At 28.2% G+C, this 47,270-nt stretch carries 47 protein-coding genes; 32 read left to right on the plus strand and 15 right to left on the minus strand.

Translation table 11 applies throughout. The features are described from left to right. Together AVBRAN12647_RS06135 and AVBRAN12647_RS06140 are read right to left on the minus strand one after the other, a co-directional pair. On the minus strand, window positions 1–671 hold a 671-nt coding region (locus tag AVBRAN12647_RS06135; RefSeq protein ID WP_336614850.1), incomplete at its 3' end, for a cache domain-containing protein. Window positions 672–838: 167 nt separating this feature from the next. After that, entirely contained in the window at window positions 839–1,426 is a 588-nt protein-coding gene (locus tag AVBRAN12647_RS06140; protein ID WP_336614851.1) for an NAD(P)H-dependent oxidoreductase, read from the minus strand. Window positions 1,427–1,523: 97 nt separating this feature from the next. Here AVBRAN12647_RS06140 and AVBRAN12647_RS06145 point away from each other — a divergent pair, with 97 nt between their 5' ends. Beyond that, window positions 1,524–1,844, plus strand: coding sequence for a winged helix-turn-helix transcriptional regulator (locus AVBRAN12647_RS06145; protein WP_214119912.1), 321 nt, complete (start codon window positions 1,524–1,526; stop codon window positions 1,842–1,844). 1 nt (window position 1,845) lies between these two features. Here the strand turns inward: AVBRAN12647_RS06145 and AVBRAN12647_RS06150 are convergent, their stop codons facing one another. After that, window positions 1,846–2,442 (minus strand): shikimate kinase, encoded by a 597-nt coding sequence (locus tag AVBRAN12647_RS06150; RefSeq protein WP_214118152.1) that lies wholly within the window; start codon window positions 2,440–2,442, stop codon window positions 1,846–1,848. Continuing rightward, on the minus strand, window positions 2,439–3,773 hold the full coding sequence (locus AVBRAN12647_RS06155; RefSeq protein ID WP_214119911.1) for a class II 3-deoxy-7-phosphoheptulonate synthase: 1,335 nt from the start codon (window positions 3,771–3,773) through the stop codon (window positions 2,439–2,441). The genes AVBRAN12647_RS06150 and AVBRAN12647_RS06155 overlap by 4 nt, the downstream gene beginning before the upstream one ends. A gap of 72 nt (window positions 3,774–3,845) precedes the next feature. Here AVBRAN12647_RS06155 and rarD point away from each other — a divergent pair, with 72 nt between their 5' ends. Genes rarD through recG form a run of 7 tightly spaced genes read left to right on the plus strand, consistent with a single transcriptional unit; the run spans window position 3,846 to window position 10,527 of the window. Then, complete coding sequence (rarD, locus tag AVBRAN12647_RS06160) at window positions 3,846–4,709, plus strand: EamA family transporter RarD (RefSeq protein ID WP_336614852.1); 864 nt, start codon at window positions 3,846–3,848, stop codon at window positions 4,707–4,709. Further along, complete coding sequence (locus AVBRAN12647_RS06165; RefSeq protein WP_214118147.1) at window positions 4,706–5,149, plus strand: hypothetical protein; 444 nt, start codon at window positions 4,706–4,708, stop codon at window positions 5,147–5,149. The genes rarD and AVBRAN12647_RS06165 overlap by 4 nt, the downstream gene beginning before the upstream one ends. Window position 5,150: 1 nt before the next feature. Then, window positions 5,151–5,633 (plus strand): hypothetical protein, encoded by a 483-nt coding sequence (locus tag AVBRAN12647_RS06170; protein WP_214118144.1) that lies wholly within the window; start codon window positions 5,151–5,153, stop codon window positions 5,631–5,633. Between the two features lies 1 nt (window position 5,634). Continuing rightward, window positions 5,635–6,450: a fumarylacetoacetate hydrolase family protein gene (locus AVBRAN12647_RS06175; protein ID WP_336614853.1), complete on the plus strand. Its 816-nt coding sequence runs from the start codon at window positions 5,635–5,637 to the stop codon at window positions 6,448–6,450. 7 nt (window positions 6,451–6,457) lie between these two features. Next, window positions 6,458–7,612 (plus strand): dehypoxanthine futalosine cyclase, encoded by a 1,155-nt coding sequence (locus AVBRAN12647_RS06180; protein WP_336614854.1) that lies wholly within the window; start codon window positions 6,458–6,460, stop codon window positions 7,610–7,612. Next, window positions 7,605–8,735: a M16 family metallopeptidase gene (locus AVBRAN12647_RS06185; protein ID WP_336614855.1), complete on the plus strand. Its 1,131-nt coding sequence runs from the start codon at window positions 7,605–7,607 to the stop codon at window positions 8,733–8,735. The genes AVBRAN12647_RS06180 and AVBRAN12647_RS06185 overlap by 8 nt, the downstream gene beginning before the upstream one ends. After that, the gene (gene recG, locus AVBRAN12647_RS06190; protein ID WP_214119906.1) at window positions 8,728–10,527 is read left to right on the plus strand and encodes an ATP-dependent DNA helicase RecG; all 1,800 of its coding nucleotides are present in this window, start codon (window positions 8,728–8,730) and stop codon (window positions 10,525–10,527) included. Before AVBRAN12647_RS06185 ends, recG begins: the two co-directional genes overlap by 8 nt. Here recG and thrB read toward each other — a convergent pair. Genes thrB through AVBRAN12647_RS06225 form a run of 7 tightly spaced genes read right to left on the minus strand, consistent with a single transcriptional unit; the run spans window position 10,524 to window position 15,664 of the window. Beyond that, on the minus strand, window positions 10,524–11,414 hold the full coding sequence (gene thrB, locus AVBRAN12647_RS06195) for a homoserine kinase (protein ID WP_442862232.1): 891 nt from the start codon (window positions 11,412–11,414) through the stop codon (window positions 10,524–10,526). The two genes, recG and thrB, sit on opposite strands and share 4 nt — an antisense overlap. A gap of 8 nt (window positions 11,415–11,422) precedes the next feature. Further along, window positions 11,423–11,839 (minus strand): tRNA threonylcarbamoyladenosine biosynthesis protein TsaB, encoded by a 417-nt coding sequence (locus AVBRAN12647_RS06200; RefSeq protein ID WP_336614856.1) that lies wholly within the window; start codon window positions 11,837–11,839, stop codon window positions 11,423–11,425. Between the two features lie 8 nt (window positions 11,840–11,847). Beyond that, on the minus strand, window positions 11,848–12,741 hold the full coding sequence (lpxC, locus tag AVBRAN12647_RS06205; RefSeq protein WP_336614857.1) for a UDP-3-O-acyl-N-acetylglucosamine deacetylase: 894 nt from the start codon (window positions 12,739–12,741) through the stop codon (window positions 11,848–11,850). A gap of 9 nt (window positions 12,742–12,750) precedes the next feature. Then, window positions 12,751–14,127 carry a M23 family metallopeptidase gene (locus AVBRAN12647_RS06210; RefSeq protein WP_214118130.1) on the minus strand — a complete coding sequence of 459 codons (1,377 nt, stop codon included), beginning with the start codon at window positions 14,125–14,127 and terminating at the stop codon, window positions 12,751–12,753. Between the two features lie 9 nt (window positions 14,128–14,136). Continuing rightward, complete coding sequence (locus AVBRAN12647_RS06215) at window positions 14,137–14,934, minus strand: hypothetical protein (RefSeq protein WP_214118128.1); 798 nt, start codon at window positions 14,932–14,934, stop codon at window positions 14,137–14,139. Then, on the minus strand, window positions 14,934–15,236 hold the full coding sequence (gene fliN / locus AVBRAN12647_RS06220) for a flagellar motor switch protein FliN (RefSeq protein WP_214118125.1): 303 nt from the start codon (window positions 15,234–15,236) through the stop codon (window positions 14,934–14,936). The genes AVBRAN12647_RS06215 and fliN overlap by 1 nt, the downstream gene beginning before the upstream one ends. After that, a complete protein-coding gene (locus AVBRAN12647_RS06225; protein ID WP_214118123.1) occupies window positions 15,236–15,664 on the minus strand; it encodes a chemotaxis protein CheX in 429 nt (142 codons plus the stop codon). The genes fliN and AVBRAN12647_RS06225 overlap by 1 nt, the downstream gene beginning before the upstream one ends. Window positions 15,665–15,749: 85 nt before the next feature. On the opposite strand from AVBRAN12647_RS06225, the gene AVBRAN12647_RS06230 reads away from it, so the two are divergent. From AVBRAN12647_RS06230 to AVBRAN12647_RS06265, 8 genes are all read left to right on the plus strand, one after another. Beyond that, window positions 15,750–16,532 carry a sulfite exporter TauE/SafE family protein gene (locus AVBRAN12647_RS06230; RefSeq protein ID WP_214119902.1) on the plus strand — a complete coding sequence of 261 codons (783 nt, stop codon included), beginning with the start codon at window positions 15,750–15,752 and terminating at the stop codon, window positions 16,530–16,532. Then, window positions 16,525–19,323: an excinuclease ABC subunit UvrA gene (uvrA, locus tag AVBRAN12647_RS06235; protein ID WP_336614858.1), complete on the plus strand. Its 2,799-nt coding sequence runs from the start codon at window positions 16,525–16,527 to the stop codon at window positions 19,321–19,323. Before AVBRAN12647_RS06230 ends, uvrA begins: the two co-directional genes overlap by 8 nt. Then, window positions 19,320–20,471, plus strand: coding sequence for a M20 metallopeptidase family protein (locus AVBRAN12647_RS06240; protein ID WP_214150031.1), 1,152 nt, complete (start codon window positions 19,320–19,322; stop codon window positions 20,469–20,471). The genes uvrA and AVBRAN12647_RS06240 overlap by 4 nt, the downstream gene beginning before the upstream one ends. Window positions 20,472–20,587: 116 nt before the next feature. Continuing rightward, on the plus strand, window positions 20,588–22,348 hold the full coding sequence (locus AVBRAN12647_RS06245) for a BspA family leucine-rich repeat surface protein (protein WP_336609622.1): 1,761 nt from the start codon (window positions 20,588–20,590) through the stop codon (window positions 22,346–22,348). A 49-nt stretch (window positions 22,349–22,397) separates the two neighbouring features. Then, the gene (locus AVBRAN12647_RS06250) at window positions 22,398–22,802 is read left to right on the plus strand and encodes a hypothetical protein (protein WP_336609621.1); all 405 of its coding nucleotides are present in this window, start codon (window positions 22,398–22,400) and stop codon (window positions 22,800–22,802) included. A 2-nt stretch (window positions 22,803–22,804) separates the two neighbouring features. Beyond that, a complete protein-coding gene (locus AVBRAN12647_RS06255) occupies window positions 22,805–24,124 on the plus strand; it encodes a DUF262 domain-containing protein (RefSeq protein ID WP_336609620.1) in 1,320 nt (439 codons plus the stop codon). Continuing rightward, window positions 24,111–26,141, plus strand: coding sequence for a DUF262 domain-containing protein (locus AVBRAN12647_RS06260; RefSeq protein WP_336609619.1), 2,031 nt, complete (start codon window positions 24,111–24,113; stop codon window positions 26,139–26,141). Before AVBRAN12647_RS06255 ends, AVBRAN12647_RS06260 begins: the two co-directional genes overlap by 14 nt. Window positions 26,142–26,347: 206 nt before the next feature. Beyond that, the gene (locus AVBRAN12647_RS06265) at window positions 26,348–27,502 is read left to right on the plus strand and encodes a BspA family leucine-rich repeat surface protein (protein ID WP_336614859.1); all 1,155 of its coding nucleotides are present in this window, start codon (window positions 26,348–26,350) and stop codon (window positions 27,500–27,502) included. Window positions 27,503–27,757: 255 nt separating this feature from the next. Here the strand turns inward: AVBRAN12647_RS06265 and tilS are convergent, their stop codons facing one another. Together tilS and rimO are read right to left on the minus strand one after the other, a co-directional pair. Then, window positions 27,758–28,756: a tRNA lysidine(34) synthetase TilS gene (gene tilS / locus AVBRAN12647_RS06270; RefSeq protein WP_336614860.1), complete on the minus strand. Its 999-nt coding sequence runs from the start codon at window positions 28,754–28,756 to the stop codon at window positions 27,758–27,760. Then, a complete protein-coding gene (rimO, locus tag AVBRAN12647_RS06275; RefSeq protein ID WP_214118089.1) occupies window positions 28,746–30,059 on the minus strand; it encodes a 30S ribosomal protein S12 methylthiotransferase RimO in 1,314 nt (437 codons plus the stop codon). Before rimO ends, tilS begins: the two co-directional genes overlap by 11 nt. An 80-nt stretch (window positions 30,060–30,139) precedes the next feature. On the opposite strand from rimO, the gene prfB reads away from it, so the two are divergent. The 10 genes from prfB (at window position 30,140) to gltS (ending at window position 39,409) form a co-directional block, all read left to right on the plus strand. Beyond that, window positions 30,140–31,246 (plus strand): peptide chain release factor 2, encoded by a 1,107-nt coding sequence (gene prfB, locus AVBRAN12647_RS06280; protein ID WP_239802950.1) that lies wholly within the window; start codon window positions 30,140–30,142, stop codon window positions 31,244–31,246. Between the two features lie 27 nt (window positions 31,247–31,273). Beyond that, complete coding sequence (locus AVBRAN12647_RS06285; RefSeq protein WP_239802949.1) at window positions 31,274–31,741, plus strand: TM2 domain-containing protein; 468 nt, start codon at window positions 31,274–31,276, stop codon at window positions 31,739–31,741. Further along, window positions 31,738–32,538, plus strand: a complete 801-nt coding sequence (locus AVBRAN12647_RS06290) for a DnaJ domain-containing protein (RefSeq protein ID WP_275591982.1) — start codon at window positions 31,738–31,740, stop codon at window positions 32,536–32,538. The genes AVBRAN12647_RS06285 and AVBRAN12647_RS06290 overlap by 4 nt, the downstream gene beginning before the upstream one ends. Before the next feature lie 9 nt (window positions 32,539–32,547). After that, entirely contained in the window at window positions 32,548–33,459 is a 912-nt protein-coding gene (locus AVBRAN12647_RS06295; RefSeq protein ID WP_214119891.1) for an SDR family NAD(P)-dependent oxidoreductase, read from the plus strand. Beyond that, window positions 33,459–34,457, plus strand: a complete 999-nt coding sequence (citC, locus tag AVBRAN12647_RS06300; protein WP_336612737.1) for a [citrate (pro-3S)-lyase] ligase — start codon at window positions 33,459–33,461, stop codon at window positions 34,455–34,457. Before AVBRAN12647_RS06295 ends, citC begins: the two co-directional genes overlap by 1 nt. Before the next feature lie 56 nt (window positions 34,458–34,513). Continuing rightward, window positions 34,514–34,804, plus strand: a complete 291-nt coding sequence (citD, locus tag AVBRAN12647_RS06305; protein ID WP_239802947.1) for a citrate lyase acyl carrier protein — start codon at window positions 34,514–34,516, stop codon at window positions 34,802–34,804. Next, on the plus strand, window positions 34,798–35,688 hold the full coding sequence (locus AVBRAN12647_RS06310) for an aldolase/citrate lyase family protein (RefSeq protein WP_214118078.1): 891 nt from the start codon (window positions 34,798–34,800) through the stop codon (window positions 35,686–35,688). The genes citD and AVBRAN12647_RS06310 overlap by 7 nt, the downstream gene beginning before the upstream one ends. Before the next feature lie 2 nt (window positions 35,689–35,690). Further along, window positions 35,691–37,235 carry a citrate lyase subunit alpha gene (gene citF, locus AVBRAN12647_RS06315; RefSeq protein WP_214118076.1) on the plus strand — a complete coding sequence of 515 codons (1,545 nt, stop codon included), beginning with the start codon at window positions 35,691–35,693 and terminating at the stop codon, window positions 37,233–37,235. A gap of 114 nt (window positions 37,236–37,349) precedes the next feature. Further along, window positions 37,350–38,222 (plus strand): formimidoylglutamase, encoded by an 873-nt coding sequence (locus AVBRAN12647_RS06320; RefSeq protein WP_336614861.1) that lies wholly within the window; start codon window positions 37,350–37,352, stop codon window positions 38,220–38,222. Next, window positions 38,219–39,409: a sodium/glutamate symporter gene (gene gltS / locus AVBRAN12647_RS06325; protein ID WP_336614862.1), complete on the plus strand. Its 1,191-nt coding sequence runs from the start codon at window positions 38,219–38,221 to the stop codon at window positions 39,407–39,409. The genes AVBRAN12647_RS06320 and gltS overlap by 4 nt, the downstream gene beginning before the upstream one ends. Window positions 39,410–39,432: 23 nt before the next feature. Here the strand turns inward: gltS and AVBRAN12647_RS06330 are convergent, their stop codons facing one another. Together AVBRAN12647_RS06330 and AVBRAN12647_RS06335 are read right to left on the minus strand one after the other, a co-directional pair. After that, on the minus strand, window positions 39,433–39,792 hold the full coding sequence (locus AVBRAN12647_RS06330; RefSeq protein WP_336614863.1) for a cupin domain-containing protein: 360 nt from the start codon (window positions 39,790–39,792) through the stop codon (window positions 39,433–39,435). Between the two features lie 57 nt (window positions 39,793–39,849). Continuing rightward, window positions 39,850–40,272, minus strand: coding sequence for a MarR family transcriptional regulator (locus AVBRAN12647_RS06335; RefSeq protein WP_214118064.1), 423 nt, complete (start codon window positions 40,270–40,272; stop codon window positions 39,850–39,852). Window positions 40,273–40,378: 106 nt separating this feature from the next. Here AVBRAN12647_RS06335 and AVBRAN12647_RS06340 point away from each other — a divergent pair, with 106 nt between their 5' ends. The 6 genes from AVBRAN12647_RS06340 to AVBRAN12647_RS06365 form a co-directional block, all read left to right on the plus strand. Next, a complete protein-coding gene (locus AVBRAN12647_RS06340; protein ID WP_336614864.1) occupies window positions 40,379–41,302 on the plus strand; it encodes a hypothetical protein in 924 nt (307 codons plus the stop codon). 68 nt (window positions 41,303–41,370) lie between these two features. After that, entirely contained in the window at window positions 41,371–42,228 is an 858-nt protein-coding gene (gene bla, locus AVBRAN12647_RS06345) for a metallo-beta-lactamase (protein ID WP_336614865.1), read from the plus strand. Between the two features lie 30 nt (window positions 42,229–42,258). Continuing rightward, window positions 42,259–42,681, plus strand: coding sequence for a MarR family winged helix-turn-helix transcriptional regulator (locus AVBRAN12647_RS06350; protein WP_336614866.1), 423 nt, complete (start codon window positions 42,259–42,261; stop codon window positions 42,679–42,681). 655 nt (window positions 42,682–43,336) lie between these two features. Further along, on the plus strand, window positions 43,337–45,286 hold the full coding sequence (locus AVBRAN12647_RS06355; RefSeq protein WP_336614867.1) for a BCCT family transporter: 1,950 nt from the start codon (window positions 43,337–43,339) through the stop codon (window positions 45,284–45,286). 164 nt (window positions 45,287–45,450) lie between these two features. After that, on the plus strand, window positions 45,451–46,893 hold the full coding sequence (gene aldA / locus AVBRAN12647_RS06360) for an aldehyde dehydrogenase (RefSeq protein WP_336614868.1): 1,443 nt from the start codon (window positions 45,451–45,453) through the stop codon (window positions 46,891–46,893). 138 nt (window positions 46,894–47,031) lie between these two features. After that, window positions 47,032–47,270 (plus strand): hypothetical protein (locus AVBRAN12647_RS06365; protein WP_336614869.1); only part of this gene is annotated, 239 nt, incomplete at its 3' end.

Below are 47,270 nucleotides of genomic sequence, written 5' to 3' on the forward strand. Positions count from 1 at the left end.
GATAAGCTTACAATCGCAATTATTATAAGTGCAGTAGTAATTATAAAAGTAATCATATTATTATAGCTTTGTTCTTCTGTATCTTTTGATACTTTTTCTATTGAAGTTTTGCTAATTGTCTCCCAAGATAACCAAGTCATAAAATAAAGACCGCTTGCTTTATCTTTGCTAGTGTATGATAATTTTTCCATTACTTTATTTGTATTTGCGTCTTCATAAAAATATCTAACATAACCATCGTTATTATCAGCACTCTTAATCATTTCTTGGACGAATTTCATACCTTTAGCGTCGTTTTCGTTATATTTATTAGTATTAATCCAAGATGATGATGGATGATAATATATATTTCCATCTTTATCAAATACGGTGTAATAACTATTTGCTCTACCAAATCTTACTTTTGATAAATATTCTTGTAATTCAGCCTTAAAATTATTTAAAGTGCCATCGTTTTTATGCTTTTCATAAATAGCACCAGAATACCTTAAAACGCTTTCCACTAGGGCTTTAACCTGTTGTTTTTTAGCGGTTAAGATTTCATCTTCTACCGTATGTTTTGTGTAATTTACAGAGTAGTTATCATAGTATTTATGAAGTGATACTAAAACTATAGAATTAATTAAAATTCCAATGAATGAAAACAATGCAATTTTGGTTGATAGTTTCATAGTTTTTCCTTGTTTGTTGATTTAGATTAAGATTTTGATTATAGGTAATATGAACTTAAAAATATATAAATTATTTGTTTATAATTTAAATTATAAAATTATTAAAAATATTTAAAATAAATTTAAATTTTTTTAATTTTGGATTTAGAAAACCTAAATCCAAAATATTATTTTTTTACTATTTCATTTAAGATATGTTCTTTATAATCTTTAAAATATTTTTCTACTTGAGGGTCTTTTACTACATCATAACAAGCAAAAGTTTTAAGTGCACTCATACCTAAAAACTCGTGAGTTTTATGAAGATTTAAGCTAACTCCATCAATACCGACACCACCAAAAAATTGCTCTTTATCGGTAAATGCTTCTTCAGGTGCATTCCAAGTCCAAGATAGCATATATTTTTTATTTTGACTAAGCCCACCAGAGCCGTATTTTTTACTAGCATCACTTCTACTTCTTCCATCACTAGCACATAATTTACCAAAAGCAGCTCCAAAAACTTTTGAAAAATATTCCCATACTATCCAAGGTGCGTTCATCCAAAATCCTGGAATTTGATAAATTATAATATCAGCTCTTACATATTTTTCTACTTCAACTAATACATCATATCCATCATCAATTATGGTTTGTTCTACATTAAAACCATTTTCTATTAAAGTATCATACGCAACTTGTTGCAAACTTGCATTTAGTCTTGCACCTGCATTAGCAAAAGCCTTAGCACCATTAACTAATAAAACATTTTTCATAATTTCTCCTTGTTTAAAAATAAAATTGTATTATAATTTTTACTTTATTTTAAGTCAATACGAACAAAATTGTTAGATACTAACCAAAAGGAGAGTAATGAAAAGAAAAAATGATTATAACAAATGTGGAATTTATTATACGCTAAACCTAATTTCAGGAAAATATAAAATGAGTATTTTGTATCTTTTATCAATCAATGAGATTATAAGATACAATGAGCTTAAAAGAATGCTTGTTGGAATTTCTTTTAAGAGTTTAACAAAGGCATTAAAAGAATTAGAGCAAGATGATTTAATAATACGCACCGAATATCCGCAAATCCCACCTAAGGTTGAATATAGTCTAAGCAATAAAGGAAAATCATTAATACCAATTCTTAATATGATGTGTAAATGGGGAAGCAATAATAAGAGCTAAGTTAATTAGCTCTTATTGGGTTTAATTTAAACTTATCAGTTTTTATAGGTTTAATTTTACGATTTATTTTTCTATTTAGGCTAGGTTTTATAAAGGCTTTTCTAACATCATTTGTGATATTAGTGCCTAAGAAAAATTCTAAAATCTTAGCAAGTTCTCTTGCTTTTAGATTTAAAATATTTACTTTTATATCACAAGCGTTATTATAAAGTGGCATTCTTTTATCATAAAGCAATTTCGCCTTTTCATCAAATAATGGGCGTTTAGTATCGTTTTTAAGCCTTGTTGCGATTTTGTAAAAACTAAGGTCTAAAAACACTACAAAACCTAATTTTCTTAAATCTTGTAAATTAGCAAAACCACCGCCGCAAGAGATGATTAAATCACTTTTTGTGGCTAATTCATCTCTTAATTCTTTTTCTAAATTCCTAAAATATTCTTCTCCATAACGCTCAAAAATCTCTTTAATCTCAAGCCCAGTTCTTTGTTTTATTATGCTATCAGTATCTACTACTTCTTTTTTAATAATCTTACTAAGCCTTCTTGCAGTTGTGCTTTTACCACAGCCCATAAAACCGATTAAAACAATGTTTTTCATTTTTGCTTCATTAATTCAGCTATTAAAAATGCAAGTTCTAATGCTTGGTCTGCATTTAATCTAGGATCGCATTGGGTCTCATAGCGTCTTGCTAAATCGCTTTCGCTAACTCCTACGCTTCCGCCTAAACATTCGGTTACATTTTGTCCTGTCATTTCAAAATGAACCCCACCAGGAATTATATTATTAGCTCTTGCAATATGCCAGAAATTTTTAACTTCATCTAAAATATCATCAAATTTTCTAGTCTTATAGCCATTTACGCTTTGAGTATTGCCGTGCATTGGGTCTATGCTATAGATTATATTTCTTTGTTCTTTGCTTAATTCTTTAAAGATATTTTCAAGATTTTTAATCTTACTAGCACCCATTCTAATGATTATATTTAATCTTCCTGCTTCATCTTGTGGATTTAGCTTATCAGCTAAGGCTAATATATCACTAGCACTAGCACTAGGTCCTATTTTAACACCTATTGGATTTTTAACTCCGCTTAAAAAATGCACATGAGCATCATCAAGCCCACGAGTTCTCTCGCCAATCCATAGCATATGAGCTGAACAATCATAATAAGCTCCACTTAAGCTATCTATTCTAGTAAGTGCTTCTTCGTAAGGTAAAAGCAAGGCTTCGTGGCTTGTGTAGATTTTTGTTTCGTGCAATCTAGCATCATTTAAGCTAGTTATTCCACAAGCCTTAAAAAAATCAAGTGCTTCTGTTAATCTTTGAGTTAAAAGTGCGTATTTATCATCAATATCAGCGCGTCTTACGAAACCTAAATTCCATTTATGCACTTGGGCTAAATCAGCTAATCCACCTACGCTAAATGCACGAAGTAAATTAAGCGTAGCAGAGCTTTGCATATAAGCTTTTAGCATTTTTTTAGCTTTTGGAACTCTTGCACTTTCGCAAAACTCACAATCATTTATAATATCTCCACGATAACTTGGTAAGCTTATACCATCTTTATTCTCAAAATCAGAGCTTCTAGGCTTTGCAAATTGTCCTGCCATACGAGCAATTTTTACTACTTTTTTTGACCCACCAAATTGCAAAACTAATGCCATTTGCAAAAATAATTTAAACATATCACGGATATTATTTGCACTAAAATCATTAAAACTTTCAGCGCAATCACCACCTTGCAATAAAAACGCATCTCCTTTACAAACTGCTGCTAATTCGTTTTTTAATTCATTTGCTTCCATAGCAAATATTAAAGGTGGATACGATTTTAATTCATTTACTACATTTTCTAATTCTTCCTTGTTTTCATAGTTTGGTTGCTGAAGAGCTTTATAATTTTTATATGAATCTAGCGACCAATTCATCGTTTCTCCTTTTTTTAATTTAGTAAATTATGATTATATGAGATAAGTTTTACATTTTAAGGAAAAATTTTTATGAATTATGGATTTTTTGTAGCTTTTGTTGTTTTTGTATTTTGGGGTTTAGTGCCTATTTTTTATAAACAACTTGATACATTAGATGCCTTTGTAGTAATGTCGCATAGGATAGTTTGGTCGGTTATATTTTTAGCAATATTTTTAATAATTATAGGGCAATTTAAAAAAGCCTTACAAGAATTAAAATCTTTAAAAATGGCTTTTAATCTTTTTATTTGCGGTGCTTTAATTAGCGGAGATTGGGGGCTTTATATTTATATGATTCAAAAGAATTTGATTTTAGAAACTTCTTTAGGATATTTTTTAAGCCCATTATTTGGGATAATTTTTGCAAAAGTATTTTTAAAAGAAAATATGAGTAAATTAGGAATTATTAGTGTTAGTTTAGTGATTTTTGCGTGTTTATTTGAAGTAATTACTTTAGGAGCTTTACCTATATTATCAATTACTTTAGCGCTCTTAGTTAATTTTTATACGATTATTCGTAAAAAAGTTTATATAAGCAGCGTTTATGGGTTTTTCTTAGAAACATTATTAATCACTCCTTTTGCTTTAATATTTTTATTTTCTATCCCAACGAATTTAGCTCATTTTGATATTGATTATTTAGGAGTATTACTTGCACTTAGTGGGCTTGTAACCTTGCTACCTATGTTAGGATACAGTTATGCTACGCAAAAATTAAGCTTAACATTACTTTCATATATGCAATATATTTGCCCGATAATTTCTTTTTTAGTTGCTATTTTTTTATACAATGAGCCAATAAATCAACATAAATTAATATCATTTATTATAATTTTTATAGCAGTAGCTTTAAGTGTTTATGATAATGTGTTTAAAAAAGGAAATAAACTATGAATGAAGTTGGAATTTATGTAATAGGTATAATTTTTATAGTATTGTTTTTCGTAACTATTTTAAAAAAGGTTTTTAAAGAGCTTGATAAACACGGAGATTTTGTAAGAAAAGAAGAAAAAAATACAGCTAATTTTACTCAAGAAGAAGTTTTAAGTCTAATTCATAATGAAAACGAAAAATGTGCATTATTGTGCGATAATTTAGAAGAAATATTTAATAAATACGCAAGTTTAATGCCTGAAAATGATAAAGAAAAAGCCTTAGCTTTAGTATCTGTTTTAAATACCATAAAGACTTTACCTAGCGATGAATTAAAAGATAAATTATTAAAACTTTTACCAGAATTTGAAGAGTGCGTTCAAAAATCTTTAGGAGATGAAAAAGCTAAAGAATTTTTTGATTTAGCAGCGTTAAAATATAATGAAATTTTTAAGGATTGAAATGAAAGAATTACTAATTAATAAGCTTTTTAAATTCTCAAACGAGCCTGTAAAATTTTTAGATTTAATAGAAGCAAATAGCCTTTATAATGAAGGAATGTTAATTGACCCAGCGAAATTACATTTTAAGTTTAATTATTTTAATACTTATTTTATATATTTTATATTGTGTTTAATCGTGCTTACACCATTAACTATTGCTACTCATTTTTTATTTGAAAAAATTGACTTTCATTTTAGTTTAATTAGTGCTGTATTTGTAACTTCTGCTATTTTTATATGTTTTGATATTTTTAAGATTTATACAAGAAAAATAGCAAGCCTTAGACAAATAAAAGCAGCGTGGCAAATACATTTATCGCATTTTGAATATGAAAAATACAACGCAATTGTTGTTGAAATTTATAATAAAGCAAATGAACTTAGCATACCTAAGACAAAATTAGAGCAATATATTTTAGAAAATCTAGTAAAAAGGGGTTAGTATGAAATTGATTAGATTTATGAAAGATAATGTAGTTTATCATGGGAATTTAGGCGATAATAATAAGGTGGGTTATTTTAAAAATTATTCTTCTTATTTTGATAGATTAGAATTGATTGAAGATGCTTTTATGCTTAGCGAAGTTAAGTTATTATCTCCAATCAAATCTCCTTATCAAGATATTATATGCTTAGGAATAAATTATTTAGAACACGCAAAAGAAAGCTATAAATTTAAAGGAATTGAGTTTGATGGCAAAAGAGAAGAAGCGGTTTATTTTGCAAAAAGAGTAAATGAGTTTTCTAATCCATTTGATATTTTAGATATTAGTGGCGAAAAATTAGATTATGAATGTGAACTTGCATTTGTACTTAGAAAAGATGCTTATAAATTAGATGATACAAGTGATTTTGATGATTATATTTTAGGATATACTATTTTAAATGATGTTAGCGATAGGGCAATTCAAAACAAACATAAGCAATGGTATATGGGAAAAAGTTTAGCTAATTCTTGTCCATTTGGTAGTTTTATTAATACAGGTCTTAGTATAAAAGACGCAAGTAATTTAAAAGTAGAATGCTTTGTAAATGATGAAGTAAGACAAAGTTCTAATACAAATATGCTTATTTTTGATATTCCTTATATCTTAAAAGAATTATCAAATTACACCTGTTTAAAAGCTGGAACTATCATTAGCACAGGCACTCCAAGTGGTGTTGGAATGGGCTTTAATCCGCCTAAATTTTTAAAAAGTGGTGATAAGATTGAATGTAGAATAGAGCGTCTTGGCTCATTAATAAATTATATAAAGTAAGGACAATATGAACGCAGCATTATTAAGTAAAAAAATAAATACAAATTATAAAACTTCAGCATTTAATATCCATAAAGATTGGGAAAATCCTTATGCACCAAAAGGAATAGTCCCAAGAATTACTAAAGAACAAGCGCTTAATTTATTAAGAAATTCTGATTTAGCAACTTTAGGTCAGATTGCTTATGCAGTAAAAAACAAGCTTCATCCAAGCAAACTTACTACTTTTGTAGTAGATAGAAATATTAATTACACAAATATTTGTTTAGTTGATTGTAAATTCTGTGCTTTTTATCGTCACGCAAAGGATAGTGATAGTTATATTTTAACATACGAACAAATCGGACAAAAGATTGAAGAATTATTAGCAATTGGTGGCACTCAAATATTATTTCAAGGCGGAGTGCATCCAAAGCTTGATATTACTTGGTATGAAGATTTATTAAGATATATAAGCACAAATTATCCTAGCATTACAATTCACGGCTTTAGTGCAGTTGAGATTGAATATATTGCAAAAATTAGCAAAATTAGCACTAAAGAAGTTTTAAAAAGAATGAGTGATTGTGGGCTATTTTCTATACCTGGAGCAGGTGCGGAGATTTTAAGCGATAGAGTAAGAGATATGGTAGCACCTAGTAAATGCGATACTGCTAGTTGGTTAAGAATTCATAAAGAAGCTCATGAATTAGGCTTACTTAGTAGCGCAACTATGATGTTTGGTCATGTTGAAAGCGATGAAGAAATAATTGAACATTTAGACTATTTAAGAAATCTTCAAGATATAACAGGTGGCTTTAGAGCTTTTATTTTATGGAGTTTTCAAGGTAAAAACACTAGATTAAAGGCTGAAAATCCAAATTTAATGAATGCAAGTTCTAATAGATATTTAAGATTATTAGCAATTTCTAGAATATATTTAGATAATTTTGCAAACATTCAAAGCTCTTGGGTTACTCAAGGAAGTGCAGTAGGGCAACTTGCATTAAAATTTGGCGCAAATGACTTAGGCTCGACTATGATGGAAGAAAATGTTGTTGCAGCTGCAGGTGCAAAATATAGAATGAATGAACAGCAAATGATAGAATTAATCCGTGATTTAGGCGAAAATCCAGCTAAAAGAGATACAGCATATAATATTTTGGAATACTATAATGAATAATTTTGTGCATTTAAAAACCAATGATGATTTAGTATATATTAGTATTAGCTATCCTAATTATGGAAGGATTTTTCATAATGCTAATGCTATGGCAGCTGAGTTTTTTTACAATGAGAGTTTAGATGATGAGTTTTATATAAAACTAGAGCAAAGTGCAATCAATATTAGTGCTAGTGCTAATTATTTTGATTTTACATTTGATATAGTTTGTCTTAAAAAAGAGCTTGATAATTGCTTAAATGCTTTTAATAATATGCTTTTAAATACTGAAATTACTAATTTTGAATTAATCAAAAACAAAATCAAAAATTATTTTTTAATCCATATTCAAGATTACGATAATTTAGCAAAGATGAAATTATATGAGAATTATTTTAAAAATGATTTTAAAAATGATAAATTTGGCGATTTTGAAGCTTTAAATGAAAAAGAATTTAAAAACTATATTTTAAACCTTAAAAATCAAGCAAATAAGATAGTAATTAGTGCAAATTTAGATGATATTAGTAAGGTTAAAAAACTTTTAAACAATAAGCAAAGTTCTTATGAAAAATTAAAAACAAATGAGAGTTTTTATAAAGAAGAGAGCAAAGAAATATCACAAGCTTTTGTTAGGTTTATAAGCAGCGTAGAGATTAAAAGCATTTATGAAAGAGCTATTATAAGTCTTGCTATTTATGTTTTAGGTGGTGGATTTGGCTCAAGAATTACCGAAGAAATCAGAGTAAAAAGGGGCTTAGCTTATTCGGCTTTTGCGTTTTTAGTAGCGTTTAAGAAAAATTATCTTATTTCAGGCTATTTACAAACAAAAAATGAAAGCAAAAAAGAAGCTATAAAAATAGTTCAAGAAGAGTTCAAAAGATTAGTAGAATTTGGAATAAGTGAAGATGAGTTTAAAAAGGCTAAAGATTTTTTAGTAGGTAGTGAGATTTTAAAATACTCAACCACTCAAAATCGTCATAGCATTGCAAGTAGCGAGTGTTTTAGTGATTTAAAACAAGGCGAATTAAGAGAAATTACAAAGATAATTAAAGATTTAGAGCTTAAAACTTGTAATGATTTTTTAAAAAATCAAAAAAGTATTACCGAGCTTAGTTTTTATGTAATAGGTAATAATGAATAAGGATTTAGAAAAATTATCTTGTAAAGATATAGTTGAATTAGCTCTTTTAATGCCTAAAAAATTTGATGATTTAAGATTAAATAATGAGCCTATATTAAATGAGCTAAATTGCACAAAAGTTATAATAAAATCTAAAAAACAACTACCGGGCAAAAGGCTTAGTATAATTGCGTATTCATATAATTGGGAGTGTGAATGCACTATTACTATATTTAATCTAAGACCTTTTCATAATGCACTTTTTGCTATAAATAAAGAGCTAATTATTTATGGGAAATTAGGCGATTTTGCAGGGCTTTTGCAATTTATTAATCCAAAAATCATTAAAGATAGTGGAGAAATCACTGCTAATTATTTGATAAAAGGTGTAAGTGATAAAGAGATTTGTAAGATAAAAAATAAATATTTAACTTATGAAGCTTTAAAAGAATTTAATTTATTAGATGAGCATATAAAATTGCTATTAATTATGAAAGAAAATAGCCAAGAAGCAATGAAATTGCTTAATTCAAAAGAATTAAACGAATGCTTAAAATTTGTTGAGATTTACCATCACATAAAAAGACTTAACGAAACTTATAAAAACGATACTTTATACAAAAAAATTAAAACTTTTGATATAAACAAATGGCTAAAATCTCTACCTTTTAAGCCGACAAGCGACCAGATAAATGCGATAAATGATATTAAAAATGACCTTGAAAGTATTCATCATAAAATTAGAATAGTAATGGGAGATGTTGGTTGTGGAAAAAGCTTAGTGATTTTTGCAGCAGCGCTTATGTGCTATCCTAAAAAAGTGGTTTTAATGGCACCAACAAGCGTTTTAGCCCAACAACTTTATAATGAAGCTAAAAGACTTTTGCCAGGGTTTTTAAAGATATTGCATTTTGTATCTAGCAAGACTAAATTAATGCAAGATGAATTAAAAGAAGCAAATTTTGTAATAGGCACTCACGCACTTTTGTGGGCTAGTTTAGATGATGCTACTTTAGTTATGGTTGATGAGCAACAACGATTTGGGGCTAAGCAAAGAATGAAGCTTAAAGATTTAGCTACAAATGATAAAGAAAATCCGCATTATATAGAGTTTTCAGCTACGCCAATACCAAGGACAACTGCATTAATTCATAGTGATATTTACAGCTATTCTTTCATAAAAGAACTACCATTTAAAAAAGAAATAGAAACAAAACTAATCACAATAGCAAATAGCAATGAATTATTTAATCACATAAAAAGTGAAAATAAACAAAATCATCAAGCAATAATAGTCTATCCTTTAATAGAAGAAAGTAAAAGCTCATCTTATAAACCACTTGAGAGTGTTATTAGCTTTTATGAGAAGAATTTTGATAAAGTTTATTACACTCACGGCAAGGATAAAGAAAAGGATAATATATTATTGCAATTTGCTGAAAATGGAAATGTATTACTAAGCACTACTATCGTAGAAGTTGGAATTTCACTGCCAAGATTAAGTATAATTGTAATCGTTGCACCCGAGCGATACGGCTTATCTACACTTCATCAACTTCGTGGAAGAGTAGGAAGAAATGGGGTTAAGAGCTATTGTTATTTGCTTAGCAAGTTTGAATTTAGTGATAGATTGATTAAATTTGCTAATACCTTAGATGGATTTAAAATAGCCGAAATTGACTTAGAAAACCGAAAAAGCGGGGATTTAATAGATGGAGATGTTCAGCACGGAATTAGCTTTAAGTATTTTGATGAGGTTTTAGATAAGGATATTTTATATAAAGCTAAGGAATATTTAAATAAGCAAAATTAGCTTATTATTATTCCTTGATTATTGAAATTAAGCTCTAATACTTTCATATTAGGAAAATTATTTTCTAGTATGGTTTTTAGTTTGTTTGCATCATCTTTATAACATAGATTAAAAAAAGTTGAACCAGAACCACTTAAATTACTCATTAATGCACCATTTTTACGAGCTAATTCACGCACTTTAAATAATTCAGGAACAGCTTTCATTCTACGATTTTCGTGAAGCTTGTCAAAACTTGCAATCTTTAACATTTCATAATTTTTACTCATAAAAGCTGCAGTTGTAAGCGAGCTTCTGCTTATATTAAAGCTAGTATCAGCAAGACTTAAATGCTTAGGTAAAGCCGAACGACTAACATTTGTTGAGATTTGTTTATTTGGGATACAAACTACTGCTTTAACATCACTAGAAATATCAGTTTTTATATATTTTACATTATCCTTATCAACTACCGAACAAACAAATCCACCAAGTGCTGCAGGGCTAATATTATCAGGATGATTTTCGTATATTAAGGCGTTGTTTAATATGGTATCTTTATTAACTTCAAGTCCTGCTAGATAATAAGCACTAGCAATTGCTCCTACAATTATAGAGCTAGAACTACCTAACCCGCGACTTAAAGGAATATTGTTTATGAAATTAAAGCTAAATAAGTCTTTTTTACCAGTTAGCTTTATGTAAGTTTCATTAAAAATGGTAATAAATAAATTATGTTTTTTAAGATAAGGATTATCTTCACCTTCACCCTTAATAGATATTTTAAAAAAATTATTTCTTTTAATTATTGTTTCATTATAAAAGTCTAAAGCAAGTCCTAGACAATCAAATCCAGCACCTAAATTCGCACTAGTAGCGGGTGATTTTAAACATATTTCGTTTCTCATTTATATTCCTAAATAGCAGGTAAAAAATAATTTGGCAAATTACTTTCTAAGAATTTGAAATTATACTCATTTGGTATAAAAAACTCATCTTTAAAATTATCATTTTTAATTAATTTGATTTTATCATCAGCAAGGGTAAAATATAAGTTGTTATTAGCTTTTATTAAGTTATTCTTTGTAAATGTAAAACCACTAATTGCTTTTAATGGTATGTTTTTAACAAGGGCAATTGTGCTTAAAAATACATAAACAATTTTTAAAGACATATATGAGCCTGGTCCATTAGCGTAGGCTAATTCGCTAAAATTATATTTATTTAATAGTTCTTGCATAATTTTTGGCAAATCTTCACTGGTTTTATTTATGATTTTGATTTCTTCTTTTAACAAATGATTATCATCATATATTCCAATGAGATTTGCCATAGGCACTACTAAAAGTTTAATGTGAATGCCTTTAATAAATCTTTGTTTGTATCATCACTAAGAGTTACTAATTCATAAGAATTTGGATTGTTTAGCAATTCAATAGTTAGTTTATGATTTAAATCATGGCTACTTGCGTAAGCTTTATAGTTAGCAAAAGTTGCTTTACCTAACATATATAAATCACCAATCGCATCAAGGATTTTATGTCTTACAAATTCATTGCTAAATCTTAATCCTTCAGGATTTAATATGCCATTATCATCTAAAACAACAGCGTTTTCTAAACTACCACCTAATGCTAATCCTTTTGATTTTAAATACTCAACATCTTTTAAAAACCCAAAAGTCCTAGCACTTGCAATTTCATTTATGAAATTTTGTTTATTAGCCTTGTAAATATAGTTTTGAGTATTAATTGATGGGTGCTTAAAGTTTATAGTAAAATCATAAGTAGGAGTATTTGTAGGACTAAGACTTGCAAATTTATCTCCTTCTTGAACTTTTATTTCTTTTTTAACAACAAATATTTGTTTTTTAGCGTCAAGTTGTTTAATACCTGCTTCATCAAGCATAGCACAAAAACCAGCTGCTGAACCATCTAAAACAGGTGCTTCATTTGCATCGATACTTATTAATAAATTATCAATTCCATAAGAGCTAACAGCACTCATTAAATGCTCAATTGTAGATATATAACCATCTTTATCTCCAATTACCGTAGCCATTTGAGTGTTGATTACGCTTTTATAATTTGCTTCGTAAAATTTATTAATATCTGTTCTATGAAATACCACTCCACTATTAGCGCCTAGTGGGCTAAATTTTATCTTAATAGCACTACCTTTATGTAGTCCAATTCCAACATTTGTTACTTCTTTAGCTATTGTAGTTTGTAACATTTTTTTCCCTTATTTTTTGTTTATAACTTCTTTTGCTTTTTTGATAATTCCAAATATATTATCATTAAGCCACTTAGTATCCATCCACTCTTCTGGTCTTACCTCAACACCTTGAACCAAAACACCAAAATGTAAATGATCCCCTAATGCTAAACCACTTGTTCCTGTATTAGCTATAGTGCTTTTAGCATTAACTATATCGCCAATTTCTACATTTTTTTTAGTGCAGTGTCCATATAAAGTATAAAGACCTAAACCATGATCAATTATTAAATTTAATCCATAAATTCCATTATCTTGTGCGAAAACTATTTTACCATCATTTCCTAACACAATAGGTGCCATTTTTGTACTTGCTAAATCAAGTCCCATATGATAGCTCTCACTAATTTGATTTCCATTATATTTGTAATATCTATGGTCACCAAAATCTGCAACTTTCATACCATTTTTTAGTGGTAAAAACGCATTTAGCTTAAAATCAGTTACTAATTCATTGCTTACTACTTGTGTAACTTTATGAATTAATTTTTCATTTTCTTGTCTTAATTTCGCATTCACAAAGTCAAATATTAAAGCTCTATCGCTTAAAGAATTATCAGAATTTGCTTCATACAAATCTCTAATTTTACCATCAATGAAAGCGTCTCCTACTTCAATATGTGAAACTCTATATTTTTTATTTGAGTAATAGTATGGAATTCTTTCTTTAATTATATTATTTGCTTTATCTTTTGCAACAATTCTAGCTTCAAATTCATCTCCATCTCTTAAGTCCCAAGCAATTAAAGCTATGTAATAATCATCTTTCATAAAAGGAGCAACTTTGAAAATTCTATTATTAACTTCTATATATAAATCAGTTAGATTATCATCTTGTGCGTAAAATACAACGCTAGCAGCACCACCTTGAGTTATATTATATGAATTAGCTATTACGCTTACTTGAGGTTTTTTATTATCTACTATAACATTAATTATTTTTTCGCTTACATTTCCACCAAACCAATTCCACAAACTTTTATCATTAGCTTTAATATATATTGTGTATTTATCTAATTTTTCATTAAATTTTGGTTTTGGAAGGTCTAATTCAACATTAAATTCTTTACCATTTAAAGTTTTATTTATTAATATATTTTTTGTTTCTTCGTTATCTTTACTAAATTCAACTTTTAAATTTTTTAGTCCTAAATTATCTTCAACTTTTAAATTTATTTTATCTCTAGCATTCCAATAAATTGTATCTTCTTGGTTGTTGTCTAAAGAAATATTAGGAGCAATTCTTTCAAAAGTATTTGAAAAAGCAATAAAACTTGCCAATACAACAACTATAATTATTGAAAAAAATATTGTTATTTTTGTTTTTTTATTTCTATTTCTCATTTTAACTCCTTATATTTTACTTATTTTTTCTTTATATGAATTAAGAGCATTTTGCTTTATCATATTTTGTAATTTCTGTTTGTTTTCTTCAAAATAACTTTCAAAATTCTCTTCAGTTTGATTAGGTGCATCAAGCCAAATATTTGTATTTCCTATTATTAATTTGTATCTTGAATTTTCATAATCAATAACTATGAATTTGTTATCTTTATCAAGTTGTTTTTCGCAAATTACTACGGCTTGATTTTCATTAATATTTAAAAAACTAGCAACTTTTTGCTTAGAATTTAAATTAGATATTTTTCCTTTTTTTGCAAGTTGTCTTTTTACAAATATTAATACTAAAACCAATATTGCTAAAACACCTATCATTGAATACAATTTACTATCTATATTATTATCTTCTGCATATTTTATTTCATTATTTTGCACTTGGTTTGTGGTTTTTGGCATAACTCTAATTCTAAGTCCAAAACCATCATCTTTTGTAAGTGCAGGAATGACATTTATTTTTTCTTTTGTTTTAAATTCTAAAACCGTGCTTTCGCCTAATGGATACATTAATAATTGTTCTGCGTAAGGCATATTTAATATTTGAGAATTTCTTTCAGAAATTTTAACATTATTTAATACTACGCCTACATAATCGCTTCCACTTAATATTCTAATATCTCCATCTTTTGCGTTATATGGAGAATCAAAGCTTAGCATAACATCAATCCTATCATCTCTTTTATAAATATTATAATTTATGATATTGTTCGCAAAAAGATTTAAACTAATTAGTAGTAAGATTATTTTTTTCATCACAACTCTTTTTTAAAATATTGAATAACGGTTTTTGAGCTTAGTATTTCATTAATACGAATTGCTAAATTTCTTTCATAAACCATTACTTCGCCTTTACCAAAAATTCTATTATTTACATAAAGTTCTACACTCTCACCTGCTGGTTTTTCTAAATCAATAACAGAGCCAATTCCAAGTTCTAAAAATTCTCTAACGCTAAGTTGTGTAGTTCCTAACTCACTTATAAAATCTACGCTAACATCTAGCAATTCTTCATAAGTTGCATTTAGAATTCTAGTAGGTTGCTCTTGTGTTTGCATTATTTTTTCTTCTCTACTATACCAACGCAAAAGGTATTATTTTCTAATTTATAAAAAAACTCGTGAGTAAAGCCTAATTTAAAATCACTTACCCTTCCTAAATATTCAGGCACACTAATTGAATAATCATCATAAGCATCAGCTAATAATCTTTTTGCATAGCCTATGATTTGATTTGCTACTTCTTTGCATAAATCACAATAATCATCTTCACTCATCTTATCATCATCGCCTAATAATCTTGAAGCAAGAGCTTGTAAGCTTTCTTTTTTAAATATTAAATAACAAAATAATTCTTTTACATTATCTCCTAAACAAATACTAGCACCATAATATTCAGCTTCATCTAAAGAATTTGTGGTTTCTAATTTACTTCTTAAAATATGTTTAAAAAAATGTTTAACTGAATAATCAATTGTATCAAGCATTAATCTTTCCTTAAATAAGTTTTAATTATTATAAGAAAGAAAAGTGTAAGCTAAGTTAATTAAGATTACGCCTTAGGAGTTTTTTATGATAGAAGAATATACATTACTTACTTATATTATTTTTATTTTAGATGGGCTTTTAGTTGGTTTTACTGCAGGACTTTTTGCAATAGGTGGCGGAACTGCTGTTGTGCCTATTATGACAACTTTTGTTGGGTATTCGCCTAAGATTGCTGTTGGAATTAGCGTTATGCAAATGGTTTTTTCATCTTTTTATAATTCGTATTTAAATTATAAAAAAGGCACATTGCAAGTAAAAAATGCTTTATATCCTGCTTTAGGTGGTTTAGTTGGTGGTTTTAGCGTTGGTTTTATTATGAAATTTGCAAGCAATTTAATGATTGCTTATATTATTTGTTTTTTAATTATTTGGGCTATTGTTAAACTTTATTTTACTCCTGCAAATCCAGTTGAACCTGAAAAGAATTCAAAATTATTACAATTTTTCGTAGGTTTAATAATAGGTGCAATTGCTACAAGTGGTGGGATAGGTGGCGGAGCATTACTCACGCCTGCTTTAGTTGCAATTTGTAATTTTAATATCAAAAAAGCTGCTTCATTTAGTGGTCTTTTTGTAGCTTTTGCTGGAAGTGCTGCTTTTATTTCTATGGCAATTACAAATCATGTTGATTATACTGCTGGTGCAATAATTGCTATTTCAAGTTTGCCTGGAGTTTGGGTTGGTAATTGGCTGTTTCATAAAATTAGCAATAATACGCAAAAAAAACTTTTCATAGGATTTTTATTGTTTGTATTGACCTTATCAATAATAGAAGTTCTAAAACAACACGGAGTATTTAATGAATAATGAAATTCAAGTTATAAACGCAAGTGAAAATAACTTAAAAAATATAAGCCTAACACTACCTAAAAATAAATTAATAGTTTTTACAGGGCTTAGTGGTAGTGGAAAATCTACTTTAGCTTTTGATACGCTTTATGCAGAAGGACAACGCCGTTATATAGAAAGCCTTAGTGCTTATGCTAGGCAATTTTTAGATAAATTTAGAAAACCAAATGTAGAAAAAATAGAAGGCTTAACCCCTGCTATTGCAATTGATCAAAAATCAACTAGCAAAAACCCACGCTCAACCGTTGGAACAATTACTGAAATATATGATTATTTAAGACTTTTGTATTCAAAAATTGGAGTTCAGCATTGTCATAAATGTGGAGAAAAAATCAATAAAATGGATACAGAAGATATAATAAACGAAATGGCAAAATTTAGCGAAAAGGCAATGATTTTAGCTCCTTTAGTTAAAGAAAAAAAAGGCACATTCGCACCACTTCTTGAAAGCCTAAAAGCTCAAGGTTTTATAAATATTTTAATAAACGGCACACTAACACGACTAGATGAGCCAATAGAATTAGCTAAAACTAAAAAGCATACTATTAAATTAGTAGTTGATAGGCTAAGAATTAGTGATGATAATAAAAGTCGTTTAGCTCAAGCTGTTGAAAAAGCTTTAAGTTTAAGTTATGGTGAGTGTGAGTTAGAATTATTAGAAAGTAATAAAAATATTCATTATTCGCTTCATAATGCTTGTTTTAAATGTAAAATTTCATTTAATAAACTTGAGCCTTTAAGCTTTTCATTTAATAGTCCTAAAGGAGCTTGTTCTTTATGTGATGGTTTAGGCATTAGAATGAGTATTGACCAAGAAAAAATCATAAATTATGAAAGAAGCATAGAAGATGGTGCAGTTCGCACTATGATGGGCTTTAATAAAAGTTATTATTCAAAGTTACTTTTAGCATTTTGCGAAGCAGAAAAAATCCCTACAAATAAGCCTTATGAAGAATTAAGTGAATATCAAAAAAAGCTTATTTTATACGGAAGTGCTACGGAATTTAGCTTTTTATGGAATAAACATAATATCAAAAAAACTTTTGATGGAGCTATTAAAATAAGTTATGAAATCTTAAAAGATGATAAAGATTTTAACGAATACATAACAGAAAAAACCTGCCCATCTTGTAAAGGCTTTAGATTAAACGAGCAAAGCTTGGCTGTGTTGGTAAATGGCAAAAGCATAGCAGAAGTTATTAGCACACCTATTGAAGAGATTTGCGAATTTTTTAAAATAGAGAATTTTAATAATTTAAATAAGCAAGATTATGAAATATCTTATCCTATTATTAAAGAAATTAATGAGAGATTATTTTTCTTAAATGATGTTGGCTTGGGGTATTTAACACTAGGTAGAGATGCAAGGACAATTAGTGGTGGAGAAGCTCAAAGAATTAGGATTGCTTCTCAAATTGGAAGTGGATTAAGCGGGGTTTTATATGTATTAGATGAGCCTAGCATAGGTCTTCACGAAAGAGATACGCAAAAACTAATAAATACTCTAAAAAGCTTGCAGGCTAAAGGAAATACACTAATAGTAGTAGAACACGATAGAAAGACAATTGAGAGTGCTGATGTAATCGTTGAGATTGGACCTAGGGCTGGAACTAGTGGTGGGGAGATTATCTTTAATGGCACTTATAAAGAATTGCTTAAAAGCAAATGCGAAACTGCATTGTATATAAATCGCAAAAAAGACATAGACCTTTATAAGGCTAGAAAGAGTGATGAATATTTAGAATTAAGTGGAATTAATCAAAACAATATAAAGGATTTAAGTGTGAAATTCCCACTTAGGAATTTAGTTTGTGTAACAGGAGTAAGCGGTAGTGGTAAAAGCTCATTAATGCTGCATTCACTTCTACCAATTGCAAGAGCAAATCTAAATAGAGCAAAAGCAGTAATTAATGATATTACATACAAAGGTCTTGATAAATTAGACAAAGTAATTTTTCTAGATCAAAGTCCAATAGGAAAAACTCCAAGAAGCAATCCAGCAACATATACAGGGCTTATGGATGAGATTAGGAATTTATTTGCTAATGTTCCTGAAGCACAGATTAGAGGATATAAAATCGGTCGCTTTAGCTTCAATGTTGCAGGTGGAAGGTGTGAAAAATGTAGCGGAGAAGGTGAGCTTAAAATCTCTATGCACTTTTTACCTGATGTAAATATTACTTGTGATGCTTGTGGGGGTAAAAGATATAACCATCAAACACTAGAGATTAAATATAAAGACAAAAATATAGCTGATGTTTTAGAAATGAGTGTAGCAAAAGCTTATGAGTTTTTTGCAAAACACCCTAAGATTAAGCAAAAATTAAAGACCTTAATGGATGTAGGGCTTGATTATATAACCTTAGGTCAAAACGCTACAACCTTAAGTGGTGGGGAAGCTCAAAGGATAAAAATCTCTAAAGAATTAAGTAGAAGTGATACAGGAAATACACTTTATTTACTTGATGAACCAACTACTGGGCTTCATTTTGCAGATACGCAAAAATTAGTAAAAGTGTTGCAGCATTTAGTAGATGCTGGAAATAGTGTTTTTGTAATTGAGCATAATTTGGATTTAATCAAAAACGCTGATTATATTATAGATATGGGTCCTGAAGGTGGTTTTAGGGGTGGTAAGATAATTGCGACAGGTAATCCATTAGAACTTGCTAAAAAATACGCTGATAAAAGCTATACAGCAAAGTTTTTGGCACAAGAATTTAAAGAAATGAAAAAGGAGTTAAAATGATAGAAGAGATTAAAAAACTCTCAAGCGAGTTTATAGAGATTAGAAAATGTATTCACGAAAATCCTGAACTAGGATTAAAAGAATTTAAAACAGCAAAGTTAGTTGCTAACAAATTAAGAGAATTTGGCATAGAAGTTTATGAAAATATAGGCGTAACAGGAGTTGTTGGGGTTTTAAAGAAAGGTAATTCAAATAAAAGCATAGCTTTAAGAGCTGATATGGATGCACTTGTAATAAACGAAGCTAGTGGAGTAAGCTATGCTTCTAAGAACGAAGGTTTAATGCACGCTTGTGGGCATGATGGACATACGGCGAGTTTATTATTAGCGGCTAAATATTTAAGTAAGAGTGAATTTGATGGCACTATTAATTTTGTCTTTCAACCTGCTGAAGAAGGTAGAGGCGGTGCTAAAGCTATGATTGATGATAATTTATTTACTAGATTTAAAAGTGATTTTATATTTGGTTATCACAATATCCCAAGTAAAACTAATAAATTATTTTGTCTTAAGCGTGGAGCTATGATGGCAGGAGCTGACGCACTTAGGGTAAATATTAGTGGAGTTGGTGGGCATGGTAGTGCTCCTGAAAAAGCTAGTGATGTAATGGGTGCGATGGCTCATTTTATAACCCAAGCGGGATTTATAACTGCTAGAAATATAGCGGCTAAAAATCAAGCTGTTATAACATTTGGAGCAGCTCTAAGTGGAAATGAAACTAGCTTTAATATCTTACAAGATAAGGCATTATTACTTGCTAATATTAGAACTTTTAATAATGATGATAGAAATACGATAATAGAGCAATTAAACAATATTGCTAAATCTTGCGAGTTGCTTTTTAAGGTAAAAGTTGAGCTTGAATTTATTCAAATAGGAGCAGCTACAATTAATGATGATGAAGCGCAAAAATTAGCTTTTGGTGTAGCGTGTGAATTATTTGGAGAGCAAAATTGTGATGAATTTCACGAGCCATTAATGGGTAGTGAAGATTTTTCTTTTATGTTAGAGCATTGCAAAGGTGCTTATGCCTTTATTTTAAATAAGAATGATTATTATCTACACGACCCTAGATATATTTATGATGATGATACTTTAGTTAATGCCGCTGCATTTTATTCAGGAGTATGTTTAAAATATTTAAAATAATTTCATTTAGGAATTTTAATTTATAAAATTCCTAAATTTTTTTTAAAAAAATCACATATGGACATAATCAGGACTACTTTTATGGTATAACTTCATAAAATATTTAAGGAGTTTGTATGAAAAAGTATTTTCCTAAGGACAAAGCTGAATTATCAAGACTAGTTAAAAATCCAAAAATAGATTTAAAACTAATTGATACAAGTGCCATCACTGATATGAACTATCTTTTTAAGAATAGTTTAAGAGCTGATTTAGCTGATATAAATCACTGGGATTTTAGCAATGTTTTAAGTGTTAAAGGTATATTTGAAAACGCTACGCTAACAAACGAAATTTGCCTAAATACTAGCAAATGCAAGGATTTTTCTTATATTTTCAATCAAACAAATCTAGCTTTAGATGGCATGGGTAAAATCACTACTAAAATCAGCCTTGATATGAAAAGTTGTGAGGAGTTTAGGTTTTTTATGGTTGGGGTTGATATGGATTATGATAACTTAGAGCTTAAAAACCTAAATCTCAAAGAGCTTAGCGAAAGCCCATTTTTTGATATCTATCGCCATAGCCATAAATCATACAAAGATTTTTTACTTCGCCACGCAAACATTAGAAAAAACGGCGAAAAATATCAGCCTAAAAACAGATTTGAGTTAAAGCTTTTGGTGTTTTGCATAGATGATTTAAGCCTTATTGATACTTCTAGGATAATTAATTTGAGTTTTGTTTTTGATGGTAGCACTAGGAGTGATTTTAGTGGCTTAAAATCTTGGGAGCTTGGACAAGTTAGAGATACCTCATATATGTTTAATAACGCCATAAATCTAAAAAGCCTTCCTAAGCTAGTATTTAATAAACTTAAAAGTGCTGAAGGTATGTTTCACGGGTGCAAAAACCTTATAAGCCTTGATATGAATATCACAAAAAAGCCACATTGTTTTTCAAATTATCTAAGAAACACTAAAAGAATGTTTAAAAACTGCACTAATTTAAGGTATATAAATAAGCTTGATTTAAAAGGCGTTGAGAATGCTGATGAAATGTTTATGGGTTGTCTTAGTCTAAAACATCCTAGAGTTATATTTTCTAGCGATTTATATTCTTTAAGAGATATTCATACAAACTCAAGCGTGGTTTTTACTAAGCCTTTAATAAGGCTTAATGCAGAATGCAAGGTCACAAAAACTAGCTCTCGTAAGCTTATAGATGTGGTTTATGATAGGGGGATTTTTGATGTTTATGTGAAGTTATGCGATACAAAGGATAGGATTTATAGAGCTTGGGTAGTAAATAGGCGGTTTGCTAGAAGTTTTATAAGATTTGCTAAGGATTTGCTACCTAAAGATGAGCTTTATGACAAGGCAAAGAAGCTTTTACATAAAGGTGGCTTGATAGACGCAAGGTATCTAAGTCTTAAGCTTGACATTGACATGGCTAGAGCAAATACCATTCTTCATCATTTAGAGTATAAAAACTTTTTAGATATAAAGGCTAGAAAAATACTAAAAAAGGTAAAAAATCTTAGCCCAAGGGGTGATGGGATTTTGCATATCATAAGTGCTAATAAATATGATTTTGTTTGTAAGGGTGATAGTAGGGTGCTTGAAGAGATTTTTTATAATGATGAGTATTGCGATGAGTTTTATGAGCAAATTTGTAAATATAAGACTTTAAAGATTAGTGAGTATAAAAAGTTTTATAAGTTTGTCCCAAGAGATGTTAGGATAGTAAGGTTTTGTGGGAATTTTAGGGGTAGTGAATATAGGGAATTTTTGGGCTATTACGGGGGAGATAGCATCCCATCAAAATTAACTTTTGAGATTTATACAGATTCAAGAGCAAAAGGGTTTAAAATGATAGTTTTTAAGGAGATAAAATGATAGTTAATAAATTGTATTATAAAAACAAATTTAATAAAAAGGAGATAAGATGATAGATAAAGTAAAAGAACTTTATGCAAAAAACCCAAGCATAGCGTATGTGCAAAGAGAATTAGACATAGGTTATGAAACAGCACGAGAGCTAGTAGAAAGCATAAAAGATGAAATGGCTACTGAAGAAGAATGCCAACCAACAAACGAAATTATAAACCTTTTAGATGAGATTTGTATGGTATGTAAAGATGGTGGCAAGGTTAGGATATATAAGAGTTTTGATGAAATACAAGGCTTTTGCACCCCAACGATACTACATATCATACATAACGATGATTTAGGAATGTTTGAACTCTTAGAATTTCAAGAAAGATTGCAAGATGATAATAATGAAATATATGTTAATACTCATTGTGATCCTAAAAGTGATTTAAAGATAATAGCGATTAGCAAGGAGTAAAAATGAGTGAGATTAAAAGTGGGATTAAATTTAATCTAAGCGATGAAAATCCAGTAGGTTCTAATGTCTCAAGTTTTAGTGCTTTGGCAAGTGAATTAGAACTTAGCATACCTGATTATCAACGCCCTTATGTATGGGAGATAAAGCAAACAAGAATGCTTTTAAAAGATATTGAAAATACTAAAGATGGAGCTTTGCTAGGCTCTATTATTTTACATGAAATCAAACGAGATAATAAAACAATTTATGAAGTAATAGACGGACAGCAAAGGCTAACTACGATTAAGCTTATTTTGATGGCGTTGGGGAAATATGAAATTTTTAATGAAAATCAAAATAGATACAGTAACTACTTAAGTAATGTAAGTTTTTTTCATAAAATTTCTCAAGATAATATCAAGACTAATTACGAGTATATTAAAAACTATTTGAGTAACGAAGATAAGGCTAAAGATTTTTTAAAAAAGCTAGAAAAAACTCAATTTATAATAGTAGCTACAACAAATGCCGATGATGCTTTTATCTTTTTTGACAATACCAACTCAAAAGGCAAAAAGCTAGAAAGCTATGATTTAATAAAAGCCTTTCATTTACAGAGTTTAAGCCAAAAAAGCACATTTTTAGAAAAAAATGAAGCTAGGTATTTTGAAAAGCTAATAAAACAGCAAGATTATCCTAATTCTCTTGATATTTCTTATTTTATAAATAGTATTTTAACTCCGATTAGATTATGGACTAGAGGTAAAAAAATATATAAAGGCTTTAATAAACTAAGTTTTGCTGAGTTTTGTAAAGAAGATTTAGACAATATATCAAAATATGACAATGGCATTATGAGAGATTTTGCCATAGGTAGTGAGTTTTTTGAATATTTTAGAAAATACGCAAAAATACTTGAGTATGTAAAAAGCTTAGATTTTTTAAAAGATTTAAATAATCCAGATATTAAAAGTAAAGTAAATATTTTAACAGGCGTTAGAATGTGCTTGGTGGCTTATATAGATAAGTTTAATTGCGCTAATTTTGATTATGTAGCCTTGCTAATTACTAGAGCTGTTTATTCGCAAAGGATAGTTGAAGGTAGTATTAGTTGCTCAAAAAATGCTTTAGATGTTTTAAAAATCATTCATTTTAGCACCTATGAAAGTGATTTGGCTAATCAGTTAGAGCTTTTTATAGAAAAGTGCTATCAAGAAGAAAAAAATAAGCATGAAGGTGCAAAAAGAAAAGAAAGTAAAAAATATTTAAAAGAAATAAGAGAAAAATACGAAAAATATGGGATTTTAGGTCATTACTTAGGAGAGCAAAATGGAACAAAATAAAAAAGCAACATCAATAATTTGCACTATCAATAAACTAAATGAAAAAAATAATAACATAGAATTTAAGAAAAATTTTACAATCCCAACTTATCAAAGGCTTTATGCTTGGAAAGATGAGCAAATAAAAGCTCTTTTAGATGATTTTAGAAACTGTATTGAGCAACAAAAAACTCATTTTATAGGTAATATTGTAGTATCAAAAGATAATGGCAAATATATCCTTATAGATGGACAGCAAAGGCTAACTACTATTTGGCTAGTTTTAAGGTATTTGCTAAAAAAAGAATTTTCTATCAATAAAGTAGATTATTTTGATATAGAAATGCCTATTAGAAAAGAAGATATTCAGGCGATAGAAGATTATTGTGATAATGAAAAATCTTTAGATGAATGTTTTAACGAAAAAAACAATACTAATGTAGGTTTTAAGAATGCTTTTAAATGTTTTGAAGTGTATTTCGGTAAAGATGGTGAAGATTTTATTGATTTTATAAAAGAAAAAGTTAAGTTCAATCTAGTAATTTTAGGCGATCAAGTAGAGCTAAATAAATACTTCGTAAGGATGAATAATACAGGCGTTCAGCTTGACGGCACAGATATTTTAAAGGCAAGATTGTTAAAGCTGATAAGCGATAATGAAAAAGAACAAGAAAATCAAAAAGAAAAAAGCGAAGTTACAACATACGCTAGGATATTTGATGAATGTTCGCAGATGAATTATTTTTCAGATTTTGGTTTTGTAAATAATAGTAAAGACCCTAATACAACTCCGCCAACTATTGAAAATATAATTAATAATGAAAATAAGTTACAAAATTATTCAAATAACGATAAAGATAGAGCTGAGTTTGAGAGTATTATTGATTTTCCTACCTTTGTTTTGCATGTTTTTAAGATTTTATCAAGACAAGAATCAACTAGAAATTATTTTAAATCTGAAATATCAATAAAAAAAGATAAATTCCTTGAAAATACTTGGGAATGTATTGATTTTGATAGATTTACTTGTAAAGCTTGTAAATCTTTAATAGCAAAAACAATCATAGATGCTTTAAAAGATTACAGAACCATTTTTGATACCTTTGTGATAAAAAGAAAATCTGATGATGATGAAAATGTGTATAAGTTATGGAATAGATTTAAAAAGAATGATAATAAAAATGATGATTGGCATGAAGTTGATAATACTATTGATTTAAAACTAATCCAAAACTATCTAAGAGTAGCAAGGCGTGGAGATAATGCCAACTACCACCACTTTTTAACGCATTACTTAGAATTTTGTAAAAATAAAATCTTTGAAGAACAAAAAGTAATAGCTAATAAAAATTATTTGGAAATATTAAAAAGCAATGCTGGCAAGCTTAAAAACTACCTAAAGAATATTGATGACCTTTTGGCATTAAAGCAATTGGTAAAAGAAAACAACCCACAAGAAAATACTCAAAATTTAATTGATATTATTAGTGATATTTCTTTTAATGAAATTAGTAGTGAAGAACAAACAGATATTACAAGTTTAAATTTTAATTTTTTAAATAAAGGTACAAATACCCCGCATTATTGGTTTTATCGCTTGGAATATTACTTATTAACTGATGAAAATTTTAAGGAAAAACATAAAGATGATACTGAAAAATATCGTTTTAGGTATGTTAATTCAGTTGAACATGTTTTAGCACAAAATGATGTAAGTGGTTTGGCTAAGCAAGAAGAAAATCAAGAAGTGTTGGATAATTTTGGAAATCTAGCTTTGATAACTGATGGAGAAAATTCAGAATTTAGCAATAAGCCGTTTAATGAGAAACAATCACAATTTGATAGTTACTTAAAAAAAGGCTTAGTGATTAGCTTAAAACTTTTAGATATATATAAAAATGAAGAATATCAAAAAGATGAGAATGGTAATAAGTTGATTAGTCAGGTTTGGCAAAAAACCCAAATTAATGACCACCAAAAGGCAATGCTAAAAGTTTTACAAAATTCTTTTTTTAATTCAGAAGAGAAATTAAAATAGTAATTAGAAAATACACGAGATGAATTTATTTCGTGTATTTTTAATCTAAATTAAATAATTTTGCGAGAGTGAAGTTCTTAAACCAAATATAAAATTAAAATGAAATTCCTAATTCAAATTCTAAAAAAAATTTTTAAAAAATCACATATGGACATAATCAGGCACATGCTTATGATATAACTACAAAAAACTCACAAGGATAAAAGATGAAAAAATACAAACCAACCATAAAAGCCGAGCTAAAAGAGCTAGCAAATGATGAGAGCATTTATCTAGGTGATATTGATACAAGCCTTATCACTGATATGAGTGGGCTTTTTTATGAAAGTAGCAGAAAAGACTTTAGTGGGATAAACGAATGGGATACTAGCAATGTAGTGAATATGAGCGAAATGTTTGCAGGGTGTATGCATTTTAACGAAAAGCTTGAGTTTGATACCAAAAATGTAACAAATATGGAAGGAATGTTTTACGGATGTAAAAAACTAAATCAAGCGATTTGCCTTAATACTGGCAATGTAAAAGATATGCATGGAATGTTTGCTAATTGTGTTAGCTTTAATCAAGAGCTTAGTTTTGATACTTCTAGTGTAGAAGATATGAGAGCGATGTTTTTAGGATGTAAAAAACTAAATCAAGCGATTTATTTTAATACTAGCAATGTAAAAGATATGAGTGGGATGTTTTATGAGTGCAAAGAATTTAATCAAGAGCTTAGTTTTGATACAAGCAGTGTAAAAGATATGACAAGAATGTTTGCTAATTGCGTTAGCTTTAATCAAGGACTTAGTTTTGATACTTCTAATGTGGTTTATATGTGTGAAATGTTTGCATGGTGTAGTAATTTTAACCAAGAACTAGAGTTTGATACTAGTAAAGTAAAAAATATGAATGGTATGTTTTATAAATGTACAAATTTTAATCAACTGCTTAGTTTTGATACCAAAAATGTAGAAGATATGAATTGTATGTTTTATGATTGTAAAGTTTTTAATCAAAAGCTTGATTTTAATACAAGCAATGTAAAAGATATGAGTGCTATGTTTGCGGGTTGTTCTAAATTTAATCAAGAGCTTGATTTTGACACAAAAAATGTAGTAAATATGAATGCGATGTTTGCTAAATGTTCTAGTTTTAATCAATATGTAGATTTTGATACAAAAAATGTAGTGGATATGAGCGAGATGTTTAAAGATTGCACGAGTTTTGATAAATTTATTAATTTATACACAAATAGTGTTGAGAATATGTATGAGATGTTTGATGGGTGTGAAAGTTTAAAAACCTTGCCTGATTTTTATTTAGAATACTATAAAAACTACGATGAAGATACTGATATTATATATTTTGATGAATATTAAGGGAATTTAAAACAGGAATTTCAATTTATTAAAAAAGATTTTATGAAAAAATATAATTTAAAAATAAAGAAGAGTTACTATAAAACAACAAATTTGCTTGAAGTAAATTAAATATTTTTTATTTATATTTTAAAAATGATTAAAATTGTAGTTATTGGTTTTAGTAAAAATTACTATAAAATAAGCAAATTAAGTATTAAATCATTATCTTAAATATTTAATCTTTACATAAAAAGAAATTCCTAAAATCAAATATCAATAATTATTATGAGTTGATTTTAGGTTTTTTGTAAGATTTATTAATTCATTTAGTTTTATATTATTTAACGCTAGGAAAAATCTAAGATTTTTTGGCACTTTTGCTAGTCTATAAGCGTCTTTTTGCTCCTTACTAAGCTTTGTAGTAGCCTTTAAAAAAACCATAAAAAATCCTTTATAAAAGCAAACACAAACACAATCAGTCCTAAAATAAAGCTCGGCTTCGTTGTTTTTATTTAGCTGGTTTTTTAGCTCTAATTTTTGCTTTGATGAGCTTACAAAACCTAGTTTTTTAATAGCTTTATCTAAAGAATTTTCATCTTTACAAAAATAAATTCCTTTATAAACCAAGCTATCTTTACATATTTTACTCTTATCAAATTCTAAATATTTTAAAGTATTTCTTATGCCATTTGCGTAGTGTTTTACAAAATCATTTGCATAATTTAATCTAATTTCGTTTCTTTTATATTTGGTATTAAAATTACTTTCATCTTGAAAATATTCATAACTATTCTCATTTAAATACAGCATAATTTCATCTTTGCTAGTATTAATTAATGGGCGAATTATTTTATAATTTTTCCTTGTATCAATCCCGTTAAAACCCAATAGATTGCATAATCCTGCACCTTTTGTAATTTGCATTAAAAACCACTCAAACCTGTCATTTAAATTATGAGCTACTATCAAATTATCATAATCTTGCATTAATTCATCAAAAAAGTCATATCTATATTTTCTAGCATTGCTTTCAAAATTATTATTATCAAGATTTACTTTTTTAGTAAAGATTTTTTTATTATGAGCTTTTGCTAATTTTATAGCGCTTTGCTCTTCGTTATTTGAATTAATTCTAGTCTGATAATTCACAAGGCATAAATCAAACTCACAAAGTTCTAAAAGTGCATAAAAAAGTGCCGTGCTATCAGTCCCGTGTGAAAATGCTAAAAGGTTTTTTTTACCTTTTAGCTCTTCTAAATATTCAATTCTCATAGCGTCTAATTGCAGTTGCTATTAGTGTTTTTTCATGCACTTGAGTGATTTTACAAACTATTAAATCACCCACTTTTAGCTCTCCTATCTCACTTTCATTTATTAAGATTTCTCCATCTATATCTCTATCAAATAAAAGTGGTTTAGCACCTATAAAAAACTCGCCTTCGCTAGATTCTCCTAAACAACTTGCTATTATTTCTTGATTTAGCATTTTTTCAAAACTTGCATTGATTTTAGCATCTACGATTTTTTCAATCTTTTTTAGCCTACTTTTAATAGTATTTGCATTGATTTGTTGCATTGAGTAAGCGGCGGTATCTTCTTCTTTTGAATAAGCAAATACGCTAATTCTATCAAAATCAAATTCTTTAATAAACTCGCATAAATCTTCAAAATCTTCTTCACTTTCTCCTGGGTGTCCTACGATAAAACCAGTTCTTAAAAAGCTATTAGGAGCTGCTCTCATTTGCTCTAAAAAGCTAATAGCCTTAGCCTTATCATAGCCACGCTTCATAATTTTTAATAATTTATCGCTTGAGTGTTGAAGTGGCATATCAAAATAATTCACAAATACTTTTGAATTAATTATTTTAGTAATTAAACTAGGCTTAATTGAGCTTGGATATAGGTATAAAATTCTAGCAGCCTTTATGCCTTCAATTTTTTCAATTTCTGAAATTAAATTCTCTAAGCCATCGCTAATTTTTAAGTCTTTTAAATAAGAGCTTGTATCTTGAGCAATGAATGAAAAATCATAAAATCCCCTAGCAACTAAGCCTTTAACTTCAGCTACTACATCATCTATTGGGCGAGATTTTAACTTGCCTTTAAATGTAGGAATAGCACAAAAGCTACAGGTTTGATTGCAGCCTTCAGCGATTTTTATATAAGCGTGAGTATTTGAGCCTGTTATTACTCTTTGAGTATTTGCGTCTTGTAAATATACAAAATCTCTAAATCTACTTTCACGACTTGCTATTAATTCATCAATTTTTGCATATTCGCTAACTCCTGCAAATAAATCAACTTCGGGTAATTCTTTAACCAATTCATCTTTGTATCTTTGCATTAAGCAGCCAGTTACTACTAAAATTGAGCCTTTTTTTCTAATTTCGTGTAGTTCTAAAATAGCATTAATACTTTCAATTTTTGCACTTTTTATAAAGCCACAAGTATTTACTATCAATACATCAGCTTCACTTGCTTCATTAGTAATTTCATATTCTTTTAAGCGACCTAGCATAATTTCACTATCAACTAAGTTTTTATTACAGCCTAAACTTTGTAAAAATAATTTCATTTAAATTCCTTTTAAAAAAGCTATTATCTTAATAAATTTTAGCTAAGATTTGCCTTTAAAATACAACTACGGAGCAAAATTTGGATAATTATGAATTTAGTGAATTATTAAAAGAATTACAAATAAAACTTGACAATATAGAAAAAATAATCAAACCAAACGAGGCAAAAGAAAGAATAAAAGAAATAGAAAAAGAGCAAGAAGACCCAGCATTATGGGCTGATGCAAAAAGAGCGGCCGAGCTTGGTAAAGAAAAAACTAAATTAAATCAATTAGTATCAAAATATGAAATTGCAAATAGTGAATTAGTAGGCACTAGTGAGTTGTTTGAACTTGCGGTAAAAGAAAATGATTATGAGACTTTAGAAGCTTTATTTATAGATAGTCCTAATTTAGAAGAAACTATTAAAAGTCTTGAAATATCAATGCTTTTAAGTGGGGAAAATGATACTAAAAACGCAATTATTAATATTCACCCAGGAGCAGGTGGAACGGAGAGTAATGATTGGGCGAGTATTGTTTATAGAATGTATTTGAGATTTTGTGAAAGAGAAGGCTTTAAAGTTGAAACACTAGATTATCAAGAAGGCGATGAAGCAGGGATAAAAGATGTTAGCTTTGTTGCTCGTGGGCTTAATGCTTATGGGTATTTTAAGGCTGAACACGGGGTTCATAGACTTGTAAGAATTAGCCCATTTGATAGCAATGCAAGACGCCATACGAGTTTTTGTAGCGTAATCGTTGCACCTGAAATTGATGATGATATAGAAATTGAAATTGAAGAAAAAGATATAAGAATTGATTATTATAGAGCAAGTGGTGCAGGTGGTCAGCATGTAAATAAGACAGAAAGTGCGGTAAGAATTACTCATATTCCAACAGGAATTGTAGTGCAATGCCAAAACGATAGAAGTCAGCATAAAAACAAAGCCACAGCTTATAAAATGCTTCGTTCAAGATTATATGAACTTGAAATGGAGAAATTAAACGATGGAAAAGATACGGGAGGAGTTGGCGAAAATAGTTTCGGGCATCAAATTCGCTCATATGTTTTAGCTCCTTATCAGCAAGTAAAAGACGCTAGAAGCAATGAGGCATTTAGCCAAGTTGATGCGATACTTGATGGCGATATTAAAAAAATGATAGAAGGTGTATTAATTGCTCAAAAGGATAGTAGCGAAGATTGATTATTGTGATAAACATAAAGGATTATCGTGGATACAGCCCAAAAACTATTTTTAAATAACAAAATTAAAGATATCAATTTGCTTAGCTTAGAAGATAAGCAAATTGATATAAATAAGCTTAGTGAAATAAAACTAAAAGAACCAAAAATAGGACTAATATTAGGGATATTTTTTGGTATTTTAGGAGCTGATAGATTTTATAAAGGAGATGGATTTTTAGGATTTATTAAGTTTATTTTGTTTTTTATTTCTCATTTTTGTTTATTATTTGTTTTACATATTCCACTTGCAATGCTTTTTTATTCTGGACCTGATGCACCGCCACCTCCATTTATTTTGCAATCAAAAATATATTTAAATATAGTTGCTTTTTCTTTTATTTTAATATGGTTTATATTTATTATTTGGGTTATATTAGATTGGTTTTTAGTCTATCGTGGGATAAAAAAGGATAATTTTCAAAAGATTTTAAGTGTTATAAAGGAAGAAAATTGAATATATTTTTATTATTAATAATAATTTTAGCAATTATAGGATTTATTACAGGTAAGGGTATTATTAGAACCATAATATCATTTTTTGCGATAATATTAGGGACTATTTTAACGGCGATTTTAGGGCTTATTGGAGCAATTTTATTACCTTTATTTTTTAAAGGAAATATTTTAAATAATCAATTTACTAAAATGAAAGGCGGATATGCTGAATACCTAGTCGCACTTATTGCAAAAATAGCTAAACTTGATGGAGTAATTTCGCCTAAAGAAGCTGAATTTATAAAATTAATACTAGATAATAATTCTTATAATTTAGTTGAGCGTGAGAGATTAAAAAAGGTTTTTAAAGAAGCTAAAGAAAATCCAGAAAATTATAGAATAGTTGCACAAGAGCTTAAAAATAATTTTATTTTAAGCAAAAATGAAAAGCTTAATATTATGCAAAGTTTGCTTTATTGTGCGAGTATTGATGGCTTTAGTGAAAAAAAGATTTTTGCGTTAAAAGAAATTGCAGAGATTTTTGGCGTTACACAAGAATTTGCACAATTTATAAATTTTGGTAACAATAACAAACAAAATAATAATAAAATTAAAAAAGACCCTTATGAGGTTTTAGAATTAAGTCCTAATGCTAGTTTAGTTGAAGTAAAAGCAGCATATAGAAGACTTGCTAAAAAATATCATCCTGATGTGTTAAACACAAAAAATCTTAGCGAAAGCGAGCTAAGAGCAGGGATAGAGAAATTTCATGAGATTAATGAAGCTTATGAGATTTTAAAACAAAAATTAAGTTAAGGAAGTAAAGTGGTAGTTTTAATAACAGGTGTTGCAGGATATATTGGCTCAGCCACTGCATCTGGATTTTTAGAAGCTGGGCATAAGGTAATTGGAATTGATAATTTAAGTGGTAAAAATAAAAAAGCTATAAAAAATATAAAAAAATATTATGAAGTTGATTTTTATGAAGTTGATATTTCAAATAGCGAAGCTTTAGAAGATGTAATGTCAAGATTTAAAATTGATATGGTATTTCATTTTGCAGCAACTAGCAATGAGAATTTTAGTAAAAAAGATAATCTAACTTTTTATGAAAACAATATCATAAATCTTTTTAAATTATTAAAAGCTATGAAAAAATTTAAAGTTAAGACTTTAATATATCCATCAAGTATATTTGCTAATGTAGGATTGGAAAATACCTGTGATGCTTATGTTAAGACAAAAATCTTAGCTGAAAATATGATACAAGATTATGCTAGAAGCAATCCTGATTTTTCTTATGCAATTTTAAGATATTGCAATATTGCAGGATATTATTCTAAGATATTTTTAGGAGAATTTGAACATTATTCAATTATTAAAAATATCACAAGAATTGCTTGCGGTAAGTCTGAATTAGGTCGTGATTTTAACTATGATGAGAATTATCATTTCGCACATATTGATGATATTGTTAATATTAATTTAAAAGTAGCTAGCGAGCTTTATACAACCAAAGAAAATATATGCACTACAATAGCTAGCAAAGAAAGTATAAGTGTAGAAAATCTAATTAAATTAGTAGAAAAGTTAAGCAAAAAAGAAATAGATATAACAATAGCTTTAAAAAATGACCATTGCGATAAAATTAAGTCTTGTAATTTATTAAAATATGAATTAGAGTATTCAATAGAAGATATTTGCAAAAATCAATTAGAACACGAAGCTAGGTTTTAATGTTTAGATACTTATTATTAGCTTATGAAAGAGAAAAATTAGAATTATTTTTAAAAAGATTTGATTTAAGATGCGATGAAGATATAGAATATGCTTTAGTTTATGAAGAAAATGAAGAGATTAAAGCAAGTGCTTGTATAAGCGGTAATATTGTAAAGTGTATAGCAATTGATAAATCTTTACAAGGTAATAATTTTAGTGCTACTTTACTAACTCAAATTGCAGATAAATTAAGAGAATTAAATATAAATGAATATTTTATATTTACAAAGCCTTGTAATGTAAAAGTATTTGAGAGTTTAGGGCTTTATTTATTATGTCTTACAAAAGATGTTGCGTTATTTGAAAACACAAAATTAAATTATGAAAATTATAAATTTGAACTAGCTAAACATTATAAAAAAGCAAAAAAAATTGGCTCAATTGTAATGAATTTAAATCCTATGAGTAAAGGGCATTTATATTTAATTCAAAAAGCCTTAAAACACTGCGAAATCTTGCATATATTTATTTTAAGCGAAGATTTAAGTATGTTTAATACAAAAGCAAGGCTTGAGATTGTAAGAAATGAATTAAAAGATTATAAAAATATAATAATTCACGAAAGTAAAAATTATATTATTTCAAAAGCTACTTTTCCTACATATTTTTTAAAGGATAATGCCAATGTTAATGAGATTTATTCAAGGCTTGATATTACATTATTTGCTACAAAAATAGCACCTATTTTAGGGATAAATATGAGATTTTTTGGGACAGAACCAAAAGATAAAATAACAAAAGATTACAACCAAAAAGCAAAAGAAATTTTAAAAGAATTTAAAATCAAATTCTATGAAATCAGTAGAGCTAGAATGAATAAAAAAGTAATAAGTGCAAGTAGGATTAGAAAAATTATTTTAAATGATAAGGATTATTTAAATAATAAGGAGTTAAAATCCCTTTGTGCTAATTCAACTTATGAGTATTTAAAAAACAATTTAATAACTAAAAATTAAGTTATCTTTGTAATAATAAAAGAAAACTTAAAAAATTTAATTAATTAGGAGATTTGATGATTACAACTATTGCAAGTGCTGGTTCATTAGAATCAGGCGATGTTTTAATTAGTGTAAGTCCTGCTAATGTGGGAAGGAAAATTGAATTAAATTCTAGTGTTTATAAACAATTTGGAGAACAAATATTAGCTAGCGTTAATGAAGTATTAGATGAATATGATATTAAAAATGTAACAATAAAAATAGAAGATAAAGGAGCGCTTGATTTAGTAATTCGTGCAAGACTTAAAACTGCTATTTTTAGAGCTAGTTTAAAAGATTATGATTGGGAGAGTGAATTATGCTAAATAAAGATAGACTTAGAAGAAGTATGATGTTCTTGCCCGGAAATGCACCTGCAAAATTAATAGACGCACATATTTATGGAAGTGATTCTATTATGATTGACTTAGAAGATGCAGTAAGTATTTCAGCAAAAGATGCGGCTAGAATGCTAACTTATGAAACTCTTAAAAAGATTAATTATGGTTCAACTGAAGTTGTTGTAAGAATAAATGCTTTAAATTCTCCTTACGGAAGAGATGATGTAATAGCTATGGTTAGTGCTGGAGTTGATGTTATAAGACTTCCAAAGACTGATAATGCAAACGAAGTTAAAGAAGTAGATGAATTAATAAGCGAAGTTGAGCATAAATTAAATCGTCCTAAAAAAACTTTAATTCTAGCAGCAATTGAGAGTGCTACTGGGGTTATTAATGCTTGTGAGATTGCAAAGGCAAGTGATAGATTAATGGGGATTGCTCTTGGAGCTGAAGATTATGTAACGAATTTAAAAACAACTAGAAGCAAACACGCAATGGAGCTTTATTATGCAAGAGAGCAGATAATTCACGCAGCAAGAAGCAATAATTTATATTGTTTTGACACCGTTTTTTCAAATATAAAAGATAAAGTTGCATTTGCTGAAGAAGTGCAATTTATAAAAGATTTAGGTTTTGATGGCAAATCAGTAGTTCATCCAAGTCAAATCAAAATAGTTCATGATATTTATACTCCAAAAGAAAAAGAAATAATAGACGCTTTAAAAGTAGTAAATGCAGCTAAAGAAGCGGAAAAAAATAGCATAGGTGTAATTGCAGTTGATGGCAAAATGGTAGATGGTCCAATTATTATTAGAGCTTTAAGAGTGCTTGAATTAGCTAAAGCTAGTGGTCTTTATAAAGGAGAATGATTATGTATAAAGTAAATGCAGTTAATAGAAAAATACCTAATAAAATTGCTAATTATAAAGATGTAGTTGTATATAGTGGAGAATTAAAACAACCAAAAGAGCGTAAAATCGGTGCAGCTATTAGAGTTGGCAAAAAAGAAGATAAATTAGTCTCAAGTATAAAAGACGCTATTATAAAATCAGGCTTAAAAGATGGTATGACAATAAGTTTTCATCACCATTTTAGAAGTGGAGATTATATTTTAAATCTAGTTTTAGAAGAAATAAGCAAGCTAGGTATTAAAAATCTTTGCGTAGCAGCAAGTTCTCTTTCAACTTGCCATAAACCTTTAATTGAGCATATTAAAAATGGTGTTGTAACAAGTCTTCAAACAAGTGGTCTAAGAGAGCCATTGGGTTCTTTTATTAGTAATGGCGGATTAAAAACTCCTGTAATTATTAGAAGTCATGGTGGTCGTGCTAGAGCTATTGAAGATGGCTCACTTAAAATTGATGTAGCATTTATTGGTGCTCCAAGTTGTGATAAATTTGGTAATCTTAATGGTTATACAGGCAAATCTGCTTGTGGTAGTTTAGGTTATGCTAAGGTTGATGCTATGTATGCTAATAAAGTTATTGCAATTACTGATAATTTAGTAGATGGAATAAATCTTCCTGCTAGTATTGACCAAACTATGGTGGATTTTGTTTGTGAGATTGAGAGTATTGGCGATCCAAAAGGTATAGTATCAGGTGCAATTCGTTTTAATGATAATCCAAGAGATATTTTAATAGCTGAAAATGCTTTAAAATGTATCTTAGCATCAGGTTTATTTAAAAATGGCTTTAGTTTCCAAACAGGAGCTGCAGGAGCTTCTTTGGCAGTAACTAAGCTTTTAAAAGAAGAGATGATTAAGCATAATATCACTGCTAGTTTAGGTGTTGGTGGTATCACTGCTGCTTTAGTTGATTTACATGAAAATGGTTTAATGGATGCGCTTTTTGATACTCAAAGTTTTGATTTAGATGCTGTTAGCTCACTTGCAAAAAACCCAAAACATTATGAAATATCAGCATCTTTTTATGCAAATCCAAATCTAGTTACTCCAGCAGTAAATCAATTAGATTTTGTAATGTTAGGAGCACTTGAGATTGATACGAATTTCAATGTAAATGTAATTACTACTTCAACAGGTGTTATTAATCAAGCAATAGGCGGACACCAAGATACTGCTGAAGGTGCAAAAATTGCAATGATTTTAGCACCATTAATTCGTGCTAGAATTCCAATCGTAGTTGATAATGTAAGCACGATTTGCACCCCAGGAGCAAATGTTGATGTGGTTTGCACTGATTACGGAATTGCAGTAAATCCTAAAAGAACTGATTTAATAGAGAATTTCACAAAAGCAGGTATTAAATTATATACGATTGAAGAACTAAAAGAAATGGCAGAGAAAATCACAGGCAAACCAGCTAGTATTAAATTTGGCGATGAGGTAGTAGGCGTTGTAGAATATCGTGATGGCAGCGTTTTAGATGTGATTTATAAATCTTTACAAAATTAGGAATTTATTTCCTAATTTTATTACCAAATTACACATATTAAACTCAATTTTTAAGTATTTCTTGTTTATTTAATTAAAACAATTTAAAGTATAAGATATTTAAAGGAGAGTTTTATGTGGATTGGAAGAAATGATGGCGAAGAAAGTATTCATAACAGAGTTTTTAAATGTTTAAATACTTCATCTTCAAATAAATTAATAGGATTTTGTTCTAGTTTAGGTGTAGATAGAAATCACGGAAGAGATGGTAGCGAATTAGCACCGAATATCATTAGAAAAAATATGGCAAATTTTGCTGTATTTGATGATTTTAGCTTTGATGATTTAGGCAATATTGATAATTTTAAAAGCCTAGAAGAAGCTGATGATTTATTATACGATAAGCTTAATTTAGTATTAAAAAATCAAGATTATTGCGTTATTTTAGGTGGTGGTCACGAAACTTCTTTGGCTGGAATTAAGGCTTTATTAGATAATAAACAAAATGTAGGTGTTATTAATTTTGACGCACATTTTGATGTGAGAATTCAACCCCAACATACTTCAGGTAATTCGTTTTATGAAGCTTATAAATACGCAAAATCAAATAATTATTCTTATAAATATTTATGTATTGGGGCAAATGCTTTATCAAATACCCAAGCTTTATTTAATACTATGCAAGATATAAATGCTAAATATGTTTTAGATAAAGACTTTGATAATTCAGCAAAAATTGTAAAAGAATTTATATTAGATTGCGATGTTTTATATCTTAGTATTGATATTGATGTGTTTTCTTTAAGCTATGCACCAGGTGTTAGTGCTCCTGCTGTTTATGGTATTAGTTTGCAACAAATTTTACCGATACTAAAAATTATTTTAGATAGTAAAAAAGTTGCTTTAGCTGATATTTGCGAGTTTAATCCAAAATATGATATAGATAATCATACTGCTAAATTAAGCGCTTATTTAGCTTATATTTTATTAAGAAAGGCTGTTATATGAGTTTTGATAGTTTAAGCGTATTGGCAATTAGCATTGGTGTTTTATTATTTGGAATGTTTTTAAAAACCAAAATCAATTTTTTAGAAAAATTTTGTATCCCAGCTCCTGTTGTTGGTGGATTTTTGGTAAGTATTTTAGTATGGTTTTTAACCTTTATAGATATTAATATTGAATTTGATAAGTCATTGCAAACTCCTTTTATGGTTGTATTTTTTAGTGTTGTAGGACTTAGCGGAAGTGCTAGATTATTAAAAGTTGGTGGTAAATTGCTTTTAATATATTTAGCGTGTTGCTGGGCAATGGCTATTATGCAAAATGCCATTGGAATTACTATGATGAATGCTTTTGGGCTAAATAGTTTATATGGAATTTTAAGTGGGGCTGTTGCTTTAGAAGGAGGACATGGAAATGCTATTGCTTTTGGTGGTATGGTGGAAGATTTAAGTGGTCTTAGCAATGCTAAAGTAGTAGCAATTGCAGCGGCTACTTTTGGTTTAATAAGCGGCTCTTTACTCGGTGGGCCTTTATGTAGATATTTAATACTTAAATATAAATTAGAGATAAAAACAAACGAAGATATACAAGATATTGACCCGCTAAAACACAATATTCATCACGCAAGTTATCAAGAATTTTTAAAATCTTTATTTTTAATACTTTGTATTATGTGCATTGGATTTTATATAAGTTCATTATTTACAAAACTTAGCGGTTATTCTTTACCAAGCTATGTGGGTGCTATGTTAATAGCAATGCTAATTAGAAATATAAATGATATTTTTAATATATTTAAATTAAATCAATACACAATAGATACTATTAGTGAGCTTAGCTTAGGAATATTTTTAACTATGGCTATGATGAGTTTAAAAATCAATGAATTAAGCGTGGTTGCTATGCCTTTATTGATTACGCTTTTTGTTCAAGTTGTTGTTTTAGTATTGTTTGCAATATTTGTCGTGTTTAGATTGTGCGGGAAAAACTATGATAGTGCTATTATGTGTGCTGGGTTAATGGGACATGGCTTGGGTGCTACTCCTAATGCGGTTGCAAATATGAATGCTGCTTGCAATAGATATTCTTTATTCTCAAAACCTGCATTTTTGATAGTTCCTTTGTGTGGTTCTGTTTTGATAGATATTGTGGCTATTCCTTTGAATACTTATTTGATTAATATATTTGCTTAACTTAGGATTGCTCCTAAGTTAAATTACTCTACTACGCCATCACTAAAAGTGAATTGGGTTAGAGAATTTTCTTTTGCCTGAATACAGATATAATTTAGTTGAGTTTTTGCAAAAATCTGTCTTTTTACACTAGGTGCAACTCTAATTATATCTCCTGTTTTAATTAAAATTAGTTCATTATCTAACTTTATTTCCCCATTACCATCTAAGATAATATAAACTTCTTCATTTTCTTTATGATGATGAACAAAAGGCACATTAGTATTTGCTTCCATTGTGTTAATACTTATTTCACAAGATGTAAATCCTAAAGCTTCTTTTAAATCAATTCTTTGAATATTTTTAAATTCTCCTAGACTTTTTACGCTAAATCCATTACTCATTTTAACTCCTTTTTAGTTTGATAACGAACTATTTTTGCATAAAAAGTTAAATATATTTTAATTTTTTATATTATTTAGCATTTTTTCTAATAATTCTTCTAAAAATAACTCTTCTGCTTTTGAAAAGTTTTTAAGTAATTTTTCAAAAACTATATTTGATACTTCTTCAAATATTGGTTTTAAATCTAAAGTTTTTTGAGTTGCTTTTATTAAATACATTCTACTATCGTTACTACTTTGGCTTTTTGTGATATATCCATTTTGTTCTAATTTGTCTATTAAAGAGCTAATTGTAGCTTTGCTTCTATGTATTTTTTGTGCTATTTGAACCATACAATATTCTTTTTCATCAAATAATATATTTAAAATATCAGCGTGAGAAAAGGATAAATCAAATTCTACTCTTTTGCTAAGTTCTTTTAAAATCAATTCATTTGATAGTTCTTTTATTCTTCCCATTAAAAATAAGCTTGAGTTCATATTTTGTCCTTATAATTTTTTTTATTATATAAAAATATTAAAAAATTTATTGAATTTTTTTAAAAAGTAAAAGATATTTTTGCTAAATTTAAAAAAAGGAGTAAAAATGTCTGATAAATTTTTAAAGAAATTTAGAATTTGTTTTGCTAGGAATACTAAAAGATTAATGTTAAATTACAAAAGAGAGTTTAAAAGGCTTTATTTTAATTATTTTAAATTATTAAAACTTGCCAATATATTTGTAAAAACTATGAGATTTTCTTTAGTTTTAATAACTTTTGTTTCTGTAATAGCTTATACAAAATATTATTTATTTGAAGTTGGATATTTGCCTAGATTTGATTTTAATTTATTGCTTACTTTTGGATATGTGTGTTTTGTTTATTCTATTTTTATAGGGATTATTCCTTATGTTATGATTGAATTTGTTGTGCTTTTAGCTTGTAAAAGAAAAAAGTCAAATAAATTTGGATTTAAAATTCTTAATTTTTTGTATGAAAGAGTATTTTTATTATTTGTAATTATAGTAATTATCATAATTGAATTAGTATTTTTAAGTTTAGTTCAAATATATCAAAACGAAAATATAACTTTTCCAACGATAAATCATTGCTTAAATATTATGATGGCTATATTTATTACTTTATGTTTTTTTGCATATTTTTTTAAAAGATTTAGTTTAATTATAAAAATTATTTGGATAATTTGCTCTATTTGGTATTTTTTTAGTCTTGATATTAAAGTTGTTAAATTAGCCAATATTGGCGGGTTTAGAACTGATATTGTGGTTAGTAAAAATAGTTTATATATGAGTTATTTTATAAATTATAAAAAGCTAGATATTAATGATTGTGATATTAAAAAAGGAGAGAAAAATATCTGTAAATTAAGTGATGGAAATTATGTATTAAAAGATGTATTGATTTTATCTAGCTTAAGTGATGTTGTTTATATAGAGCTTAATTTAAATAATAAAGCTCAAACTCTAGACTTTAAACAAAGCGAAATAGAAATAATTAATAGGTTTTAAGTTTGTTATTAATTTTTATAGTGTAAATTTAATACGTATACATATTAATTTTTAAAGAAAGGTCTAGTATGAAAAGGTTTGCAATGATTTTATTTTGTGCATTTAGTATTTTAGGTGCTAATTTATTAGCTAATGATGACACGCCTCCTAAGGAGCTTTTAAAGATTTTAAACGATCATACTCCGCTAAAGCCTACTAAGGTTTTTGATGATGTTTATTGTCTTGGGACAAAAAGCGTTGTAGCATACGCAATAACAACTAGCGAAGGCATAATTTTAATTGATGCTATGTGGGATAATGATGATGCAAAAGTGATTGAAGATGGGTTAAAAGCTTATAATTTAGACCCAAAAGATATAAAAATTGTCTTAATTACTCACGGGCATGGTGATCATTATGGTGGGGCTAAGTATTTTCAAGATAAATATAACGCAAAAGTTATGATGAGTGCTATAGATAAGGATTTTATGTATTCATATAATAAAGGTCCAAATGACCCAAAATATCCTAAGCCAATAATTAATCATTTGCTAAAAGATAAAGAAGTAATAAAGCTTGGTAATAAAGAAATTAAAACTTTCTTAACTCCAGGTCATACCGTAGGCACTACTTCAATTATTTTTGAAAGTTCATTTAATGGTAAGAAATTTAATGTGTTTTTATGGGGTGGTAATGGAATTGGAAGCGATAAAAAACTTCAAATTGCTTATGATAAATCTTTAGATGAGTTCAAAAAAGAGCTTGATAAAAATAATGTAGAAGCAAAGCTAGAATCACATTTATTTCAAGATAATGGATATAAGAAATTAGAAAATATTTATAATAATAATTTTAAAACTCATCCATATATTATAGGAAAAGAAGGCATAGATGCTTGGTATAAAGAATACAAAGGACTTATAAAAGCAAAATTAGATAACAAATAATAGTTAAAATAGCAGTTGTAAGGAGAAAATATGAATATAGGTATTAAAATCTGTGCAACTGCTAAGACAATTTATCAACATTTAAATAAATCATTTTTAGATTTAAACATTACACCTGAGCAATGGATAGTATTAAATACTTTATGTAAAAGCCCAAAAATCTCACAAAAAGAGCTTTCAGAACTTACCCAAAAAGACCAAAACACAATAAAAGCAATAGTTGATAAGCTTGTTGTAAAAGACTTAGTTATTAGAAAAACTAATCAAAATGATAAAAGAGCCTTTATTTTAAGTCCTACAAAAAAAGCCAAAGAATTAGCACTAATTTGCACCAAAATAGACAATATTATGTTAGATAAAATTCTAAGTGTTTTTAAAAATAAAAATGAGCTTGATTATTTTATAAATAAGCTAGATAATATACAAAAGAGTATTGAAAATGAAAGAAATTAAAGAGATTTTGCTAAATATATTTTTATTGAATTTTCATATAGATTTATCTAAAAAACTTTATTTTAAATTCCTAACTTTATTGGGTATATTTTTTTATATTTATTTTTCTTTATATTTTAGGCATTAGCTTGGTTTATAGGATTAAGAAAGTATATAAAAATATTTTATTGATTTTATCTTATCCTTTTATAAATTATTATTTATTAAAAAGTGAAGTTTTATTTTTAGGGTTTAATTTTGTATTTTTATTGTTATTTTTATTTATAATGATTTTTGCAAATCTTAATACCAATATAAAAACTAATACAAGTCAAAAATCTTTACTTATTAAGTTATTTATATTAGCTATTTTAATTCTTAATATGCTGATATATCAATCTTTTTTAAAATCTTATAATATTTTAATTTTAGATTTTTTAAGTGTTTTTGCATATTATAATTTTTATTTTTTATTATCATCTTTTATGATTATTACATATATATTTATAAAAAACTTATTAAAAACTATATAAATTTTTTTGAAGAAATTGATATAAAAAATTTTTTAGGTTAATGGCTAATTTTTCTTTTATATAGACAAATTATGTAATTATCATCTAAATCTTGCAAATCTCATTAACTTAGCCTTGTTAGACTGAAAACGCAAGGAGAAAATATGAAGATAAAAACGAGTTTTTTACCCGCTGTGTTTGTTCCAAGCATAGTATTTATTGTAATTTTAGTTTTACTAAGTATATTTTTACCAGAATTTACAAGTAGTATTTTAAATAATATTAAAACTTCAGTTTTTACTAATTTTTCTTGGTTTTTTATACTTAGTGTTAGTTTTTTTGTAGGATTTATGGTCTTATTGGCTTTATCTAAATTTGGAGATATAAAATTAGGTAAAGATGATGATGAGCCTAGTTTTAGCTTTTTTTCTTGGCTTTCTATGTTGTTTGCTACTGGAATGGGCGTTGGGCTTATGTATTTTGGTGTGGCTGAGCCTATAATTCATAAAAAATCATTAAATATAGATGATAAAGAAGCTTTAATTCATACTCTATTTCACTGGGGAATTCATCCTTGGGCTATTTATGGGGTTTGTGCTTTAGCTATGGCTTATTTTGGTTTTCGTTATAAAATGCCTTTAACTTTAAGAAGTGCTTTTTATCCTTTTTTAAAAGATAAAATTTATGGATTTTGGGGCAATGTTATTGATATTTTGGCATTAATTGTAACCGTTTTTGGAATTAGCACAACACTTGGATATTCTGCAAGTTCTTTAAATGCAGGACTTGTTAATATTGCTTGGCTTAGTGATATTTCATTTAGCGAACAAGCAATTATTATATTAATAGTTGTTAGTTTATCTACTATTTCAGCTATTAGTGGAGTTAATAAAGGGCTTAAAATATTAAGCGAGATTAATTTGCTTTTAGCATTTTTACTAATGATTTTTGTATTAGTTAGTGGTGATTTGGTTGAGCTATTATCTGATTTTAGTTCTAATTTAGGGCTATATTTTTCAAATATAGTTGAGCTTAGTTTTAAAACCTATACATATAATAAAGATTATATTAGCTGGTTTAATTCTTGGACTATTTTTTATTGGGCTTGGTGGCTTAGTTGGGCGCCTTTTGTTGGCTTTTTTATAGCAAAGATTTCTCGTGGTAGAACTATTAGAGAATTTATATTTGGAGTTTTGATTGTTCCTACGACATTTAATGTTTTATGGTTTAGTGTATTTGGAAATTCTGCTTTAAAATATAATGAAATTTTAAGTAATTTTTCTCAAAGTTCTGAAAAATTATTATTTGAGTTTTTAAATCTTTTACCATTTTCACAAATTAGCACTATTTTAGCTCTAGTAGTTTTAGTTTTATTTTTTATCACTTCTGCTGATAGTGGGATATTTGTTTTAAATTCTTTAGCAAGTGGTGGTAAAGAAAAACCTTATAAATGGCAAAGTATTTTATGGGGCATTAGTTTAATTGCTATTGCAATATCTTTATCATATTCTGGTGGTCTTGATACTATTTTAAGCGTTACTATGATAGTTGCACTTCCGTTTGCTTTAATGCTTGTAATTATGTGTGCATCACTACTTAAAGGCTTAATAGTTGATAGTAGGTATTTTAATACAAGAGTTAGTAAGGCTAGTGTTTATTGGAGTGGGGATTTTTGGGAACAAAGGCTTGATTTAATCTTAAAACAATCTCAAATAAAAGATATGCAAGAGTTTTTAAACGAGCTTGTAAAACCTGCTATGCAAAAGATTTGCGATAAATTAAGCGAGCGTGGATTAAAAGCATTAATCAAAGAAGAAAAAAATAAAATTAGTTTAGTGATTAAAAAAGACTTATCAAAAGATTTTATTTATGGGGTAAAAATAGAAAAACACGAAGTAAATAAAACCTTATTAGATGATGAGAATTTGCCTAATTTATCAAAGGAATTTGAGTATAGACCTATAACATTTTTTGGCGATGATAGACTAGGTTATGATATAAAATATTTAAATGAAAAAGAAATAATAGTAGATATTTTAAAGCATTACGAAAGATATTTAAATCTTTTAGATGATAGCTCAAATGAAATATTTACAATGGGTTATAGAAAATAACTTTTATAGAATTTGAAATGCTTATTTCAAATTCTTTTTTAAAAATACTAAAGTGTTACTTTTTTTCACATTCTCGTAAAAAAATTATAATTTTTTTTGAATATACAAAAATAATTAATATTCCTTGATAAGATATTTCAAAATCATTTAAAAAAGGAGAAGTTATGAAGAGTTATCAAATGTATATTGATGGTGAGTTTGTTGCTGAAAAAAGAGAAATGGCAGCTGTATATAATCCTGCTACAAAAGAGCAAGTTAGTGAATATCCACTAGGCACAAGAGATGATGCTAAAAGAGCGCTTGAAGCTGCAAAAAGAGCGGGTAGAGAATGGGAAGCACTTCCAGCAGTTGAACGCGCAAATTACCTTAAAAAAATCGCACAATTAATTCGTAGAGATAGAGTAAAACTAGCTGATATTTTACAAGAAGAGCAAGGCAAGGTTAGAGGTTTAGCTGAAGTTGAGATTGATTTTGCGGCTGATTATTTAGATTATATGGCAGGATTTGCAAGAACTTATGAAGGCGAAATCATTCAAAGTGATAGGGCAAATGAAAATATCTTTTTATTTAGAACTGCAATTGGTGTTACGACAGGAATTTTACCTTGGAACTTCCCGTTTTTCTTAATAGTTAGAAAACTTGCACCTGCGTTTGTAACAGGAAATACAATAGTAATTAAGCCAAGTAGCGAAACTCCAAACAACGCATTTGAGTTTGCAAAATTAGCTCACGAAGCTGGAGTTCCTAAAGGAGTTTTCTCACTTGTTAGCGGAAAAGGAAGTGAGGTTGGAGATGAGCTAAGCTCAAACCCACTAATTGGAATGGTAAGTGTAACAGGTAGCGTAGAAGCTGGAGTTAGAGTTATGCAAGCAGCTGCAAAAAATGTTATAAAAGTAAATCTTGAGCTTGGTGGAAAAGCACCTGCAATAGTATGCAAAGATGCAAATATGGATTTAGTAATTCCTGCAATTAAAGCAAGTAGAATTTGTAATAACGGACAAGTTTGCAATTGTGCTGAGCGTGTTTATGTGCATAAATCAAGATATGATGAGTTTATTAATAAAATGGCTGATGAATTTAGCAAAATTACATTCGGAAATACTGCAAAAGGTAATTTTGATATGGGGCCACTTGTAAATGAAGCAGGTGTTAAAAATGCTGATGCAATGCTAAAACGCGCACTTGAGCAAGGTGCAAAATTAGAAGTTGGTGGCAAGATAACTGATACTAGTGGATATTTCTATCCTGCAACACTTTTAAGTAATGCAGACCACAAAAGCGATATCATGCAAAAAGAAATCTTTGCTCCGATTTTACCGGTTACAAGTTTTGATACTTTAGATGAAGCAATTGATATGGCAAATGATTGTGAATACGGGCTTACAAGTAGTATTTATACAGAAAATCTAAACACAGCTATGAGAGCTTGCCGTGAGATTAAGTTTGGCGAAACTTATATCAATCGTGAGAATTTTGAAGCTATGCAAGGCTTTCACGCAGGATTTAGAAAGAGTGGCATAGGTGGTGCTGATGGTAAGCACGGACTTTATGAATACCTTGCAACTCATGTTGTTTATCTTGATTACAATACTAAATTCAACGGCTAAAAATAGGAGCTTTTTAGCTCCTAAAATTATAAAATATTTTAATTTTAATTCAAATATATTTTTTAAGTTTATTTTAAATTAAGAAATAAATGTTACATTTGTTATTTATTTGTTTAAACTAAATTTAAAGGAAAAACAATGACTTGCACCTATCAAGACTTAATTCATAAACCAATAAAACAACATTCAAACAATCATTCTTGCAATCACTCACACCATAATCATTCACACCATAATTCTAATCATTCCCACGAACATCACGACCATTCTCATACTCATTCTTATGATTTTACTAAGAATAAAAAAGCATTGTTATTAAGCTTTATAGTAACTTTTGTAGTAATGTTTGCTGAATTAATTTATGGGTATTTAGCTAG

The sequence above is a fragment of the Campylobacter sp. RM12647 genome (genome assembly GCF_020138135.1).
Lineage (GTDB): Bacteria > Campylobacterota > Campylobacteria > Campylobacterales > Campylobacteraceae > Campylobacter_E.

Bases quoted from the DNA above. Each gene is read 5' to 3' on its own strand.
- AVBRAN12647_RS06140 (WP_336614851.1), bottom strand. From the start codon at position 1,426: ATGAAAAATGTTTTATTAGTTAATGGTGCTAAGGCTTTTGCTAATGCA.
- AVBRAN12647_RS06145 (WP_214119912.1), top strand. From the start codon at position 1,524: ATGAAAAGAAAAAATGATTATAACAAATGTGGAATTTATTATACGCTA.
- AVBRAN12647_RS06150 (WP_214118152.1), bottom strand. From the start codon at position 2,442: ATGAAAAACATTGTTTTAATCGGTTTTATGGGCTGTGGTAAAAGCACA.
- AVBRAN12647_RS06155 (WP_214119911.1), bottom strand. From the start codon at position 3,773: ATGAATTGGTCGCTAGATTCATATAAAAATTATAAAGCTCTTCAGCAA.
- rarD (WP_336614852.1), top strand. From the start codon at position 3,846: ATGAATTATGGATTTTTTGTAGCTTTTGTTGTTTTTGTATTTTGGGGT.
- AVBRAN12647_RS06165 (WP_214118147.1), top strand. From the start codon at position 4,706: ATGAATGAAGTTGGAATTTATGTAATAGGTATAATTTTTATAGTATTG.
- AVBRAN12647_RS06170 (WP_214118144.1), top strand. From the start codon at position 5,151: ATGAAAGAATTACTAATTAATAAGCTTTTTAAATTCTCAAACGAGCCT.
- AVBRAN12647_RS06175 (WP_336614853.1), top strand. From the start codon at position 5,635: ATGAAATTGATTAGATTTATGAAAGATAATGTAGTTTATCATGGGAAT.
- AVBRAN12647_RS06180 (WP_336614854.1), top strand. From the start codon at position 6,458: ATGAACGCAGCATTATTAAGTAAAAAAATAAATACAAATTATAAAACT.
- AVBRAN12647_RS06185 (WP_336614855.1), top strand. From the start codon at position 7,605: ATGAATAATTTTGTGCATTTAAAAACCAATGATGATTTAGTATATATT.
- recG (WP_214119906.1), top strand. From the start codon at position 8,728: ATGAATAAGGATTTAGAAAAATTATCTTGTAAAGATATAGTTGAATTA.
- thrB (WP_442862232.1), bottom strand. From the start codon at position 11,414: ATGAGAAACGAAATATGTTTAAAATCACCCGCTACTAGTGCGAATTTA.
- AVBRAN12647_RS06200 (WP_336614856.1), bottom strand. From the start codon at position 11,839: ATGGCAAATCTCATTGGAATATATGATGATAATCATTTGTTAAAAGAA.
- lpxC (WP_336614857.1), bottom strand. From the start codon at position 12,741: ATGTTACAAACTACAATAGCTAAAGAAGTAACAAATGTTGGAATTGGA.
- AVBRAN12647_RS06210 (WP_214118130.1), bottom strand. From the start codon at position 14,127: ATGAGAAATAGAAATAAAAAAACAAAAATAACAATATTTTTTTCAATA.
- AVBRAN12647_RS06215 (WP_214118128.1), bottom strand. From the start codon at position 14,934: ATGAAAAAAATAATCTTACTACTAATTAGTTTAAATCTTTTTGCGAAC.
- fliN (WP_214118125.1), bottom strand. From the start codon at position 15,236: ATGCAAACACAAGAGCAACCTACTAGAATTCTAAATGCAACTTATGAA.
- AVBRAN12647_RS06225 (WP_214118123.1), bottom strand. From the start codon at position 15,664: ATGCTTGATACAATTGATTATTCAGTTAAACATTTTTTTAAACATATT.
- AVBRAN12647_RS06230 (WP_214119902.1), top strand. From the start codon at position 15,750: ATGATAGAAGAATATACATTACTTACTTATATTATTTTTATTTTAGAT.
- uvrA (WP_336614858.1), top strand. From the start codon at position 16,525: ATGAATAATGAAATTCAAGTTATAAACGCAAGTGAAAATAACTTAAAA.
- AVBRAN12647_RS06240 (WP_214150031.1), top strand. From the start codon at position 19,320: ATGATAGAAGAGATTAAAAAACTCTCAAGCGAGTTTATAGAGATTAGA.
- AVBRAN12647_RS06245 (WP_336609622.1), top strand. From the start codon at position 20,588: ATGAAAAAGTATTTTCCTAAGGACAAAGCTGAATTATCAAGACTAGTT.
- AVBRAN12647_RS06250 (WP_336609621.1), top strand. From the start codon at position 22,398: ATGATAGATAAAGTAAAAGAACTTTATGCAAAAAACCCAAGCATAGCG.
- AVBRAN12647_RS06255 (WP_336609620.1), top strand. From the start codon at position 22,805: ATGAGTGAGATTAAAAGTGGGATTAAATTTAATCTAAGCGATGAAAAT.
- AVBRAN12647_RS06260 (WP_336609619.1), top strand. From the start codon at position 24,111: ATGGAACAAAATAAAAAAGCAACATCAATAATTTGCACTATCAATAAA.
- AVBRAN12647_RS06265 (WP_336614859.1), top strand. From the start codon at position 26,348: ATGAAAAAATACAAACCAACCATAAAAGCCGAGCTAAAAGAGCTAGCA.
- tilS (WP_336614860.1), bottom strand. From the start codon at position 28,756: ATGAGAATTGAATATTTAGAAGAGCTAAAAGGTAAAAAAAACCTTTTA.
- rimO (WP_214118089.1), bottom strand. From the start codon at position 30,059: ATGAAATTATTTTTACAAAGTTTAGGCTGTAATAAAAACTTAGTTGAT.
- citC (WP_336612737.1), top strand. From the start codon at position 33,459: ATGTTTAGATACTTATTATTAGCTTATGAAAGAGAAAAATTAGAATTA.
- citD (WP_239802947.1), top strand. From the start codon at position 34,514: ATGATTACAACTATTGCAAGTGCTGGTTCATTAGAATCAGGCGATGTT.
- AVBRAN12647_RS06310 (WP_214118078.1), top strand. From the start codon at position 34,798: ATGCTAAATAAAGATAGACTTAGAAGAAGTATGATGTTCTTGCCCGGA.
- citF (WP_214118076.1), top strand. From the start codon at position 35,691: ATGTATAAAGTAAATGCAGTTAATAGAAAAATACCTAATAAAATTGCT.
- AVBRAN12647_RS06320 (WP_336614861.1), top strand. From the start codon at position 37,350: ATGTGGATTGGAAGAAATGATGGCGAAGAAAGTATTCATAACAGAGTT.
- gltS (WP_336614862.1), top strand. From the start codon at position 38,219: ATGAGTTTTGATAGTTTAAGCGTATTGGCAATTAGCATTGGTGTTTTA.
- AVBRAN12647_RS06330 (WP_336614863.1), bottom strand. From the start codon at position 39,792: ATGAGTAATGGATTTAGCGTAAAAAGTCTAGGAGAATTTAAAAATATT.
- AVBRAN12647_RS06335 (WP_214118064.1), bottom strand. From the start codon at position 40,272: ATGAACTCAAGCTTATTTTTAATGGGAAGAATAAAAGAACTATCAAAT.
- AVBRAN12647_RS06340 (WP_336614864.1), top strand. From the start codon at position 40,379: ATGTCTGATAAATTTTTAAAGAAATTTAGAATTTGTTTTGCTAGGAAT.
- bla (WP_336614865.1), top strand. From the start codon at position 41,371: ATGAAAAGGTTTGCAATGATTTTATTTTGTGCATTTAGTATTTTAGGT.
- AVBRAN12647_RS06350 (WP_336614866.1), top strand. From the start codon at position 42,259: ATGAATATAGGTATTAAAATCTGTGCAACTGCTAAGACAATTTATCAA.
- AVBRAN12647_RS06355 (WP_336614867.1), top strand. From the start codon at position 43,337: ATGAAGATAAAAACGAGTTTTTTACCCGCTGTGTTTGTTCCAAGCATA.
- aldA (WP_336614868.1), top strand. From the start codon at position 45,451: ATGAAGAGTTATCAAATGTATATTGATGGTGAGTTTGTTGCTGAAAAA.